At 33.9% G+C, this 57,671-nt stretch carries 59 protein-coding genes (2 of these 59 running past the window's edge); 48 read left to right on the top strand and 11 right to left on the bottom strand.

Annotated features, from left to right (window positions below; translation table 11 throughout):
- The 11 genes from APF76_04845 to APF76_04795 form a co-directional block, all read left to right on the top strand.
- Positions 1-510: the end of a hypothetical protein gene (locus APF76_04845; protein KUO52366.1), read on the top strand. The gene continues 561 nt to the left of window position 1, outside the view; 510 of the gene's 1,071 nt are visible here — the last part of the coding sequence; its start codon lies beyond the left edge, outside the window; it ends in the stop codon at positions 508-510.
- A 63-nt stretch (positions 511-573) separates the two neighbouring features.
- Positions 574-756, top strand: coding sequence for a hypothetical protein (locus APF76_04840; GenBank protein KUO52365.1), 183 nt, complete (start codon positions 574-576; stop codon positions 754-756).
- Between the two features lie 275 nt (positions 757-1,031).
- Positions 1,032-1,565: a hypothetical protein gene (locus APF76_04835; protein ID KUO52364.1), complete on the top strand. Its 534-nt coding sequence runs from the start codon at positions 1,032-1,034 to the stop codon at positions 1,563-1,565.
- Complete coding sequence (locus APF76_04830) at positions 1,553-2,161, top strand: hypothetical protein (GenBank protein KUO52363.1); 609 nt, start codon at positions 1,553-1,555, stop codon at positions 2,159-2,161. Before APF76_04835 ends, APF76_04830 begins: the two co-directional genes overlap by 13 nt.
- A gap of 286 nt (positions 2,162-2,447) precedes the next feature.
- Entirely contained in the window at positions 2,448-2,750 is a 303-nt protein-coding gene (locus tag APF76_04825) for a hypothetical protein (GenBank protein KUO52362.1), read from the top strand.
- A 233-nt stretch (positions 2,751-2,983) separates the two neighbouring features.
- Complete coding sequence (locus APF76_04820; GenBank protein ID KUO52361.1) at positions 2,984-3,256, top strand: hypothetical protein; 273 nt, start codon at positions 2,984-2,986, stop codon at positions 3,254-3,256.
- A 2-nt stretch (positions 3,257-3,258) separates the two neighbouring features.
- Positions 3,259-4,002: a hypothetical protein gene (locus APF76_04815; protein ID KUO52360.1), complete on the top strand. Its 744-nt coding sequence runs from the start codon at positions 3,259-3,261 to the stop codon at positions 4,000-4,002.
- Positions 4,003-4,015: 13 nt separating this feature from the next.
- On the top strand, positions 4,016-4,774 hold the full coding sequence (locus tag APF76_04810; GenBank protein ID KUO52359.1) for a hypothetical protein: 759 nt from the start codon (positions 4,016-4,018) through the stop codon (positions 4,772-4,774).
- Positions 4,775-4,839: 65 nt separating this feature from the next.
- On the top strand, positions 4,840-5,637 hold the full coding sequence (locus APF76_04805; protein ID KUO52358.1) for a hypothetical protein: 798 nt from the start codon (positions 4,840-4,842) through the stop codon (positions 5,635-5,637).
- Between the two features lie 154 nt (positions 5,638-5,791).
- Positions 5,792-6,466, top strand: coding sequence for a hypothetical protein (locus tag APF76_04800; GenBank protein ID KUO52357.1), 675 nt, complete (start codon positions 5,792-5,794; stop codon positions 6,464-6,466).
- 1,048 nt (positions 6,467-7,514) lie between these two features.
- Positions 7,515-9,986: a hypothetical protein gene (locus APF76_04795; protein KUO52356.1), complete on the top strand. Its 2,472-nt coding sequence runs from the start codon at positions 7,515-7,517 to the stop codon at positions 9,984-9,986.
- 856 nt (positions 9,987-10,842) lie between these two features.
- Here APF76_04795 and APF76_04790 read toward each other — a convergent pair.
- Both APF76_04790 and APF76_04785 read right to left on the bottom strand, forming a co-directional pair.
- Positions 10,843-11,286 (bottom strand): hypothetical protein, encoded by a 444-nt coding sequence (locus tag APF76_04790; protein ID KUO52355.1) that lies wholly within the window; start codon positions 11,284-11,286, stop codon positions 10,843-10,845.
- A gap of 180 nt (positions 11,287-11,466) precedes the next feature.
- Positions 11,467-11,937, bottom strand: coding sequence for a hypothetical protein (locus APF76_04785; GenBank protein KUO52354.1), 471 nt, complete (start codon positions 11,935-11,937; stop codon positions 11,467-11,469).
- 334 nt (positions 11,938-12,271) lie between these two features.
- Between APF76_04785 and APF76_04780 the strand changes: the two genes are divergently transcribed.
- The 22 genes from APF76_04780 to APF76_04675 all read left to right on the top strand — a co-directional run bounded on the left by APF76_04780 (position 12,272) and on the right by APF76_04675 (position 32,059).
- On the top strand, positions 12,272-12,457 hold the full coding sequence (locus APF76_04780) for a hypothetical protein (GenBank protein KUO52353.1): 186 nt from the start codon (positions 12,272-12,274) through the stop codon (positions 12,455-12,457).
- Between the two features lie 344 nt (positions 12,458-12,801).
- Positions 12,802-13,101 carry a hypothetical protein gene (locus APF76_04775; GenBank protein KUO52352.1) on the top strand — a complete coding sequence of 100 codons (300 nt, stop codon included), beginning with the start codon at positions 12,802-12,804 and terminating at the stop codon, positions 13,099-13,101.
- A 133-nt stretch (positions 13,102-13,234) separates the two neighbouring features.
- Positions 13,235-13,906, top strand: a complete 672-nt coding sequence (locus APF76_04770; GenBank protein KUO52351.1) for a hypothetical protein — start codon at positions 13,235-13,237, stop codon at positions 13,904-13,906.
- A 313-nt stretch (positions 13,907-14,219) separates the two neighbouring features.
- Positions 14,220-14,645: an acetyltransferase gene (locus tag APF76_04765; GenBank protein KUO52350.1), complete on the top strand. Its 426-nt coding sequence runs from the start codon at positions 14,220-14,222 to the stop codon at positions 14,643-14,645.
- A 696-nt stretch (positions 14,646-15,341) separates the two neighbouring features.
- Positions 15,342-15,566, top strand: a complete 225-nt coding sequence (locus tag APF76_04760; GenBank protein ID KUO52349.1) for a hypothetical protein — start codon at positions 15,342-15,344, stop codon at positions 15,564-15,566.
- Positions 15,567-15,655: 89 nt separating this feature from the next.
- Entirely contained in the window at positions 15,656-17,530 is a 1,875-nt protein-coding gene (locus APF76_04755; GenBank protein ID KUO52348.1) for a hypothetical protein, read from the top strand.
- Between the two features lie 20 nt (positions 17,531-17,550).
- Entirely contained in the window at positions 17,551-18,612 is a 1,062-nt protein-coding gene (locus APF76_04750) for a cytosine methyltransferase (GenBank protein ID KUO52547.1), read from the top strand.
- A gap of 812 nt (positions 18,613-19,424) precedes the next feature.
- Positions 19,425-19,817: a hypothetical protein gene (locus tag APF76_04745; GenBank protein ID KUO52347.1), complete on the top strand. Its 393-nt coding sequence runs from the start codon at positions 19,425-19,427 to the stop codon at positions 19,815-19,817.
- Between the two features lie 49 nt (positions 19,818-19,866).
- A complete protein-coding gene (locus APF76_04740; protein ID KUO52346.1) occupies positions 19,867-20,169 on the top strand; it encodes a hypothetical protein in 303 nt (100 codons plus the stop codon).
- An 88-nt stretch (positions 20,170-20,257) separates the two neighbouring features.
- Positions 20,258-21,493: a hypothetical protein gene (locus APF76_04735; protein KUO52345.1), complete on the top strand. Its 1,236-nt coding sequence runs from the start codon at positions 20,258-20,260 to the stop codon at positions 21,491-21,493.
- 43 nt (positions 21,494-21,536) lie between these two features.
- A complete protein-coding gene (locus tag APF76_04730; protein KUO52344.1) occupies positions 21,537-21,776 on the top strand; it encodes a hypothetical protein in 240 nt (79 codons plus the stop codon).
- Between the two features lie 167 nt (positions 21,777-21,943).
- A complete protein-coding gene (locus APF76_04725; GenBank protein ID KUO52343.1) occupies positions 21,944-22,237 on the top strand; it encodes a hypothetical protein in 294 nt (97 codons plus the stop codon).
- Positions 22,237-23,574: a hypothetical protein gene (locus tag APF76_04720; GenBank protein ID KUO52342.1), complete on the top strand. Its 1,338-nt coding sequence runs from the start codon at positions 22,237-22,239 to the stop codon at positions 23,572-23,574. Before APF76_04725 ends, APF76_04720 begins: the two co-directional genes overlap by 1 nt.
- Positions 23,575-23,650: 76 nt before the next feature.
- Positions 23,651-25,609 (top strand): hypothetical protein, encoded by a 1,959-nt coding sequence (locus APF76_04715; protein ID KUO52341.1) that lies wholly within the window; start codon positions 23,651-23,653, stop codon positions 25,607-25,609.
- A gap of 122 nt (positions 25,610-25,731) precedes the next feature.
- On the top strand, positions 25,732-26,646 hold the full coding sequence (locus APF76_04710; protein KUO52340.1) for a hypothetical protein: 915 nt from the start codon (positions 25,732-25,734) through the stop codon (positions 26,644-26,646).
- A gap of 62 nt (positions 26,647-26,708) precedes the next feature.
- Complete coding sequence (locus tag APF76_04705; protein KUO52339.1) at positions 26,709-26,945, top strand: hypothetical protein; 237 nt, start codon at positions 26,709-26,711, stop codon at positions 26,943-26,945.
- Between the two features lie 67 nt (positions 26,946-27,012).
- Complete coding sequence (locus tag APF76_04700; protein ID KUO52338.1) at positions 27,013-27,267, top strand: hypothetical protein; 255 nt, start codon at positions 27,013-27,015, stop codon at positions 27,265-27,267.
- 172 nt (positions 27,268-27,439) lie between these two features.
- The gene (locus tag APF76_04695) at positions 27,440-28,321 is read left to right on the top strand and encodes a hypothetical protein (GenBank protein KUO52337.1); all 882 of its coding nucleotides are present in this window, start codon (positions 27,440-27,442) and stop codon (positions 28,319-28,321) included.
- Positions 28,322-28,669: a hypothetical protein gene (locus APF76_04690; protein KUO52336.1), complete on the top strand. Its 348-nt coding sequence runs from the start codon at positions 28,322-28,324 to the stop codon at positions 28,667-28,669.
- Positions 28,669-29,331 (top strand): hypothetical protein, encoded by a 663-nt coding sequence (locus APF76_04685; protein KUO52335.1) that lies wholly within the window; start codon positions 28,669-28,671, stop codon positions 29,329-29,331. The genes APF76_04690 and APF76_04685 overlap by 1 nt, the downstream gene beginning before the upstream one ends.
- The gene (locus APF76_04680; GenBank protein ID KUO52334.1) at positions 29,331-31,073 is read left to right on the top strand and encodes a conjugal transfer protein TraC; all 1,743 of its coding nucleotides are present in this window, start codon (positions 29,331-29,333) and stop codon (positions 31,071-31,073) included. Before APF76_04685 ends, APF76_04680 begins: the two co-directional genes overlap by 1 nt.
- A complete protein-coding gene (locus APF76_04675) occupies positions 31,073-32,059 on the top strand; it encodes a hypothetical protein (GenBank protein KUO52333.1) in 987 nt (328 codons plus the stop codon). The genes APF76_04680 and APF76_04675 overlap by 1 nt, the downstream gene beginning before the upstream one ends.
- 297 nt (positions 32,060-32,356) lie before the next feature.
- Here the strand turns inward: APF76_04675 and APF76_04670 are convergent, their stop codons facing one another.
- The 3 genes from APF76_04670 to APF76_04660 all read right to left on the bottom strand — a co-directional run bounded on the left by APF76_04670 (position 32,357) and on the right by APF76_04660 (position 36,023).
- The gene (locus APF76_04670; protein ID KUO52332.1) at positions 32,357-34,138 is read right to left on the bottom strand and encodes a hypothetical protein; all 1,782 of its coding nucleotides are present in this window, start codon (positions 34,136-34,138) and stop codon (positions 32,357-32,359) included.
- Between the two features lie 221 nt (positions 34,139-34,359).
- Positions 34,360-34,590: a hypothetical protein gene (locus APF76_04665; GenBank protein ID KUO52331.1), complete on the bottom strand. Its 231-nt coding sequence runs from the start codon at positions 34,588-34,590 to the stop codon at positions 34,360-34,362.
- Positions 34,587-36,023, bottom strand: a complete 1,437-nt coding sequence (locus APF76_04660; GenBank protein ID KUO52330.1) for a hypothetical protein — start codon at positions 36,021-36,023, stop codon at positions 34,587-34,589. The genes APF76_04665 and APF76_04660 overlap by 4 nt, the downstream gene beginning before the upstream one ends.
- Positions 36,024-36,760: 737 nt before the next feature.
- Between APF76_04660 and APF76_04655 the strand changes: the two genes are divergently transcribed.
- Together APF76_04655 and APF76_04650 are read left to right on the top strand one after the other, a co-directional pair.
- The gene (locus APF76_04655; GenBank protein KUO52329.1) at positions 36,761-37,480 is read left to right on the top strand and encodes a hypothetical protein; all 720 of its coding nucleotides are present in this window, start codon (positions 36,761-36,763) and stop codon (positions 37,478-37,480) included.
- Between the two features lie 228 nt (positions 37,481-37,708).
- A complete protein-coding gene (locus APF76_04650) occupies positions 37,709-37,960 on the top strand; it encodes an AbrB family transcriptional regulator (GenBank protein ID KUO52328.1) in 252 nt (83 codons plus the stop codon).
- 376 nt (positions 37,961-38,336) lie between these two features.
- Here the strand turns inward: APF76_04650 and APF76_04645 are convergent, their stop codons facing one another.
- The 3 genes from APF76_04645 to APF76_04635 all read right to left on the bottom strand — a co-directional run bounded on the left by APF76_04645 (position 38,337) and on the right by APF76_04635 (position 40,698).
- Positions 38,337-38,762 carry a hypothetical protein gene (locus APF76_04645; protein ID KUO52327.1) on the bottom strand — a complete coding sequence of 142 codons (426 nt, stop codon included), beginning with the start codon at positions 38,760-38,762 and terminating at the stop codon, positions 38,337-38,339.
- Positions 38,763-38,770: 8 nt separating this feature from the next.
- On the bottom strand, positions 38,771-38,998 hold the full coding sequence (locus tag APF76_04640; protein ID KUO52326.1) for a hypothetical protein: 228 nt from the start codon (positions 38,996-38,998) through the stop codon (positions 38,771-38,773).
- 611 nt (positions 38,999-39,609) lie between these two features.
- Complete coding sequence (locus APF76_04635; GenBank protein ID KUO52325.1) at positions 39,610-40,698, bottom strand: 3-carboxymuconate cyclase; 1,089 nt, start codon at positions 40,696-40,698, stop codon at positions 39,610-39,612.
- A gap of 123 nt (positions 40,699-40,821) precedes the next feature.
- Here APF76_04635 and APF76_04630 point away from each other — a divergent pair, with 123 nt between their 5' ends.
- Positions 40,822-43,329, top strand: a complete 2,508-nt coding sequence (locus APF76_04630) for a hypothetical protein (protein ID KUO52324.1) — start codon at positions 40,822-40,824, stop codon at positions 43,327-43,329.
- 480 nt (positions 43,330-43,809) lie between these two features.
- Here the strand turns inward: APF76_04630 and APF76_04625 are convergent, their stop codons facing one another.
- A complete protein-coding gene (locus APF76_04625) occupies positions 43,810-44,082 on the bottom strand; it encodes a hypothetical protein (protein KUO52323.1) in 273 nt (90 codons plus the stop codon).
- A 303-nt stretch (positions 44,083-44,385) separates the two neighbouring features.
- Between APF76_04625 and APF76_04620 the strand changes: the two genes are divergently transcribed.
- The 11 genes from APF76_04620 to APF76_04570 all read left to right on the top strand — a co-directional run bounded on the left by APF76_04620 (position 44,386) and on the right by APF76_04570 (position 56,025).
- A complete protein-coding gene (locus APF76_04620; GenBank protein KUO52322.1) occupies positions 44,386-46,566 on the top strand; it encodes a hypothetical protein in 2,181 nt (726 codons plus the stop codon).
- Between the two features lie 253 nt (positions 46,567-46,819).
- Positions 46,820-47,113 carry a hypothetical protein gene (locus tag APF76_04615; GenBank protein KUO52321.1) on the top strand — a complete coding sequence of 98 codons (294 nt, stop codon included), beginning with the start codon at positions 46,820-46,822 and terminating at the stop codon, positions 47,111-47,113.
- A gap of 251 nt (positions 47,114-47,364) precedes the next feature.
- The gene (locus APF76_04610; protein ID KUO52320.1) at positions 47,365-47,580 is read left to right on the top strand and encodes a hypothetical protein; all 216 of its coding nucleotides are present in this window, start codon (positions 47,365-47,367) and stop codon (positions 47,578-47,580) included.
- Positions 47,581-47,912: 332 nt separating this feature from the next.
- Positions 47,913-48,728, top strand: coding sequence for a hypothetical protein (locus APF76_04605; protein ID KUO52319.1), 816 nt, complete (start codon positions 47,913-47,915; stop codon positions 48,726-48,728).
- A 369-nt stretch (positions 48,729-49,097) separates the two neighbouring features.
- Positions 49,098-49,652, top strand: a complete 555-nt coding sequence (locus APF76_04600; GenBank protein ID KUO52318.1) for a hypothetical protein — start codon at positions 49,098-49,100, stop codon at positions 49,650-49,652.
- Between the two features lie 507 nt (positions 49,653-50,159).
- Positions 50,160-50,576, top strand: a complete 417-nt coding sequence (locus APF76_04595) for a hypothetical protein (protein KUO52317.1) — start codon at positions 50,160-50,162, stop codon at positions 50,574-50,576.
- Between the two features lies 1 nt (position 50,577).
- Complete coding sequence (locus APF76_04590) at positions 50,578-51,678, top strand: hypothetical protein (protein ID KUO52316.1); 1,101 nt, start codon at positions 50,578-50,580, stop codon at positions 51,676-51,678.
- A 1,066-nt stretch (positions 51,679-52,744) separates the two neighbouring features.
- Entirely contained in the window at positions 52,745-53,227 is a 483-nt protein-coding gene (locus tag APF76_04585) for a hypothetical protein (GenBank protein KUO52315.1), read from the top strand.
- A 67-nt stretch (positions 53,228-53,294) separates the two neighbouring features.
- The gene (locus tag APF76_04580) at positions 53,295-53,600 is read left to right on the top strand and encodes a hypothetical protein (protein ID KUO52314.1); all 306 of its coding nucleotides are present in this window, start codon (positions 53,295-53,297) and stop codon (positions 53,598-53,600) included.
- A gap of 301 nt (positions 53,601-53,901) precedes the next feature.
- On the top strand, positions 53,902-54,909 hold the full coding sequence (locus APF76_04575) for a hypothetical protein (protein ID KUO52313.1): 1,008 nt from the start codon (positions 53,902-53,904) through the stop codon (positions 54,907-54,909).
- Between the two features lie 3 nt (positions 54,910-54,912).
- Positions 54,913-56,025, top strand: a complete 1,113-nt coding sequence (locus tag APF76_04570; protein KUO52312.1) for an HNH endonuclease — start codon at positions 54,913-54,915, stop codon at positions 56,023-56,025.
- A 143-nt stretch (positions 56,026-56,168) separates the two neighbouring features.
- Here the strand turns inward: APF76_04570 and APF76_04565 are convergent, their stop codons facing one another.
- A complete protein-coding gene (locus APF76_04565; protein KUO52311.1) occupies positions 56,169-56,822 on the bottom strand; it encodes a hypothetical protein in 654 nt (217 codons plus the stop codon).
- Positions 56,823-56,930: 108 nt separating this feature from the next.
- Positions 56,931-57,323: a hypothetical protein gene (locus APF76_04560; GenBank protein ID KUO52310.1), complete on the bottom strand. Its 393-nt coding sequence runs from the start codon at positions 57,321-57,323 to the stop codon at positions 56,931-56,933.
- Between the two features lie 158 nt (positions 57,324-57,481).
- On the opposite strand from APF76_04560, the gene APF76_04555 reads away from it, so the two are divergent.
- Positions 57,482-57,671, top strand: partial view of a hypothetical protein gene (locus APF76_04555; GenBank protein KUO52309.1) — the 5' portion only. The gene runs 65 nt beyond the window's last position; 190 of the gene's 255 nt are visible here — the first part of the coding sequence; its start codon is at positions 57,482-57,484; the stop codon falls past the right edge of the window.

The following is a 57,671-nucleotide window of genomic DNA, read 5'->3' as shown; positions in this document are numbered from 1 at the left end:
ATTCTATTATCCTTAATTCTTGGATTTTTTGCTGTAGATCTTATTTTATTCCTCTTAAAGCAATGGTATATATCTGTCATTGCTGATGAAAATGAAAAGCTTGAAATGCTGACAGTTCTGGTTGGTGAAAACATAAACTCGACCACGGAAGATATTTTAAATGTATTAATATCTAACTCAGTAGTTTTTAAGCCTTATTTGCAGAGTATTAGCCGTGAATACTATTCTGATAATACCAAGGCTTTGTTAATGTTAAACAATGTTCCTTATGCACAATTTAGGATGCTAGCTAAGACATTGATTTCCTATAGAAAGGCAAATAAAGATAAAGCAATTGCTAATTTAAAGCGACATTTAGAAAGAAAGAAAAAGAGGCAGATGAATAAAGAGGAATTTTTGATCAATGTAAAGACCTATATTGCTTTAGGTTTAATGATTCCTCCTTGTTTATGCCTCTTATTGCTGTGGTTTTATCCTTTGTTAATTATATTTTCAAATCTTACTTTTTGAGGCAATTATTAAGAAAGAGGGCAGTAGTGCAGTTCTAAAATAAATATTGAAAGGAGTTTTTTTATGTCTAAATTACTGGCTATTGTATTGGTCCTGGTTTTAACTGTTTACATGGGAGTTAGTGTTTTTATTAGCGGTAATTCTTCAACTGGTGATAAGGCTATTATGCCTACTATTCACGAAACTGCTAATGACTCCATTAAAAATCTGCAAGATCTAAATGATACACTAAGTAATCTTGAATAGGTAGGAAGGGGAATAAAATGGATAATTATTTATCAATTATTGTAATGCTAGTTATTTGTACTATACTTGTTGCCGGCTTTTTGTTTGGCAGTGATGGTAATCCGGGCGCTATAGAAACTACTCAAAACACAACTAATAATATGGTTAATGTTATTGATAGTATAAATAGCACTATTCCTGTTGATTGATCTATATGTATTATTATATTTTTCCGGTCAGGTGCTTATGTAATCTGCAGTTGGCCGGATTACATTTCATAGGGGAGGAGGGTTTACTTGGTTAGAAAATATTTATTCAATCACAAAGGCAATTCTCAACTTCTGGTTTTTATAGTTCTTTTGATACCAGTTACACTCATGCTTTCTTTGTTTATGGTTATAGGAGAGTATTGGAAAAGATCTACTGCTCTAGATAATCTAAATTCTAGATTGGTAAGCACTATCAATAAAAAGGGTGTTACTGAATTATCAGGCAGTAGTTATGACATATCGGATATTGAGGATATTTTAGATACATTTGATGAGCAAATTTATAACCTATTAGGGGATGCTGAGGTGACCTTTTATGGAGCTGTAAATGAACAAAATATTAACGGCTTTAATGATGAACAATTTAAAAGTATCATTAGAAACTATGGGTTGGGCAGAAATGATGGTAGGCAAGATATTGTGGGCGTACGAGTTACAGGCTTAAATCCGGCCCTTTTGGATCGTGTTTTGCGTGTGTCGGTAGGATGGTTTTTTTATACGGGTGAAAATATTTTATACAAAAGCTTTATAATTGGTGAGGTGCAGCCGTGGTTGGAATAATTTCTAGCAATAGAGGATGGACCGGATTGTTTGTTATGTTCATTTGCTTTTTGTTGATAGGTACTGTTCTCATGGTTTCAACTTTTACGATTGGTAGTACAAGCTTTAGTAAAAGTCATTTACAAAATATTTTAGATCTGGCAATAGATAGGGCTGTTCTGGAGCTTGAATATGATAAAGATGCTTCCTTATATGCCCTGGGAGAAGGGTATACTATCTCAGGGCAAGAAACCAACCATTTCTTAAAGATAGACAGGCTAAGGGCGGAGGAAAAATTCTTTGATGAAATAGCGAGAAATTTAGATATCTCAAAGGTTGAGTTTATTCTCTTGACTCCAATAAACTTTGATGGTGGTACTGAATACACAATCGTTTTAGATGGGGTAAGCTATTATGTAAATAGTATACAAGAATTATCACAACGTATTAATGACCATATAAGCAGTACGGATAAAAGCTATGTTATAAATATTGAAAATAGTATAATTGATAAGCCAACATATTGTGCTGTTATTGCCGCTCATTTGCCGTTATCCTATTCTAAACCAATTATTTTACATTCTTTTGGTGGGGGGCAATCTTTTAGAAAATATTAACTAACTGCACTTTGACCATCCGCAGTATGGGCAGTATGAGCATCCCGATTCTGGCACCATCTCTTGTTCACATTCGGGGCATTTATGTTCATTCATAATATCATCTCCTGGGACTTTGATGGGATAATTATAGCAGAACACTAGTTCGCTATGCAAGAGATAAATGTTGGTTTTTTTGATTGACAAAGTTAACTACAATTAGCCTTTTTATGAATGTATGTATGTTGCAAACCTGTTTTTTCAGGTGATATAATAGTAACTGATAAATGGTTAATAGAGGTGGGTTATGGTAGTTATCAAAGGAGTTTTGCAAGATGAGCTTGAAAGGCAAAATAGAATGCTACGTGCTTATCAGAAAAAAGCTGTCTTATTGCCTAAAGGTAGTGTGGTAAACAAAAATATAAGAGGAAAAGAATATTTTTATTTGCAGTATAGGGATGGGGAAAAGGTAGTTAGTAAATATATACCAAATAACGAGTTTCCCGTAATTAACTCTAAAATTGAGGAAAGAAAAAAAATAGATAAAATAGTTAGTGATATAAAAAAGGAAATTAAATTTATTGAAAAAGCATTAAAGATAAAAATTTAATGGGTTGCTCCAGATCTTATTCTTGTAGGAAACTGGGCTGAGATATTTATGAGTGTGCTTATTATAAGGATTATAAAGCTATTAGAAAGATGAATTCAAACCAAGGATAATTATATATAATATCAAGGTATAAAAGCATAAGTAAAATAGAATACGAAGATATGGAATAAATTATTTAAAGTTGCTGGTAACCAGCAGCTTTTTTAGTTTAGGTAAGTTTAGGGGGTGAAGGATTGGATTTTAAATTAGGTGAGATAGTTTGGGTATATTACCAAAAGCGCGACAAAGGCAATAGTGCAGGTAGTAAAAGAAAAGGTAAAATAGTTGGTATATATGAAAACTTCGTACGTGTGTACATTTTTGCTAACTCGGATCCTCATAGAGGGTGGCATGAGTGTTTTTTATATATAGATCTTAAGATAGAGTATTACAAATTAGTGAGGATTGATTCTGTGAGTAGTAGTAATCCAAAAAAACAGAGATATGCTGGAAAGGTGGCAATATAACAATGGGACCAAAGAATAAAGATGAGGTTTTTAATAAGGCCTTAGGCGGTGAAATAAGCACATATATACAGCCTATTATAAACCTACAAGCAAATAGTATTGAAGGTTGGGAAATGCTAACCAGGGGGCCGTTAGGAACTACATTAGAAATGCCTAGCAGGCTCTTTTCATATGCCAGGAGAAAGAAAAAGATGCGTCAGTTAGAATACCAATGTTTAAATAACAGCTTAATGGCTACACAGATGTTAAATTCAAAAAGTAAAGTTTTTATTAATATTTCTTCTTTAATATTTTGTGAAAAACTCGATATGATAACAAACTATGCCGCAGATCTAAACAACTGCAGCATAGTTTTAGAAATAACTGAAAGCCACAAGTCAAATATAAGCAGAGTAATAGATGCTGCAAACTGGTATAAATCTAAAGGAATATCTATTGCGGTAGATGATGTTAGTAGTGGATACGATAGATTAAAAAATATCTTATATGTAAAACCTGAGTATTTTAAATTGGAAAGAGATTTAATTATGGATTGCCATAAAAATATTGATAAAAGGATCATGATAAAATCATTGTTGTTAATGGGTAACAAGTTAGGTTCAAGGGTAATAGCTGAAGGAGTTGAAACTAAGTATGAAGTTAATATTCTTCGTTCTCTTGGTGTAAAGCTATGTCAGGGTTACTATTTCTCGAAACCATTTCCAGCTGTCACTCTTAAAGATATCACGACAGCAAATATAATTTGAGGGGGAAAGATATATGTCTAAAATATTATTAAATGAACAGTCCTTAGTAATAAATCCATCATTAGCAAGGGCAGTAGGTTTAAATGAGGCTATAATTATTCAGCAATTATACTGTTTACTTGAAAACAGTAATAATTCTTATGAGGGAAAGACTTGGTTGTATATCACATACGCAGATTGGCATAAGTATTTACCATTTTTCTCAGAAAGCACGATTAGGAGAATTATTAAGCGTTTAGAAAAACTAGAAATAATTATTTCTACAAATAGATTTAACAAGATGGATAGTGATAACACAAAATGGTATACCATTGACTATGAAACTTTAGACGGCATCTTTAAAGACAAGAATATAGAAAATGGATTTAGAGCACAAGATCAAGATGTTTCTGGCCTGAATAAGTGTATGAAAATGGCACCTAATAAGATTGAACAGACTGAAAAACCAAGACTTCCTGAATTAAAGTCAGATGATAAAAAGCCATCAACAGTAGTGCTTAACCAAAATGGATTTACACTTTGTTCAAAATGCATAGATGGACAAACCGAGTTGGGCAATCTAGACACAGGAACCCCTGCATATATAAAATTACAATCACAGAAAAAATTTGAAAAGAATTGTATGAGCATATTAAATAGTGGAAGTAAGAGAGGATTATGGAATGTAAATAGTTTTATTAGTCTTTTTTATCATTTTAATGATGTGGATGTTGGGTTAGTTAGAAAACTAATGTTAACCAAGATAGAGAGCTGTACCGGGGTACCTGCTTAGGCCGTAGAGGGGAAATATACCTTCTGCGGTCTTTTTATATAACAAGTAATTAGGGGGTTTCTATTATGTCTGAAAACAAAATCGTCATGGAAGGGATTTACAGCCATGGTTTTGGGGTGTTGGCCAAAAAAATAATGCGAGATAGTACTTTGAGAGTAGGCCCTAAAGCTCTATATTCTTATCTAATTACTTTTGCTGGTGCTGGAGTAGAAGCCTTTCCTAAGAAATCTACTATCTGTAAAGAGTTGGGTATTCATCCCGAAACTTATAACAGTTATCTCTCTGAGTTAATTAAAAGAGATTTGATAAGAGTAGAGCCGAGAAGAAATAATAAAGGCCATTTTATAGGCAACCTTTATAAAATAATTACTGTCCCTGATCCAGTAGAAAATAAAGAAGAAAAACCACATCCCGAAAAAAACCGTATCCGGAAAAAGACCGTATCCCGAAAAAAACCGGATACGGTTAAAACCCCTATACATAATAACAACAGTAGTTCTTTTAATAATAACAGTAATACAATAAACAACAACGCAAATGAAGAATTAGAAGCGGAACAAAAAGTGAAGATAAAAAATGTTGTTGTTGATAAAAGCCAGGAAGATTATTTGGAAAAAGTATCACAGGAACTTAATTGCGATATTAAACTAATTTTAAGTTTAACAAAAGAATTCTCTTTCTCCTTTGTGAAAGAAAAATTAGAATTAGCGAAACAAACAAGTATATCTAAAAATATTAATGGATGGATAAGGAAAGCTGTAGAAGAAGATTGGATACAACAAAGTTCAAGTAAAAATATAAGGGAGGAAACATCGGAGATACAAGCTAAAGATGATAAATTTAAAGCTATTTATATTACTTAATTGGACCTGTTTGATTAATATTATTTTTGAGGCTTGTTTAGAATTTAATTATTTTTCACTATTTTTGCTTATAGTTGGTTACATTTGAAAAATTGGAAGTGGTTCAAAACCTATGTGTATAGTTTTTTATTTTGTATAAAAGGGGGTTTGCTAGATGAGTACGGTTAGTATCTATGAGGAGGTCAAGTATCTCGTTAGAATTGAGGATACTATTCAAGCTTTTTCAGGTGTTGAGCTAAATAAAAAGGGGACCAAGCTGTTTGGAACATGCCCTTTCCATGAAGACAAGTCTCCATCATTGGCAGTCTATCCAAATAAAAATGACTTTTATTGTTTTGGATGTGGTACAGGTGGAGATTCAATAAGTTTTGTGGAAAAGCTCTTAAATATAACGTCATTTGAGGCGGCTAAGGCTATTTCAGATAGATTTAACGTTAATAAAAGTATTGATGTTAATCTTATCAGCAAGATTAATTCAATAAAGGCTAAATATAACCAGGCAAAATTGTTTCAAGAGGAGTGTACTGAAAAATATAAACTGGTAGTAGATACAAAAAAACATATTGAGGATTTAGCTAGGCAAGGGATCTACACTACTCCAGTATTAGTTTCAAAAACTATCCATCTTGAAGGCTATCTTGACATTCTCTTGTTTGGAAACGATAAAGATAAATTGCATTTGCTAAATAGCAAGGATATTGATAAAAACCTCAGTATTATTAGCCTTGAATTAAAGAAGTGTAAAGAAAAAGGGGAGGACTGGACTAAACAAATATTTGTTGAAAGAAATAAACCTATAAATTTTAGAATTCATGAAGCAGATAGATAGTGTTTTCAGTAGTGGCAGCCTAATTTTATAAAGCAAAACTACATTTAGGTCTAGCTCAACCGCTTTTACCTTACCGCCCATAAATCTGGTGTTAATATCTGTGGTCGGCCGGTAAAGTAACGCTAGGTTGTTATAGCAGAAGCTGCCTTTTCTACCCGAGTTTAGCTTTTAGGTCCAGGCAGCATCTGCAGATGAGCTAGTCTACGCAGGATCTTTTGTAAGTATTGCTTTTGGGTCCTGTTTCCTGGGTCTAGCTTACCCGTTCCGCTATGCTAGCAGCAGTTCATGCTATGCTTTGATGTTGCTAGCAAAGCTCCACTAGGTCCTATCTGGCGATGATAGCCATTACTTAAAGGTCTAGGTTGAAGGTCGGCTAACATCGCATGGCAATAGTTTGGTGGATTAGGGAGCCTAAGTCAGGTAGAAATTGGTCCACTTGTTGAAATTCTTTGTTAGTCCATCTCTCCTGGGTCTAGCTCAACCGCTTATACCTTACCGCCCATAACTCTTGTGTTAGTATTTGGGGTCGGTCGGTAAAGTAACGCTAGGTCAAAAGAGCAGCACCTGGTCCATATTGCAGCGAATATATTTCGCAGGCCCAGGAGCTGCTTCTTGTTTGTCTGGAAGTGTAAAATCAAAAAAGATGGGGGTTCATCACATTATTAGTTAAAATCCGTCAGGGTAATTTTCACTTGCGAAAAGCTAAAATCGTGGGCACCTTTACTCTCTTTATAAGACTAGTATAATAATATAGAGTTTGGTGAACATTTGATGGAAAATGTGCCATATCCAAGAATAATAAATTGATACCTTTTTATTCATTTTTTTCTAAAGTCCTAAAGTCTAGGATATATTAAAAGATATTTCCATATTGTAGCAGGAAATGTAATTTTTATGGAGAAATTGTCCTAATGTATACCTTTTAAATCTTAAATATAATCATTTTGTGAAATTATCAAAACATATGTTTTATTAAGATTTAAATGAATTTGTCCATTAACCAGGCATAGATGCCTAGATTAGTCAAAACAGGAAGTGGGTAGTAAGAATGTCAAGAAACATTACTGCTGATAATATACTGAGTAAGTTTCTAGAGCATAAAAAAATTTTATCTCAGCATGAAGAAGAAATTCTAAGTGAGACAGATACTCGTTGTAAAATGATAGATGTTTTATTTAAAAGCGTATTAGGATGGGAAGAGGTCAATATCAAACGAGAGGAATACACTTCTGGAACCGATAAAGTTGGATTTATTGATTACGTTTTTAAGTCAAACAACAATCAATTTCTTGTAGAGGCTAAAAAGAATGGGAATTATTTTAATTTACCAAAATGTAACAAAAAGGCAAAGAGCTACGGCATATTATCTAAAGATAAATTAACTAAAGAAGCGTTACAACAAGCTTATGATTATTGCAAAAATAAAAGAATAAATGTAGGCTGTATCTGTAACGGGTATCAGTTAGCAGTTTTTTTACTGAATTATAATGACAACGATAATGATACGTATATATTTAATGGGCTAGAAGATATAGAAAAAGATATTATAACGTTTATTAATATTTTTAGTCCTCGGTCCGATGCAAATAATACCGTTATAAATATACTTAATACAGCAAATTCTAACATACGTGATCTTCCGCAGTTTACTAAACGTGTATCAGAAAATATTTTTAATGCTGATGCTAAGATAAACAGAAACCCATTAGATTCTTATCTTAGACCCATTTTATATGAATTTTTTTCTGACTTGAATTTTGAAAATGAAATTTCCGATGAGTGTTATTGTAATGACGAAAGGGTAACAAATTATGAAAAGCAGCTTACAGCCCTTATTGTTGATGATCTACCGCGTCTTGGAATTCCAGTACAAGAAGCTGATTATGCATTTGATGAAGATTTTATTAGGAAAGAAGATGACATGTTTAATAGATATGGGATGTCTCAAGTAATGATTATAGTAGGAGGTGTGGGTTCTGGAAAGACTACTTTTCTACATAGATATTTTAAAAGGGTTATACCTCAACCAATAAAAAATAATCTAATTTGGCTATATATAGATTTTACACAGGTGTCAGATGAGAGCATAAATATCGGTTCTTTTATTCTAAGACAATGCTTGGAACAAATTCGTAATCAATACCAAGGATTAAAAATTGATGATTGGGATACTCTTCATGAGATATACAAACCAGAAATTATAAGATTACAAAGGGGTGCCCTAAAGCCTCTGTTTGAAGACAACAAAAAAGATTTCGACATGGAAATTTCCAAATTCTTATGTAAAAAAATTGATGATCAAGTTGTGTTTGCTGAGGATGTAGTTAAGCATATTTCTAGAAGACAAGAAGGGAAGAAATTAATCTGTTTAACAGTTGATAACGCTGATCAAATGAGCGATGAGTTCCAAAAAAAATGTATTATGTCCGCTTTTGAGTTTACAAAAAAATTTAAGAGTCTGGTCCTAATATCGCTAAGGGAAGAATCTTATTGGAAACTTAGAAATATAAAGCCTTTTGATGCTTATCAAAATTTCGCTTATCATATTTCAGCTCCATCAGTTGCTTCCATAATATCTCAACGTATTAAAGTGGCAAGTAAGTATCGTGGTAATGTCGAAATGGAAATTCTTCTAAACGGTATAAAGTATAAAATAAATGTTGGCAAGTTTTTAGAAATTGTTAGTAAATCATTATTTAATAACAAACAAAATCCTAATATTGCATTAATAGAGGCTTTATCAGCTAATAATGTTAGATTAGGGCAAGAGATGCTAATAACCTTGTTAGTATCTGGGCATACAAATACAAGAGAATATATACAGACCTATCTTGCTCAAGGTGATTATACTATTCCATACCATGCACTTCTAAGAAGTATTTCTCTGGGGGACTACAAATATTATCATTCAAATAGAAGTTTACTAATCAATTTATTTGAAATTGAAGACGATGGTTTTTTCTCTCACTTTACAAAGATACGTATTATTAAATTTTTGTATGAACGTAGAAATATAAAATCTAGTGCAGGTAAGGGATTTGCTTCCATTTCAGATATATACCCATATTTTAAGGATATTTGCCTTAATGAGCAGAAATTCAGAATAGTATTAAACCCTTTATTAAGGAACCATTTGATAGAAGCTGATAACGGATACCGTGCAGGAGGCGAAGAGGCAGAATTTGTTCGTGTAACTTCATCGGGTTATTATTATGTTAACTATTTACTTAAGGAGTTTTCCTATTTAGAACGCTTATGTGAAGATACCACGATATCTTCTAATAAACATTTTGAAGAGATTGATAAACTTACCAAAGAAATATTTCTTATAGAGGATTCGGGTTGCGGCAAGAGAGCAGTAATGAAAATACGACTCAAACGTATGGAAGTGTTTTTACAATACCTAGAAAGCCAAGAGAAAGCTGATGAACCATTTATTAATTGTAATGAATTACAGTTTTTAATTATGGACGAAATAATTAGTAATTTTAAAAAGCAGTCAAATAGAATTATCAGTTAGTGTAAAGGAAATATGTAATCCATCAAACGGAGCCATTAAACTATTCCTGCTAGAGTCAATAGGTTATTTAGCCAACACAATATATGATCCATAGTTTCTATAAGATGCCTCTCAAAAACACTAAATGAAAAAACATCAAATACAGATTCCTGGTAATTTCACAGGGGTTTTAATTGTTAATACAGATGATTTCATGCTTTGCTTTTTAACGGATTTTTTTTCGAGGTCATTTTGAATGTCTAGCTCAACCGCTTATACCTTATCGCCCATAACTCTGGTGTTAGTATTCTAGGTCGGCCGGTAAAGTAACGCTAGGTCAAAAGAGCAGCACCTGGTTCATATTAGCTGTAAGTATTTATTGCAGACCCAGGAGCTGCTTTTGATGATCAAATGTTAAAATGGATTGGTTTTTTTTGATCCATAAACCTGATAACACAGTATTGATTGAACAGACTTTATGAAGTTTTATATGGTAAAATAGGACCTACAAGGGCTAACTTTATACCTGAAAAATAATGACATTTGGACCGCTGAGATGTTGTTGATTTTTTCACTCTGTCGTCCTGATGTGGTGAGTTACGGAGATCTAGCTATCCGTAGAGGAATGATGAATTTATACGGTCTTAAGGATTTAACAAAGGAAAAATTTAATAGGTATAGAAAAAGGTATTCACCCTATGGCTCTATTGCATCATTATATCTGTGGGAGCTTTCCGTAGTATAGTTTAACTTATCACTATATCTTAACGAATAATACATTAGTGAGATTAACATGATTATATATTACTCAATGATAGGTATATTGGCATGGAAAATGCGTAATAACCTTCTCAAGAGGTCTTACGCATCCTTGAAATTAATGTTCACTTTCAAGCCGTTTTATTAACATAGCTAAAACTATTCCGTAGATTGAAACTGTAATAAGGTTAGATATAACAGTATCACCTTTGATTGGTGATAAAGGGCTAACGTCATACATATAGGTAATCGCATTTGCTGAAAACCATACAAACAATGAGTAAATAACCCCTTTAGTCAAAAGATAATTACTAGTTACATATTTGATTAAATAAGCAAAAACTATTCCGACAATCCCTGCAAAAAAGATTTGCATTACCAACGCCAGAATGATTTCAAATGTTATTTCGGTTCTATATCCATAAATAAGTACAGATGCCCATTCCCAGTATGTAATTTCAGTAATATTTAATTTATAGGATAAATAATTTAAAAGGTCTAAAATAATACCAGCAAAAGCACCAGCAATAAAACCATTTATAAATCTGTCATGCAATTTCATTAAAGATAACCCCTTCGTATAGTTCTTAATATTATTAATAATAATTAAATAATTGACTCCTCTTAATGCTTAATACTTTGCATTGAAAGTGCATTTGAAAAAATAGTTATAAAGAACAGTAGTAGATAGGAAGTGCAAAATAACGGCTCTTTTTTAGCTACAAATTTGAATTATTAACTATTATTTTGATATTGCTGTATCTTTATCAGGAAACTGTAGATACTTTTGTATAAATGAACTTACTATAATTGACCAAATTAAATAGATAAAATAATAAGCAATTGCTGTGTCATAAGTGCTAAATTTAGCCATATTTCTATCTAGTGCTGGGACAATTGCTAGTTGAAAAAACCATAAAATAAAAGTTAATCCGAGCATTTTTATTTTTGATTCTTCAGGTCCTGTTATCTTATGTACATAAGCAAAAAAAACTCCGAAAACACCACCTAGACCGAAATTTGTTATAAAACCAACAATCCATCGGCCTATGTTCATTGGTTCATCTGGAATGTCTAAGATAAAGCGTGTAGCATATTCTGTAATACTTATAGGTATTATACCTACTAAGTACAACGTCATAGAAATTACAGTTAGAATTATTGTGCCTATGGTGCCAGCAATAAATCCACAAGTCCAAGTTTTAAATTTCATATTAGTTATCATCCTTTAAATAAAAATCTAATAAAAGAGTTTTGTAATATCATTTTTTGTGTAACATCTATCTTCAACAGAAATCAAAAATACTAAAATAACTTTCAAAAGAAAACGCTTACACAATATGTATTATATAAAACTCTATCAATAGTATTATCAGAAATTAAGTTTTAATTCGCATGAATACTAGATGAGACCCTATAAGGAAAGAATGTTCTGCTGAACATTCTCTTTAATAAGGCGTACTAGAAGGATACCATGGTAGTAAAGGATGTGAATTAAGTGGAAAAGGGAAAGGGCAACCATTAAATTTTTGGTAGTCTTGGTTGTAATGATGATAATTTGGAGTATTATTACTATCGTTGATTATAGACAGGTTTGTCATAATTTTGAAAAACCTATTGTTGCAATACCGATCCAAACAGCCGATGATGGTGGCTCAGGTATATATAAAGGGTTGGGATACTCCTTCAATATAAAAGGAAACTTTATGCCAGAATATGAATTTTGGGTGTGACACATGCTAGATTTTATTTGTTTGATAAAATATTAAAGGAAACTGTTAGGAACTAATTCTAAGTTACTATATGATGCGTCTCAAAAACACTAAATGAAAAAATATCAAATGCAAATCCCTGGTAATTTCACAGGGGTTTATTTGTAATACAGATGATTTCATGCTTGCTTCAACAGAGTCCATTGTGAGTTATTTTAAATGTCTAGCTCAACCGCTTATACCTTACCGCCCATACATTGGTGTTATTGTCTAAGGTCGGTCGGTAAAGTAACGCTAGGTCAAAAGAGCAGCACCTGGTCCATATTCGCTGCGAGTTTTTTTAGTAGGCCCAGGAGCTGCTTTTTATGCTTGTAAGGAAGTCAGATCTAAAAAAATGGAGGTACATTACATTGTCAGAACTTTTAAAGGATTATTATGGTAAAATCAGCTTTTTAAGCTGTACAGGCGTAGTTGGTGAAACTATATATTACAAGGATAAAAAATCGTTTGATAAAGAAAAATCCGAAAGTCTTGATTGTGGTAGACCTATAAGTTATGAAGTGTTTAAAAAACAGAAGCTATTAAAAAGCAAGACCAATGAACATCTTATTATTACTGAACGTAAAAAGGATAAAGAGAAAGACAAGGAAAGAGCGGAGAGATAATAGTAAAGATATATTTTTTAATCTAATATGAGAATGTATATTAGGGAAAAACTATAAAAAGGTTTTCTTTTTTACCTATATAAGATTTATCTATAAAAATATATTTAGTTAATAAACAAACAGGAAGGTGTTTGTGTTGAAGAGTAATAAAAATTTGATGAAAACCAGCAGCAAAATTCAAGAATTGTACACAAAGAGGGCTTTGCATTATGAATCTTTGTATATTAATCGTCTTGGATGGGGTAAAGAACTAGATGCATTCTTTCACAATTCTAATTATTTACAAACATCTTTGAAAATTTTAGACGCCGGTTGTGGTACAGGAGTTATTACAAGAACTCTCTATAAAATTGCAGAAGAAAAGGGTTATGAAGGATTAGTATTTCATGCTTTTGACCTTACTCAGGGCATGTTAGACATTTTCCAAAAGCAAATTATAGAGAAAGGAATAAAAAATGTAAAGTTAGAACAGGCTGATGTTTTAAACCCCGATTCACTTCCATCTAATTGGAATGAATATGGCCTTATTATTTCATCAGCCTTATTGGAATACATCCCTAAAGAAAACGTTAATAGCGCATTAAGCAACTTAAAACAATTACTTAAAGATGGGGGTATACTGCTAATTTTTATCACAAGACACAACTTTGTTACTAGCTTGGCTGGTAAGTTTTGGTGGAAGATAAATCTTTTCGAAGAAGATAAATTTATAGCAATACTTCAAAATGTTGGGTTTAATAAGATCGAACAAAAGAACCTTCCTTCTTTGTGGTCGAAGTACATTATGGTATTTGAAGTTAGCTAATGAATAGTATAAATATGATTTGCTCAAATTGAATGTCTAGCTCAACCGCTTATACCTTACCGCCCATACTTTGGTGATAGTATTTGGGGGTTGGTCGGTAAAGTAACGCTAGGTCAAAAGAGCAGCACCTGGTCCATATTAGCTGTAAGTATTTATTGCAGACCCAGGAGCTGCTTTTTTGTGTGTCAGGAAATTATAAACCAACAGCAGGTGATCATTTGATAGTAAATGCATAACAATAGTGATTATAATCGTTATATAATATAATAAATCAACTTGAAGACTAGTCTATTTTTCATAAGGAGTATTAGTAATGATAAAACAATTTACTATATCTAAAATAGATAATGTAATGAAAATTTGGCTTGAAGAGAATATAAAAGCTCATGATTATATATCCGAATATTATTGGATGGAAAATTATGATTCTGTAAAAAGACTATTACCTCAATCTGAAGTTCATATTTATGAAGAGGGTAATGAAATAAAAGGATTTATAGGCATTGTGGACAAATCATATATTGCAGGACTATTTGTATTATACCAGTATCATTGTAATGGAATAGGAAGTAAATTGGTTGAAAAATGTAAGCAAAATTATCCCCTCTTAAGATTAGATGTTTATGCTAAAAACTTGAAAGCGATAAAATTTTATAAAAAGCATGGATTTATAATAGAAAAAGAAAAAGAAAATGAAGATACTAGGAAAACGGAGTATTCAATGGTATGGAAATTGTAAGTGCTGTTTAATTAATTGATTTTAAACAAAGCTAAAGGATGGCCAAAGTGATAGAAATTCATGTAAAGCAACAATATCTGAGCCAACGGTATGTTAATCTTCATCATATATTGGCGCCATACAAAAGAGGAGAAGGCGGACCAAAAAGCTTCTTAGCAGGAGATGGATAGTAGAGAGTAGTTATAGTCAAAAGGTTTATATCATATGCAAAAAATCGTCTAAATAAGTTTCTTCACAGCATTCTTAGGGTTATGTTATACTTGACATAAGAAGTGGGCGAAGCCTACTCTTTTTTAACGGGAAAAATTATATATAAGGATGCCCTTATAAGGCTATTTTTTGTGTAAAAACAATAGAAGGAGTATAAAAGCGTAATAAAAAGCAATATTATTATCAATTCTATGGTAGAATAAACCAAAATAAGGAGGTAGTTTTAAAATTGAAGATATAGCATCCAGCTTTTCAATAGAAAAGCTGAGCTTATTTACGGGGAATTTCTGGATGACAACAATCTTCAGCCTGGGTAGGGTTATTTATTTTACCGTAAAAAGAGGGCTGAGTGATTTTGGGAAAAAAGCAAATCTGAGCAATATTAATATTGAATATCAATATCTTAATACACATAGTATATACTATCATGCATTATAGATACCTACTGTCTGCTTAAAACATAATAATAAAGAAAGGATTTTTTGTATGTTATGGGAAAACAGATGTTTAATGCTTTTTCCAGATGACTTAGTTCAGTTAAAAAAAGAAGTGAAGCAAGATGTGGACTTAATGGTGCTTCTTGAAAAACAATTTCAGCTGTTAGGTATTACTGTAAATGATATTGATGAAATCCAAGCCTTTTCAAATAATCTGGTCCCATATGAGAAATTAATATTATCTATGATTGAACTGATAAGTCCATCTTCATGAATCAAAGATTGTATCCTTATAATTCCATAGCAGGAAAAACTCAGAATTATGTCGAAATAGCTCTTAGACTAATTTTGGGGGAAATTATATTGAAAACAATTAATAGTATTTATAGAATTATGAAATTGGGATCTCATGAATTTGAACCTTTTATCCGATATATACGATTCCCTTATTATAAACAATTAGCTGAAGGGGAAAGAATAGATTTTGAGTTTCCTTTTACTGCATTAGTAGGAGCTAATGGGTGTAGTAAAAGTTCTGTACTACAAGCTTTATACGGATGTCCGGGAGGAAATAATACTGGTATTTTTTGGTTTTCAACTGACGTTGATGTAATTCGTGAAAAGAGTTATCCAAATTGTTTTATTTATGGTTATTGGTCTAAAAATCCTGAGGATATAGTTGAAGTTATAAAGACAAGAATAAATAAAAAAGATAAACCGGATTATTGGGAACCTTCACGTCCTATTGTAAACTATGGAATGAAGAAATTACCTAAAATTAATAAATCTACTAATATGGAAGACAGAACCAAGACACGTTGGAGGGCTATTAAAAAAGATGTTTTATATTTAGATTTTAAATCTGGGATAGGTGCTTTTGATAAATTTTTTTGGCATGGCATGTTTAATAAAACAGAAACTCTTAAAACAAAACAGGATTATATACGGCATAAAGCAAAACTTTTACGGAGGGTAATTAATGATAATTCGAAAAGTTACAAGTATTTCAAGAAAGAAAAAATAAAGAAGAATGTTTTATTGTCAAAAAAAGCTTGTGAAGTGGTAAGTAGTATATTAGGGGCTGAATACAAAGAAATTAGGTTAGTTGAGCATTCTTTTTATGGTAATCTTACTGCTCCGAGTGTTATTCTTAATAAAAAGGGTTTACAATATTCCGAAGCTTTTGCAGGAAGTGGAGAAACAGCTGTAGTGGTTTTAGTACATTCAATTATGAATGCCTCAGAGAAATCATTGATTTTATTGGACGAGCCAGAAACATCTTTACATCCAAAAGCACAACAAAAGTTACAAGCTTTTTTATTGGAGCAAATTAAGAAACATAAACATCAGATTATTATATCAACACATTCCCCGACTATGATTAGAAACCTGCCACCCGAGGCCATTAAAATTATGTATTTGGAATCAGATGACATTAAAGGGGCTAAAATCAGAGTAAGGCCGCGTGCGTATCCAGAAGAAGCGTTTAATGTCATTGGAAATACGGATGCTAATAAAATAAAGATTTATGTTGAAGATAATTTGACTAAAGCTTTTGTAGATGTTTATATTGAAAAGTTAAAAAGTAATTTGAAAAATTTTGTTGAAGTCATATATATTCCTGGTGGAGCTGATAGCATAATAAAGTACTCCGTTAGTGATGCAGTAGCCACGTCAGATATAAATACGATTTTTATTTTTGATGGTGATAAACATTGGCCGAATAGAGAACCTATTAATCAAGAATACAGGAAAAAATTGTCTAATTATATGGTTAATGGGAAGGTTGATGAGGCAAAAATTCCAGAAGCAGATAATGAAATATTGTCAGATATTGTAAAAGAACTGGTAGGTTGTGAAATACATTTGTATTTAGACGGGAATCCATTGACTGGAAGTGATGGAACTAAAAAGATTAAACAACTTCGAGATTTTTTAAAGTTTTGGACACAGTATGTTTATTTTTTTCCTGGCAAGCAGCCGGAGAAACTACTATATAAAAGTATTAGTGATGAAGATAGGAAGCATTATTTTAAGGACATAGATAATATAGAATCTGTTGACTGGAAGGAGTATTTTAAGAAAAAAACAGAAAAAGAGCTCGCAAAAACTAAAGTGAGTTCAACAGAGATATTAACAATTCAAAGGCAGATTATTGCAAAATTTCAAGATCAATGTGAAGTGTTTAAATTAATAAATGATATAATAGATATTCACTTTAATAATAGAAATGTTTAATATTGGGGGGGAGAATTTTGATTAAAGTCTACGATTTTTTCTCGGGCTGTGGTGGAGCTAGTTATGGTTTTAAAAAATCAGGCATGCAGATAGCCCTAGGATTAGATAATAATTTGTATGCTGCTGAAACATTTATGCTAAACTTCCCCGAAGCAGGTTTTATTAAAGAAGATATACGAAAAATTAAAGTACAAGATATTGAGCCGTATTATGATAATAGTATGGCGACTTTGTTTTGTGGGTGTGCTCCTTGTCAGCCTTTTTCAAAACAAAATAAATATAAAAACAGCAATGATGAACGTATAAATTTATTAAGTGAATTTGGTCGTTTTATAGAATATTATTTACCGGATTACATATTTGTGGAGAATGTGCCTGGTATACAGAACTTTTCAATAGAAATGAGCCCTTTGGCAGACTTTTGTGACTTATTAAGTAAATTAAAATATACTCAACCACTTATTAGTATTGTAGAGGCATCAAGGTATGGCGTACCACAAAGAAGAAAAAGACTTATTGTTATGGCAAGTAAAAGCTATAATATAGAATTACCTCCATTCACACATGGAGATGGGACAAGTAACCCTGATTATTCTACTACAGGAGATTGGATTATGAACTTGTCAACATTACGGGCGGGTGAAGTTGATCGCAATGATCCTGATCATTGTGCAGCCTCATTATCCGAAATGAATCTAAAGCGTATAAGAGCAACTACTGAGGGCGGGAGCAGGCAGGATTGGCCTAAAGAATTATGGCTTGATTGTCATAAAAATCATAGTGGGCATAGTGATGTATATGGTAGGTTGTCATATAGTAAAACTGCAAGTGCAATTACTACAAAGTGTCTAAGTTACTCTAACGGCAGGTTTGGACATCCGGTTGAAGATCGTGCAATAAGTGTTAGAGAAGCTGCTTGTTTACAAACATTTCCCCGCACTTATAGTTTCTGTGGTTCAATGATATCAAAAGCAAAACAAATTGGGAATGCTGTGCCCCCTCTTATGGCTAAGTGTTTTGGAAAAGTTTTTGTTGAGCTTGAACAACGTCACAAGGAAACTGAAAAAGCTGAAGCAAATTGAGCTATACTTTACTGAATGGTTACCATAGGAGTGTGCTACTAGTGCTATTGTGTGGGTTAATATAGTAGCAAATTTTATATGTAAGTACTTAAGCAATAACAATAAAAGCCTTTTTTATCAAGACTTTTTTTTATCTTATATAAGCTATTCGTCGGAATACGGATACTTTTTGATGCTATTTGCGGTCATGGTAATCGAAATCTCTCTAAAGAGGATTATAATTCTTTGTGGCAAAGTGTCTATAAGATGTGCATCAAAATCCTCTCTAAAAAAGGAGAAGTTTTCTGCCCTACAGCACAACAGCTTGTAGATGTTCTAGTACAGATGATATCATGCTTGCTTTTTAACGGATTCTTTCGAGGTCATTTTGAATGTCTAGCTCAACCGCTTATACCTTATCGCCCATAACTTGGGTGTCAGTATTTAGTGTCGGTCGGTAAAGTAACGCTAGGTTAAAAGAGCAGCACCTGGTCCATTTTGCAGCGAATATCTTTCGCAGGCCCAGGAGCTGCTTTTTTGTATGTCAGGAAGTTAAACCAAAAATGAATGGAGGTCGTTATATTGTTAGGTAAAATTCGCCAGGGTAAATCTTGCTTGCGAAATGCCAAAATTATGGATACATCTCACAGCCTAATAGAGAAGCAAAAACCATAGTTCTTTAATGCAGGATAAGCGAGGCCACGCCTCGGGCCACACACACCTGGCAAAGCCAGGTGGGAGAACAAAAATAAGGGACCACAACTTGTACCACGGTGTGGTCTGTTTGTGGTCTCTTTAAATGTAATTATTTTACAATGAAAGGAGGTTAAAATATGCAAAGGTTGAGTGAAATAGTAAAAGTTAGACTTACAAGAGAGACCTTTATAAAGGTCAAAAAAGAGGCTGAAAAGCAAGATACTACAGCTAGTGAACTAACAAGAGATATTATAGAAAACTTCTTCAAAACAGAAAATGCAAAAGATAGTATTCCAGAAATCGAAGATGCTTTCCGACGGGTTCTGCAGCCATATATAGACAGACTAGCTGGTCTAACAGTTCACGCTGGTATTGCTGCAGGAACTTCAGCTTGGCTTAATAGAGCTGTCTTAAAAATGGTAGCTAATCAAGATGTAGATACAATAGATGCTTGGAACCAAGCGGTAGCCAAATCAAAGGCAAATTTAAAGAGAGGAAAAATGCTGGAAGAAACGACTGAAAAGGACTAATAAGAAGGTTTAAAAATTAATTTTTGTGCGACATGAAAGGAGAATTAATATGTCAGATAATAATGTAAAAGTTAAATATTACAATTCGGTATTAAGGAGATTAGAGAAGATTAAAAGACATTGTATGAAGTTTCCTAACAGATACCATAAATTAGAAGGTCTTAGATATAGTGGTTTGTTAAATGGACAAAAAAAATATTTTTTTAAGGATTATTTAACTGATAAGGAACTGAAAGAACTTAAAGAAAAATATAATGCGGAGGATTTCCAAATAAAGTTTCGTTGGTGTACTACTAATTGGCTTGAAAGAAAAGGGCTCGAAATAAGTCTTTTGTATATAGTATCTATATAAGCGAATAGTCGCATTTCATTAGACTAAATGACGTAATTGAAACTGTATGTTAGGTTAGACTTCATAAATATATAAGGCAGGTGAGGTTATGAAGCATGAAGCACCAATATTCGTAAAGGTGAAATTTAACTTAAACAATCCAAAGGACAAAGGACATATAAAATATATTGCTAATCGACCAGGTGTAGAAAAAATAAAATTATCCTCTGATGCTGCACATATTCAGTATGCAGGAAATCGGCCAAAAAGTACTGGGTTATTTGGACCAGATGTAGCTAATCCTCCTATAATGGATCAGGCCATTAGAGATTTAGAGGCAAAAATAAGTCCATTATCATGGAGATTAGTAATTAGCCTAAAAGAGGAAGATGCTAGGAAATTAGGTTATTTAGGAAGGCACTCATGGGAGGATTTAACCAGGAGAAACATGGAACACTTTACAAAAGCAATAGGTTTGCAGTACGAACAAATCAATTGGGTTGCAGCACATCATCCTGAACAAGGCCATCCACATGTCCATGTACTAGCTTATCCTTCTGGTGGAGCCCCAAACAGGAGAGGGCAGTTATCAAATATTGAGCTCAAAGCTTTTAGACGAGGTGTGGCACATGAAATCTTTGGACAGTATAGAACAGAGTTAAACATAGAAAAAACTCTAGCTAGAAATAGCATGATAGAGGCTACTAAAGAAGCAATTGCTGATCTTAAATATATGGAAAAAGTAGCGGAATTAGAAATGCAAGCAGCTGATCCAATTGGTGAAAAGCTTTCTCCAAAGTTTAGCAAAGAGGATTTAAATGAACTATCGATCAAACTTGGTTCATTAGCAAGTAAAATGCCAAGTAAAGGCAGGGTAGCACTTGCTTTTATGCCAGAAGATGTTAAACAAGAAGCTAGAGCAATTGCTGATATGATGCTAAAAAAACCGCAGATCAAAGAAACCATAGAACAATATGAAAAGGCTACCAGGGAGTTAACCAGAGTATATACTTTATCAAAAGACAAATCTGACGAGGCCTGGGGTAAAGCTTATAACGACATAAGAGATAGAATTGCAAATCAAATACTAAGAGAGGCAGGTACAATCAATAAACAGCAGCAAAAAACTGGCAGATCAATTCATAAGGACACAGGACAAACTATTTCTAGAAGTGCTTATAGGGGTATATTTAAAGCATTAGACAGAGAAAGACTTAAAGTAGAAGCACAGGCAGAGCTAGCAAAACTACAAGAAGTTAGGAATGTTGCAAGAAAGGAAAATATTAAGAAGAAGCTTGAAATGGGAATGACAGAAGAAGAAGCATATAAACAAGATGAGATGTAACGCTAAAAGGCGTTTTTTTTATTTTGATGGGAGGTTAAAAAATATGGGAAATAAGGCAAGTAGAATTGAAGCTGCAGTAGCTGAAGAGAAAACTTTAAAAAGAGATGGTATATTCACAACCATATGGTTCCCCAGAGTAAAGGTAATTGGAAAGCTAGTATATATTAACGACAAAAATACGCCAAGTGGATTTGTTGAATGTAGATCTCCAGATGAAGCTCATATAAAAAGCTGTAATTTGGTGAAAGTATTAGGGGGTAGAGTGAATGACTACTTCTGTTGATGTATAAGCGTAAGGTGCAGTATATGCTTCTGTTGACATGGTATTTATATATGTAATCTTTTAAATTGTAGCATATTACATTACATTATCTTACCTTATATTACCTTACATACCATGATGTAAGATAATATAAGTTTTCAGGTTAAATTGGGAGGTGTTAAAATTCAATGAACCATAGTAAAGAAGTACTTAATCTATTAGCCAGTAAAATTTCTACGAACAGACAAATTCTAGGTGTGCTACAAACAATTATAAATTTAGAAGCTGAAAACAATGGACCAATAATTAAAAAGAAAATTTATGAGAACAGTCCATATTCTCCAAAGGTAGTAGATAATGCAGTAAGTTTTCTTGAAGGTGGCCTGTTGTTGGATCATGTTAGTTACGGTACTAAACACGAGTATAGCTTAACTGACAATGGGCGTGAGGTTGCTAAAATAATATATAGGGGGTCTAAATAATGTCTTATGTTAAAGGATATCTAAATAGCAGAATTAAATATCATGGAAGAAAAAATACTCGAATAAGTGGTAAATTTTCTTTTGTTGGTATGGGGCTAATGGGGAGTAGAGTAGTAGATACTATTGCACAGCTTAAAGATAGTGAGGACAGACCTTATTATCCTACACTTGCAATAAATACAAATGTTCAGGATTTAGATAGCATTGAAAATTGTAAAAACAAACTTGCTTTGAAGGGTTATGAAAGAGGGGCAGGACGTGATCCAAGGATCGGTTATAAAGCATTGGTTGAAAATGAAGCTGAAGTAAAATCAAGATTAAAGCATATTGCTAGTGATCAGGATATGGTATTTATTATAGCGGGTCTTGGCGGTGGTACTGGCACGGGAAGTATTTTATCAATTATGAAATGGGCAAGTGAAATACAAGAATATTTTGGTGTTAATTTTGGGCTAATAATTAGTATTCCTCGAAAGAGAGATAAAAGAGTTGAAAATGAAAATGCGTTAGCTGTTTTAGCAAAACTAAATGACATTGTTAGTGAATTACCTATCATTATTATTGACAACGAATTACTCTATAATGAATATAAAGCTAAAAGAGAAAAAGGTGAAATTGGACCTGGTATTGATTGGACTTCTGATAGTAATCTAACTGTAGCTAGTTTAATACATCAATTAAACCTTATTACCTCTTTTAAACCATATGGTAATAAGCATTTTGATGGACAGGAGTTATTACGTGTATTAAATGTGGGTGGTTGTATTACTTTTGCTAGAGCTGATTTAACACTAAGTGAGTTCAAAGACAATAATGCTCTTATAGCGAAAATATTAGAGAGTATTGATAACGGTGTTGTGGCTGGTGGATATAACTACAAAGCTGAGGCTAAATCTATTGGTTTCAGTGTCATCTCTCCTGCAAACAAGTCAGATCAAGTGCTTGATATACTTGCAATGGAAGCCTTAGAAGATAGTATTAATAAATTACTACCTCATGCTGATACATTCTGGGGTACATATATAGACCAAAATGAAACAGATAAAGTGTATGTGTTTAGTGTAATATCAGGCATGGGTTTACCAAACAGGATTGAAGAAATAGTAGAATATGTAAGGACTTCTAATAATACAGAGACTAGGATCAAATATTTGGATATTGGTGAAGTTAATTTGTCTCAAAAACTAAAACCAAAAACCTTGGATATAGATAATCCTTTTGACCAAGAAGAAAATAATTCATTTAAAGGTGGTGCTACTGACTTAGATTTTGAAGATGAAAAAACAGCTAAAAATCCAGGGTTAAATCTTAAAAATATACCTGCTTGGTTAGAATAGTCACCTTTAACAGGCGTATTCATATTTATCTAATGATTAATAAAGATTGATAGATAGAAAGGAGCTAAGAAAAGATATGCCACTAAAATTAATAGTAGGATTTGTTTTGCTGCCTTTTCTGTTCTGGAAAAAGGTTTTTTTTATTATAGGCAAGATTTTGGGACCGCTGTTTGAAAAAAGAATATTAACAATTCCAAGGATAATAGTGCTGTTGTTAGTGCCACTATTTTTCATTGCTAGTTTTATAGGAAGTGTACCAATATTATATATACCAAAAACAATTTTACCTGTTCTCCAGCCAGAAATGACTTGGGAGCAGGTTTTTTCTTATTTAAACAGCGATAACCCAGTTACAGGTGAAAATATCTGGTTTGAAATGACTATTAAACTGTGGAAAGATAGGCCACCTCAATTTTGGTTATCACAAATACCTTTAGCTGGTGCATTGCTTGCATTAGCTTTTATTTTCTGGCGTACAGGTTGGCCCTTTGAAAAATCTATTAGGGCCAGTAAAGATCATACACATGGTAGTAGTAGATGGAGAAAAACTAGTGAATATAGATCTACCCTAAATCAAACAAAATGTAGCGAGCCTGACAAGGCAGGTATTGTAGTCAGCTCAAAAGGGAAAAATGCGTTGGTTACTAATCCAGATGCAGGTAACCCTCATACTCTAATTATTGGTGCTACTAGGAGTGGAAAGTCCAGGCGTGTTATTATGCCTTCTATTTGGAGTATTGGACATAACAAAGAAAGTATGATTGTTACTGATCCAAAAGGTGAGATTTACGAACATACTGCGGCTTGGCTAGAAAAGAAGGGTTACGAAGTAATTCTTCTGGACCTTTTAAATCCTAAAGAAGGTAATAAATATAATCCATTATCTAAGGTGCTTATTAACCTAGAAAGGGGGGATGTAGAGGAAGCTTCAAGAGAGGCTTGGGAAATAGGCAATATTTTAGCCTGGGCGTACGGAACAGGCAATGATCCTATCTGGCCGCAGGCAGAAGAAAGCCTTATTGCTTCACTTTGTTTGGCAACAGCAATTAACGCTCCAGAAGATGCTAGACACATGACATCAGCCTATAGAATACTTACACAGCTTGGGGCAGATGGAGGAGAATTGCTAGATGGTTGGTTTAAGTCAATGGATGGAAATGACATAGCTAGAATGGCTTATGGAACTGCAGCACTATCAGAAAGTAGAACAAGGAGTAGTATCTATACAGGCACGTCAGCTCATCTAAGATTATTTGCAGATCCAAGTATTGCTATGATGTGCAGCGAAAGCGATTTTAATCCGGATGAGGCAGGTATTAAACCTATGGCTATATTTATCAAGATGCCTGATGAAGCAGGAGCCAGAAGGCAAATAGCTTCTCTATTTGTTAATCAAGCATACGCTGGTCTTGCCAATGTTGCCCGAGATAATGGAGGTAAACTTCCTGTACCTGTTTGGTTTTTGTTAGATGAATTTGGGAATATAGGTAAATTACCCAATCTTGCGGAAAAGTTGACTGTTGCAGCAGGAAGAGGAATCAGAATAATTCTAGCAATACAAGCAAAAGCACAGTTAGAGCATGTCTATGGTAAACAAACTGCCGAAATAGTTTTAGGGAATTGTGATACTTGGATATATCTTAGAACTGCAGATAATGATACCGCAAGGGAAATTAGCAATAAGGTTGGTAAATACACCGTTGTAACTAAATCTATACAAAAGAATAAATACAGACCGTCCGAATCGGAAGGCTCGACAGGAAGAGCACTATTAACCCCTGATGAGGTTTTAAGATGGGAAATAGGAAACTGTCTTTTGCTTCAAGCCGGTCAGTTCCCTGCTAAAATACCAATTCAAGACATGAGTTCATGGCCAGGATTAAGCGAAGTGTTTAGACCTGCTACAAAGAAAGCTAAGAACAGGACATATAAGAATGTGACAACATGGGTACCAAATATTGTTTTTAAAGATGAGAAAGATACTGGAATAGAAGAACCAAAACTAAAGAATAAAACGGAAGGAGGTTATTTTTAAATGGTAAAAATTACTCTAAAAAATTGCGATCTTATGACTGAAAATGAAGTGCCAGAAGAAGTGATTATACCTGTAAAAGAAGATGAATTTTATATTGACGATTAGGAGGGGTAAATAAGGCTATGAAAAAATCTACAGAAGATAAACGAGATATTATCATCAATGACGCAGCATATAAACTGTTAAAGATGTTTGAAACAGGACATATGCCAGTAGCTGTCGCCAGGACAATGATCCAAAAGCAAGCCGGTGATAGTAAGCCTTGCCATAATTGGAGCTTAGGAAACAATCTTTTAATGATTGCTAATAACACCGAAGATGCAAGGGGCTTTAAACAATGGAAGGAGGTAGATAGACATGTTACAAAGGGAGCAAAAGCGTTTTATATACTTGCACCAATTACAAAGAAAATTACCAAAAAAGAAATTGAGGTTGATAAGACAACAGGAAAAGAAACAGAAGTTGAAAAACAAAAAACCTTTATAAAAGGTTTTAGGGGCATTCCGGTTTTTAATGTTGAGGATACAACTGGTAAACCTCTACCAGAAATTAATTACCAGCCAGCAGAGCTACCTCCATTATGGGAAGCTGCTAAAGAGTTAGGACTAGATGTTCAGTATAAACCTGCCGTAAATGAAAGTACTTACGGTAGTTTTTATTTTATGAAGGGGAAAATTGAATTATATACACATGATACTAAAACGTTTTTTCATGAGCTGGCTCATGCAGCACATGGAACATTTGTAGAATTAAAAGGAGGGCAGGACCCAAAGCAAGAGATTGTTGCTGAAATGTCGAGTGCAGTTTTGATGCAAATGTATGACGTAAAGGGCTTTGAAAAACATAATTTTGATTATATTAAGAGTTATGCAAAATCAAATGATAGTGCTGGTGTAGTAAAAGAAATTATGGGGGTGTTAAATGAAGTAGAAAAGACAGTAGAAATAATATTAGAACATGCAAGAACACGGGAAAAGGATCAGCAGATTGTAATAACAAAAAATCAGCAAAAAACGAAAATTGAATTAGAAAGATAACCAAAAAGCCGATAAGGGCTTTTTTATTTTGCTTAAAAAAATTATTTCAGGAGGTACTTGATATGCCAACTTTTATTACCCAGATTATCAGTTTTTTTCAAACTGCTTTAACATGGCTAACTGCTCTAGCTATTCCGGTAGTTGCAGTAATGGCTACATACCATGCGATTATGAGGTCAACTGCTCAAGATGATCATTCTGCCATGGGGCATAGTAAGAGTTTAAGTAATACCATAAAATATGGGGTAATTGCTATTCTAGCTGGTGGAATTGTAAGCACAATCTTAGGCATGTTTTAAAAATTAGTTTTTAATAGGCAGGTTATATTGATAGCCTGCCTTAGCTTTTAAAAGGTGGTTAGATAACATGGAGAATAACTGGACAAATGCTGATTTTATAAACAGTATTATAAGCTTTTTTCAAACAGCTCTAACATGGTTAACTACTCTAGCTATTCCAGTAGTTGCAGTTATGGCAACTTATCACGCCATAATGAGGTCAACTGCTCAAGATGATCATTCAGCCCTGGGACATAGCAAGAGTTTAAGTAATACCATTAAATATGGTGTAATTGGTATTTTAGCAGGTGGAATTGTAAGTACTATCTTAGGTATGTTCTGAGGTGATGATATATGAAAATTGGCGATATTATCTTATCAAGGCATAGTGCTGCATGTATTGTACTAACTCTGCCAAATGATAGTGGATGGTTAATGGTCAAGAAGTTACTAGATGGGTTAGTTTTTGAAATCCATATTAGTAACTTTATTGCTTTTTGAAGGGATGTGATTAAGTGCTTGAAAGAATTGGTGATATGATTAATTCTGGTTTTGAGGAATTTTTGATAGGATTTATTTCACCCATCTTTACTGTTGTTGACTGGTTCCTTTCTGTTTTTACTCAATATGGCATGTTGAATGATTTATTAAACATTTCATGGATTAACCAATTTATTTTAGGATCACAAGCTATTGCTGGGGCTATATTAGCTTGTAGGTTTGCTTGGGAAGCATTGATGATGGCTTCTTTACGTTCAGAAGGTGCACCTACTGATCCAGGGGGCTTGCTAAAAAGAACTGTAATGTCTGCTATAGCCATTGCAGGGGGTCCTTGGGTTATTAGAAACGCTATTATTATTGGTAACCAGTTTGCATTATGGGTTGGTAATGTTGGAATAGGTGTAGGTTTAAGTGATTTAAGTTTAGAGGGTCTTGTAGGTACTGTTGGAACTAGTGTTTTGTTTGGAACCCTACTATCTCCAATTATTGTACTTGGAGGTGGAATACTCACATTTCTTGTGTTCATGCAGGCATTAATAAGGACTGTAGAAATAACACTTACAGCTATCATTTCCCCTTATGCTGCCATTGGCCATATGTCAGGAGGAGGAATGGCAGATATGTGGGTAAAGGAAGTAATAATAATTTCCATGACACATGCTGTACAGATGTTGCTACTGTATATGAGCATAGCTTTTCTTTTGGCTCCATCTGACTATGGATTCGGTACACAGTTTGAGATTAAGTTATTTATGTGGCTTGCAGCACTTTGGGTTAGTTTTAAGAGTCCTAAGATACTAAGAAACTATGCTTATCATACTGGAATGAGTAGTGCTGCAGGAAGTTTGGGACAATCTGCATTGTATAGAATAGCTTCTACTGTAGGAAGAAAATAAATGAAGGGAATGTCTAGAATGTCTAATATGGCTAAAAATGAATACTTAGTTCCCAGGGAAACGAAAACCAAAATGGAGATATTTCCTGGCTTTGGTTTTATAGAGCTTGGTGCTGTTGCAGCTGGCATGGCGTTAGGAGGAGTATTGCAATTAATACCTGTTATCTTGCCTTTACCAATAGGTCCTAAATTATTTGCAAGACTTTTTATATTTACTTTACCTGCGGCTATGGCTTATATGCTGTTCAAGCAAGATACTGCCGGTAACAGTTTGTACCAACAGTTAAGAGCTTTTAGGACATGGAGTAGTAGACCCAAGGTATATTATTACAAAAGGAGGGGCTTTTAGTGAAGTTACCAGCCATATCTAAACTTAAAATAAAACTACCAAGTAAAAAACAAAAATTAGCAAACAAACAGGTAAACGTAAAAAGTAAAGATAACACAGTACAACAATGGCTGCCAATACAGGACATTTCTGAAGGTATAGAATACCACTATGATGCTACACCTGTTACTGTTGTTAGGGTAGAACCTAGCCCATTTTCACTTCTGTCTGACAGAGAAAAAGAAAGGAGAATTGGAGCCTTGTTTGAAGCAATCCAGGCAATACCAGGAGATATGCAGATAGAAGCTATCCCCAGACCTATTGATTTAGATATTTATATTAAAGCTTTGGAAGTAAAGTTAAAAGAAACTGAAGGAAAAAGAAAAGTTATCCTAAGGGGATATACAAACTATGTAAGAAAGATAACTGCTGGTGCAGAAGCCATGGAAAAGAGATTTTTTGTATTAATACCAGGGGAAAAAGGCAATGAAGATGAACTGTTAAGCAAAACTAAAGAGTTTGTAGGAGAGTTGGCAAGAGCAGAGTTAAATGCTCATTTAAGCAGCTATCAAGAGATACTTGATATGCTGTTTTCTTTTTTTCACTCTCCTCAAGCTGCCTTTGAAAGGGCAGAAGAAAAAGAAACCGTTACACCATATTTTAATCGAAAGGAAGTGAAATAATGGCTCTAGTTGATATTATAGCTCCACCAGGTATCAAGTTTAATCAGAGAAATATTGTCATAGGTGATTGCGTTGGAAAAGTTTTAGTAGTTGTAGGGTATCCTCCCAGGGTAAAAGATGCTTGGTTAGCTAGGCTTGCTAACATGCCAGGAGTTGTTGTCAGTATCAGTATTTCTCCTACTGATCCACTTGATATGCTTAAAGCTTTAAATAACAGCATTAAGGAGTTTAATAGTAGACTTGCTACGGGAGGCCAAGCCTTGGACAGAAGTAGGTGGGAACAATCTTTATCTGATTCGAAAGAACTTCTAAAAAAAATAGATCAAGAAGGTCAAAGAGTTTATAACACTACCGTAACTATTTTGATAGTTGCACAGACAGAAGATGAACTAAATAAAAAGACCAGACAGGTTGAGGCAATGTGTGCAGGGCAGGGGATGAGAGCAAGAACTACAGTATTTAGACAGGAAGATGGGTTAAAAACAGTAGGACCTTTTGGTTTAATGCAAAAAGAAATTACAGAAATGGCAGGTAAGGATATGCCTGCTGAAACTGTTGCTGCAAGCTATCCTTTTGTTAGCAGTAGTTTAAACCATGGTAAAGGGATTGTTCTAGGCAGAGATTCTGATGATGGTTTGATACTTGTAGATAGATGGAAGCCTCCCCAGGATGCTGGTGTTACCAATCCAAATATGAACATCCTGGGTACTTCTGGTGGGGGTAAGTCTTTTGCTGCAAAGATGATTCTGTTAAGGGAATATGCTCTAGGTGCCAGGATATTAATACTAGATCCCGAGCGAGAGTATAAAATGATGTGCAGGGAGCTTGATGGAAGCTGGATCAATGCTGCAGGTGGGAAAGGTAAAATTAATCCATTAGAAATTAGACCTGTTCCTGATATAGATCCCGATGAGGAAGATGAGGAACAAGATGATAGTGTTAGAGGACCACTATCTAGCCATTTGCAGAGGGTTAAGACTTTATTTCAACTTTACTTACCTGGGCTTTCAGATCTAGAAAGGTCAGTATTAGATGATTGTATACTTGCGTCCTATAAAGATTACGGGATTATTTGGCAGACTGAACCCTCTACAGTAAAAGAGTACCCCACTGTTCTTGATGTATATAAGCATATCCAGGCTAAAGGACAAGAAAGGTTATCAGTACTCTTTAAAGGAGCTGTTGAAGGTGCAGATGCAGCTTTGTGGAATGGGCAGACTACCATTCCTGCTGTAGGTGATTTTACTGTGCTGGATATTAGAGATTTAACAGATGCAAGTGAAAATGTACGAAGGGCACAATATTTTAATATCCTTTCATATGCTTGGGACTTAGTTAGAGAAGGCAGAGCTGAAGGAAAAAGGACCGTGCTTGTGGTGGATGAAGCATGGCTTTTAGCAGATCCACAGACACCGCAGGCCATTGGTTTTCTAAGAGACCTTTCTAAAAGAATTAGGAAGTACAATGGTAGTTTGACTATCATCACTCAAAACATAGTAGATTTTCTAGCCCCTGAAATAGCCAGGTTAGGACAGCCTGTAATTACTAATGCTAGCATGAAGCTATTAATGAGGCAGGAAAGCAGGGATTTAGAAGCTCTAACAGACTTAATGAAATTATCTGAGGCAGAAGTTGATCTCTTAGCTGGTGCTAAAATAGGTCATGGGTTATTACTAGCAGGTAATAATAGGGTACATACAAGAATTGAAGCGGCCGCCCATGAACTGGAGGTGATTGGATAATGGCTGAACCAATTAGTGCAGCTGTTGCTGCTAAACTTGCAAGACTAGGAACAGCTATTGCGGATGGTTTGTTTGGAAGCGAAGATGATAAAAGCAGGGGAGTAAAGATACTAATCTTTACTCTCTTTTGTATTATCTTCTTTTTTATTTATATCATCGTGACTATTCCTGTCTTGCTCTTTTCATTACCCTTTGCAACCTTTGATGAGTTGTCATCCTATTATGATACAGTTGAAGCGATAAATGAAAGATGGGAGGAAGAAGACATTGAAATACCATGGTTAGAAGTAGTTGCTTTAGCTGGTGTAGTGCATGAACAAGAATTCGATAATATTCGTAGCAGCCATATAAGAAGTATAGCTAATGATTTCATCAAAGAAGTTGAACGTGAATCCTGTTCAACAGATGATGAAGGTAATACTACCTGTACTACATGGATTGAATATAGGCTAAGAAGTATGAGAGAAGTGGCAGATCATCTTGGTCTAACACCTGATGAATTAGATATAGCTCGAAACTATCTGATGGCATTAGAGGAGGGTGGTGTTAGACCACCGGCAAACTGGATTTCAAATCCACATCCAGGATGGGAGTGGCCAGTCCCTGGCTACAACAAGGCAAGTGATATATATTCTGCCTTTGGTTTTAGAATTCATCCCATTACAAAAAAACCAAACGACCACAAAGGTGTAGATATCGTTGCTTCCACAGGCACGCAAGTTCTAGCAGCCATAGAAGGCACGGTTGTCTCAATAGGAGAAGATGAGATCTACGGAAAATTCATTGTAATAGAAAGCAAAAATTATTGGACTAAATACGCTCACTTACACTTTATTAGAATATCTAAGAGACAAAAAGTTAAAGCAGGTCAAAGACTAGGCTCTGTGGGTAGCACGGGCCAAAGCACCGGTCCGCACTTGCATTTTGAGGTTAAGGAAAAAGGCTTTTTCAGGTCAAAGCATGTAAATCCTCTAAAATTTTATTAAAAAATAAATTAAATACGTATAGATTATATTTAAATACTTAATTCTTTTAGAAAGGATTTACCAGATAAAATTGTGAAAAATGAAGGAAAAATATTGATTATATCGAATACTTCACCTTAAAGAGGGTGAAGATGAACACTTCACCTTAGGAAGGGTGAAAATGAATATATTTCAATTTCATCTATAGGAGGATAAAATGGATAAAATTACTGTACTTACAGCTGATGTAGTAGATTCTAGAAGGAACTTACAGTAAAAGGAAAAGTTAAAAGAAAAGTATATGTCAAGGACCTTAACTTAAGGTTGAAGAACATCTAATGTCCCATCTATAAGCAAGCTCAAGTCATATATGCAGTCAGTCTCAAAAATGTCCACTATAACATTATGATTATCTACTAGGGCTTCAAAAACTTCTTCAATACATGAATACTGGTTCTTATTTAGCTGATGCAAAACTTCAGTAACAACAATTGAAAGATATTCACTTAAATTTTTTATATATGTTGATAAGGGCCTTGTAGAAAAATAAGCTGAGTGTGAGATTGAGTTTCGTACTCTGTATAATCTCTGTAAATGCCAATTAATTTTTTTATGATGTTCCTTTAATCTTTTTGCAACACTTGGTCCATCCTCTATTAATTGTTTTATTTCATATATGCGAAAATTCAGGAGACAATTGACTTCACATTTTTTTTCTAATTCTTTAAATTTAGTTTCATCTCTAAGTAGCTTTAATAAGTCTTCTGCTACTTTAGTTTTTGATTCTTCCAAATTGATTACAGTGCCATCTAATCCTTCTAATTGTACATCACACCTTTTACAATCTTCAGCAAAATTACGCAATATCCTATAGTAATACCTAACACAAAGTGCTGCAGGAATTATTTGTTTTAAGTGTTCTATAATACTTTCATGTTGACCAGTTTTTACAAATGACTCGAGTGCAACCCATAAATTCAGAAATTTAACTTCCTGGAATAAAGATGTTCTACTAAGGTTGCCATATAAGAATGCCCCTTGCAGTTTTGTAATTGTTTCAGGTTCAATAGTTTTGTTTTTTAAAACATTTTTTGCTACTTGAAATAGCTTTAGAGAAGTATCAACATAATCATGTATTTCAAAAAGATGAGAAGCATCATAGTTATAAGCATGGTTGTTCTCTTCAATAATAATTACTTTAGGTATTTTAGATAACCAAGGTTCTAATATTCTATAAAACGAAACATAGTTAATTTCATAACTAATTTTTTTAAAACCTTCAAAAAAAGCTGAATGAGAATCGTATGCTTCTAATTCGCACACGAAATAGTAATCGTTTATTCCTATTACATAATTTAAGTTGTTTGCTTTATTGAATTTATATAACAGTAATTCTTTACCTATAAATAAATCTAAATTAAGGTCTTTTAAATTTATTATTTCTTTTAGTCCTAATTTTTGTGTAATTTCCAACTTAAATAGAAACCAAAATTTCTTTTTACCAGAAGTAATTGCTTTTGAGAAGCTATCCCATTTTTCTTCAAAAGTATTATTATTTTCAAATAGATCCCTTAAACGATATAAATATTTTGAAGAGAACCCTATACCAATACTTTCACTTACAAGAGATTGCAGGCATTTATGTATTTTTTCATTATCATCGACTTTAATAGCAATCTTAGTCGAATCTAGTAACCAAAATAAATAAGGTTTTTCAATTTGTTTAAGAGCGTGTTGTATTTGAAACCTAAGTCTAAGTAATGCAGTATTTTCATTTTTCTTAATTGTTTTGCTGAGATGATGAATAAGTCTATTTTTAATGTGCTTTGCATGTTCTTCAAGAATATCATCTTCTTTAATTATCTTTAGGCTTTCTTTCATACAATCTTGCAAGTTAGAGATATGAACATTGTTATGTCTTAATCCTGTTATTACATCTAATAACTCTAATAGAGACATATGACTATTTAAAATGTTATACTGATAGGAGTCTAGTGTGTTGACGTTTAACAACTCTGACCAAAGCTGGAAAAAGAACATTTCTCCTATAGACGATAACCCTTTCTTTTGCAAAACTGAATTGTTGCTCCACTTTTCCATTGAATCACCACTTTAAAATTATTGACTTCGACTTAAAAATAAGTTAAAATTAAATAAATTAACGAATGAAAGAGGTAGCATTTCTTAGTGTCTGATTTTTTCAGCCTAGGGAATCAACCTCTTATTTTTATATTTAATAGGTTGTTTAGCATATTATAAACAATTTTTAAAAGAAACTACATTGGTTATAACATTCACAATCCATCTAAGTTAACTTATTGCTACTTGCTAATATTTTTTTCTTTGATTTTTTGTAACAACTTAATAACTATTTCTTTCTGTTTATCCGTCCCATCCTTATCAATCCCAACTCCAAACTCCAATATGTCCCCTTCCTGTACCCCAGGAGGAAGATAATCATAAGGCCAATCCACCTCATACTCATCCTCCCCAACTAAAAGCACAGCATAGTAGCCTTCTTCAATTTTATCTACTACTGCTTTTACTTTCATTCCACATAAGCCTTTCCTTCAGCTTTTATATCTGCTAACCTTGCCGGTCCAATACCGGTTACCTTTGATAATTCATCTAAAGATATAAATGGTCTCAAATTAATAACTTCCTGTGCTCTCTCAGCACCAATGTGAATTATCTCCTGAAGATCTTCAAAACTAGCAGTATTAATATTAATCTTTCCACTCTGTACCGGTACTGTATATGATGGTTGGTCATAATGAGTAGGTGTTTCAGCAGTCGGGACTACATTTAATGAATAAGTACCTCCGTTACTTTTAACTACAATATCACCTTCAAGGTCAGTCCGTGCTACCTTAACATCAGTATTGGCTAATTTATTCAATGTTTCTTGATGGGGGTGTCCATATGTATTTCCTGTTCCTACCATGATAACAGCTATCTCTGGATTAGCGGCACTTAAAAATTCTTCAGATGTACTTGTTCTGCTACCATGGTGTCCTATTTTTAGAATTTGAGATGGTATATTAGTCGAGTAATCTAAAATCATATGTTCTGCTTCTGCTTCAGCATCACCAGTAAAGATAAAAGAAACTGTATCATAGGTCATTCTCAATACAATTGAGTTGTTATTTATATCACTCATGGTCTCACCTGGGTGAAGAATATCAATTTCTAATTCAGAATCAAGGTTGATTTGATTACCTCTATGAGCTATTTCATAAGGCATCTCTTTTTCATCGATTGTTGTTAAGAAGCTTTCATATATCTTGGTTGTATGAGGAAAACCACTATCATAAACCTTCTTAACTTCAAAGTTAGTAAACACATCTTGCATGCCACCTATGTGATCTTCATGTGGATGAGTGGCTACAAGCTTATCAATGGTTGTTATTCCAGCAGCCTTTAAATAACTAACTATTTTTTGTCCAGCAGTCCTGGGTCCTGCATCTATCAACATCGTAGAACCATTAGGTGAAAGAACTAAAATTGCATCGCCCTGGCCAACATCAATAAAATGAACCTGCAGTTCTTTATCTGATCCTGATTGTGGTGGTGATGCAGAAGTAATCTTAATAGTACTTGTTGCACCTTCCCAAACCACATCATCGCCTAGAGCTTCGCTGACAAAACGCAAAGGAACCAGAGTACGTCCATTTTTTACTTGAGCCGGTACCTCAAGGCCAATTTCAAGACTATTTCTTAGAGCAGATTTTTGACCAATAATAAGCTCAAGACTTATATTTCCCCTGTTAGCATCAATCCTTTGTTCGGAACCGTACCAATCAACCACAGCATCTAGTGCTTCAAATGTAGCTCTCAGAGGTACTAAAGTCCGTCCTTCAACAATTTCAGGCTGTACTTCTCCAAAATCAACTTTTTGCCCATCAACAAATACTGAAATATCATCAGCAACTGCCGGTGCTGCCATTAGCATTAGTGCCAATAAAAGCATTATAAACTTCCGCACATCAATTTCCCCTCTCAAAAACACTATATTTTCCCAATATAATTAGACACAAACCCTTAATATCCTTGAATTATTAGCAATTCGACAAAATATGTCATCCTTTTACAAGAAAATTGGTTTATAATTATAAAATGTATATAAAAGTGTGGATTGTACGAAGATTAGTAAAATAATTATGAGTAAATGAATGATTAATCCAAATGCGATTAAGGTCTGGAAAGACAGGAACTATCGAATTTAGTGGTACTTATATTAAATCAATACAGTACAGTTGAAAAAGGCAAAGCTATCGAAAGATAGTGACTGCAAAGCTATGGGTCTAAAGCTGTTATCCAGCTATGATCGCCAGGCCGCCAGCCATAATTTTGTTAAATATGTGAAAACATAGGGTTGGATATGTGCCAGCTCTATGTTTTTGTTATTAAGAGTAGTGATTCAGATTAGATTTGTAAAGTTAGTTATTAGAGGCTAGTTCTGATATAGCAGAATAGGGCAGGGAGCCCATTTAAATATAATTTAACTTAGAATAATTCTGAAAGGGTGATTAAAAAGTGGCTAAAATAGAGGTGCATCTTAGTGAAGAAGAAAAAAGGCTTTTATACTATACGTTTCGAGAAAATAATATGGAAACAAAGTCTCGAAAACAAGGGTTTCATTAAGTATTTTAAAAAGATACTATTCTTAAAGTAGTAATGCTTTAAAAATTATACTCAAATTAAAGATAGGGGAAAAATTGTATGTTATTTCTATCACGTTCAGTAAATATGCTTGTTTATTCAGCTTATCAACCCATTTATTCCTTGGATAATATGAAAATTATGGGGTATGAAGCTTTGATTAGATCTCATGCAGGTCTCTCACCAGGAGAACTATTTATTACAGCAGAAAAAGAAGGGAAAACAGTAGAATTCGATATTAAATGCATAAATAGCTCAATCTCAAATATAGCAAAAATTAGTGGTATACTCTTTATGAATATTAGGCCTTCGACATTAATACTATTATTCAAAAACCACACAAATTGGTTTAAGAGGAATATTCCAAAAGATAAGGTAGTTCTAGAGATAACGGAAGTAGAGGAGATTATAGACATGGAATGCTTCCTTAAAATTTTGAAGGAACTACGAAAATGGGGCTACAGGTATTCAATTGATGATATTGCTACTGGCTATAATAGGATTCATTTGGTAATCAATTCGACGCCAGATTTTATTAAATTAGATGGCCCAATAGTTAAAGACTGCGATCAGAGTACAAATAAACGTTCTGTAATTAAACACCTGGTAGCAATAGGTAAAGATATAGGAAGTACAGTAATTGCTGAAAACATTGAAAACAGCAGAGAACTTCAAACAGTTCAAGATTTAGAAGTGTCATATGCACAAGGATTTTATTTAGGCAAACCAACCATTGATCTAGATAGAATGGTTCAATATAGAAACAACAATTTGGCTTAAAACACTAGTATTTAAGTTTACCGATAAAAAAAGCTATTGATTTTATAGTCAGGCAGCATCTTTTTGTGTGTAAAAAAAAGTTCCAGTCAATAGCATCGATAGAACAGAATAGTAAACATCAGGAATAGAATGTAAAACTCTGTCAAATTTTGCATTGACTTTTAATGCCAACCTTGGTACTATTTAGATAAGTTGTCGAAGATTGTTGAAATGGAGAGGGGAAAATATATGTTGAAAGCTACAGGAATTGTGCGTAAGGTTGACGATCTTGGGAGAATTGTTATACCCATTGAACTCAGAAGAACTCTTGGGATTGATGAAAAAGATGGTTTAGAAATTTACGTAGATAGTGAAAAAATCGTTCTTAAAAAGTACGAACCAGCTTGCGTATTCTGTGGTAGTGCAGATAATATCAACAACTTTAAAGGCAAAATTGTTTGTAGTGAATGTGCCTCTGCCATGCTTACCCAGGCTTCTTAAATTAAACTATATATATTCTAATATCTAATACCTAATTTCTTAACCTGTCTCATTTATATTTAATGGAGTCTGTTTTGATATGCAAAAAGTTATTATTGTATCTCAAATAACGATAAAAGTTATAGCTTATCTCCAATTGTACCCATAAGTTAATTTAACAGTCAAAACACCTTAGAATAACAGGGTGTTTTAATTATGATTGATGTGACTTTCTCATATTTTATCCCTCCCGTAAAATATTTAATGTTAGGTAATAAACTAATTCAATAGCGAAATGGGTTCGTTTCAAAGTGGTATACTTTTAGCAATATCATTTACAAATGGTGTAAGTTGCTCTATAAAAATAAACCAATGCTCTGTTCCTTTATATATTTAACTAACCAACATAAATATCCAATTCAGGTAAGATTTTATGTATTACCCTAAACTTATGCTCTGCTGCAGCCCTCATGAATTTCACCCAATCAGAGTTATTAAATCCTTCTTTTCTTTTGAACACATACGAATTCAATACTTTGCTTCCAATTATATTCTTCAAGCCACGCTGCTTTTTAGCTTCAACTGCCTCATAAAACCATTCCCTGGGATCGTAATTAAGGGTCCTATCAATTTCATTAAAATCCTCAAAACCAAAATAATTATTATTAATTGTCTGGAGCCATTTCTTATGCCTATTACCTAAACTATCTCTATGCTTAAGTAGAGCAACTATTTGGTGTTCATACTCCTTTAAGCACTTTAGTTGTTTTTGAGATTTATAAATGGGATTTAGTTCTAAGAATTGCAGGAGGTAGGTACTCATAGATATATCTAACCGACAGGAATAAAACGCTCATTAAGATTATCTACATAGATAGTCTTTTTATCTCTCTCATAAGAGCATTCTAAAAATGGCTTATCAGGATATTTTAGTGCAGCACCATGCCCTATAGGAGGAACCCCAAAGCTAATACAAATGTAATCTCTAGTAGTTCTAATAAGTCTAGCTGATATTCTTTGATGTAGGGTAACAAGATTATGTTTATGGTAATAACCCATAAAGTCTTGATGAGAAAATGTATCTGCATGTACATGGAGACCTATTCCTAATCTATATAATGCTAGTGGTGTTTGAGCAGCGGATTGATCAATATCTTTTAGAAGTGCACTTAAAACCTTAGTATTTGGAGCGGTAATTAAGTTACTATTTGTATTCGCTCCCCCCTGTGTATCTGTTAATCTAAAAGTGCCTATGGATATTAATTCAAAAGTTCCTATTAAATAACCCTATGCATTAGTGTGTAAGGGGAGGACGAAGAGGTTGAGTCTACCATCCTTACTTCACTACCCACTCTCAATATTTTCTCCATTAACCCCAATTCTCAGCAACCAATATATAAAGAGTCTTTCCACTTGAAAGCTTCCTTTTATACTTGGTCTTGTAATTTGATTCAGTAGGAAAGTGGGGTGATGAGTAAGAAAAGCAAGTCTTTTTCCCATCCTTTAAGATAATAGAATCTTGAATGCTGGGTATCTGGTTGATAATGGAGAATTTAAGGTCTTGGGTGATTCCGGAAAATATATGTGAACCTGAAGATTGGATTGTGACTTGTTCTGGACGGGTTGTGGCCACCCGTCCAAAACAAGTATTTTTGAAGGGTATATAATAATTAAATCACAGCTAAGCCCTGGGCTCCTAGATTAGGTATTTCTTCAGAATCTATCACTTGTAATCTAATGAGTTGCCCACCGGAATTTATTTTAAATACAGAAATTGACCCCTGGTTTCCATTTAAAACGTAGAAATTGCGCTGATCTCTACTCACTCCGCTATCAATAGGTGCGCCCATGGGTGACCCCTCTGGTGTGCTTGGTATATTCTCTCCAAGCTCCAAAGTCCCATCGGTATTGATGCTATAAAGACTGATAGTGCCACTTCCAGTATTGGACGTATAGGCATAACGCCCATTTCGAGTTGCTACTACCCAACAAGTTGCCATCTGACCGCTTTCAACAGAACCGCTAATAACATTTAATGTTCCATCTAGAGAAACGGTATAAGAGGATAGGGCATTTGTACCAGCTTCCGAATTTAACAGTAACCCGGACGGAAGAAAATATGATCCAAATGGCCCGGCCCCATTGGACCTGTTAACGGTACGTCGTGATACTGTACCATCGGGTTTGACGTCAAACACGCTGAGACGGTTTGTGGTTAACTCAGATACAACAAGTTGACTGCCGTCAGGGGTGAATACAACGCTAGCTGGATGGGCGTTTGGGGTACTTAAAGAGCGTTCTGAATTGGGTATCATTTCGAGTTCCCCCCTGGGGCCTATACGAAAGCCAGTAATATTAGAATCAGAACCGTTAGTATCACTTCCGGCATTAGAAACATATAGTAGTCTTTCATGTACAGCTAAGCTGTTAGGCTGTAATCCGCCAGAAGGCACCTCATCTACTAGAGTTAGCTCGCCTGTGACATCTCTACGAAAGCTTGAGATACTATTGCTGCCCGCATTGACAGCAAAGAGAAAACGCTTATAGTCAGAAAGAACAATAGATCCCTGTGATGCCAGTGGGTCGACAGCGCCACCTGGTGTTTCAGGGGAAACCCTTCTTGTGCCAGTACCATGGCCACCTGTTTTGTATGCATCTATTAGCGATAATGTTCCATCAGGTCCCCGGCTAAAGGCGACTACCTCATTATTAATACGTGAATTTGTCATGACATAAACTGTCCCTAAAGTTGTGGACATTTAGCAAATCCTCCTTGGTAATTTTTAGTAACTATGCTATATTGTATGTAAATTATTAATAATGGTGAAAATGATATGTATGTACATAGGTAAAGTCTATTGCAATACTGAAGGGGAATAGACATGTTTAAAAAATTAACAAATCTATACAATAGCTACTTAAGATATAGACAGACTAAACGCCTAGAATTAATGAACCATTACATTGACTTATCCAGCAATCTTAAGATTGCCAATAAAGAACTAACATACTATCTAGAAGGTTATAATGAATATTTTACATTCTCGGCTAAAAACATTTGGATTAATAAATACCAGGAGGCTTATTTCTCTATTAAAAGGGGTAATAAATATCGAAAGATTTCATTGGATAAAGAAAGTATTAGTACAATTGATGACTTCAAACAAAACTTTAAAGATATAAATCAGGTAAGAGATGATTATAATAAACAGTTTATAGAGATTGAAAAAACAAATTATAGAGTTTTCTTCAATGATATTGAAGGAAAGTCATTAGATGAACAACAAGTAGAATGTGTTGTGAAAGATGAAGTAAATAACCTGGTTATTGCAGGGGCTGGCTCAGGAAAGACAACTACCATAGTGGGCAAAGTTAAATATCTATTATCGAGATACAAGTATGATCCCAAAACAATACTAGTTTTGTCTTTTACAAACGCTTCTGCAACCGAGATGGCAGAAAGAATTAGAAAAGAAACAAATGTAAAAATAGATGTTATGACTTTTCATAAGCTAGGAAAAGAAATTATTGCAGAAGTTGAGGGTAAGCAGCCTGATATTACTCGCATAGAACTTAATAATTTCATTAAAGAGAAATTCAATAGTTTTAGAAAAGTCTTTGATTATATGTATCTGGTTAACGAGTTTTTTCTATCATATCTGAAAGAATATAAAAGTAAATTTGAGTTTAAAAATGATGGTGAATACATTGAGTATTTATTAGATAACCAAATTAAAACATTGAAAAATGAAACAGTAAAAAGCTATGAGGAAATGGAGATAGCCAACTTTCTATTTACCTATAATATTAATTATGAATATGAGTCCTACTACGAAGTAAATACCGCTGATCAACGCTATAGCAGATATAAACCTGACTTTTACCTGCCGGATTATAATATTTATATTGAACATTATGGTATAGACAGAGAGGGTAATGTGCCTGACTTTTTTACAGGAGATGGGGAACTATCTGCAAAAGAGAAATACAATTCGGGAATTAATTGGAAAAGAGTTTTACATAAAACTCATAATACTGTTTTAATAGAGACTTATTCCTATGAAAAAATGGAAGGAAATCTAACTAAAAACCTCAGAAACAAACTATTGGAAAAAGGAGTAGAATTCAAGCCCAAAACTGTGCAAGAGATGTGGAGCATAATAGAGCAAGATAAATCTAGCAACATCTCCAACTTCATAAGCTTAATTAATACATTTATTAATCTGATCAGAGCAGGAGGCTACACTATTAGTGACCTAAAGACTAAAAATAATGGCATTAATTGGGGATATGAAAGAATGAGAAATGATGTTTTCCTTGATATAGTGGAACCTATTTATACTGAATATATAAATGAACTAGATATTAATAAGGAAATTGATTTTAGTGACATGATTAATAAAGCTATTTCCTACGTAGAAGATAAGAAAATACGTAAGAGATATAAATACATAGTAGTTGATGAATACCAAGACATCTCTAAACCTAGATATAGGTTAATCAAAGCACTAAGAGATTTCAATGATTCTAAACTATTTTGTGTAGGTGATGACTGGCAGAGTATTTATAGATTTGCTGGCAGCGATATTAGTTTGTTTACTAATTTCCATAAGTATTTTGGTTATACAGAAAGCTCTTATATTGAAACAACGTATAGGTTTAATAAAAATCTAATTGATGTAAGTAGCAAATTTATACTAAAAAACAAGAGTCAAATAAAGAAGAAATTAAAAAGCTTTAATAATAATGATGATAGGGCAATTGAGATATTATATGGAGATACGAAAAACGAATTAGTCGGTTTAATTAAAGCAAGGTTAAATGATTTACCTGAGAATGCTACTGTTTTGTTACTGGGGCGTTATAAGGAAGACATTAGGTGTATTATTGAAAACGATGACTTTGTATTACAGGCTAATAGGCAGCAAAAGCAAGTTAAATATAATATGAGGTCAGATCTGAAGATGGAATATCTGACTGTTCATAGCTCTAAAGGTCTCCAGGGGGACTATGTATTCATCCTGAACAATAGTAACAAGAAACTTGGTTTTCCCAGTAATATAGCTGATGATAAAGTATTAAATCTTATAGTAGAAGATATTGAGAGTTGTGAACATGCAGAGGAGCGAAGATTATTTTATGTGGCCTTAACAAGAGCAAAAAAGACGGTCTTCCTTACTGTTGAAAATAATAGCAAATCTAAATTTATTAAAGAATTAGAAAAGGATACCTTAGTATCAATTTCAACAGAAGATGTTTTTTATTGTCCGAGCTGCAAAAAAGGTCAATTAAATATTAAAAAAGGGCCTTATGGATTGTTTTATGGCTGCTCGAATTATCCATTATGTCAACATACCGAAAAATACATTAAGTATACAGATAGTAAATAAAACCTTTTAGAGGCTATTTTTGAATAATATATGTTGTTTAGAGCTATTTTAACTTGACACGTTATTAATAGTCTCTTGTAAACCTGCATCTGGGGAAACTAGAGCATCCCAAAAATTTACCTGCTCTGCCATTCCGTAATACTAGCTGATTACCACATCTAGGACAACTTTCTCCTTTTAAACCTGAAGCAGTATATGTAGCTCCAGTTTTCCTAGACTTTTTTTCTAATAATGGAACACCAACAATTAAAAGTAATGATCCAATGATAAAGACAGCTATACCTATTGAAAAACTCCCTGTTCTAAGCCATACAAAAATAGAAAATCCTACAATTGCAGCGTATAGACTGCATAGTCAGGTTGAAATATTTTATTTTTAAAGTTCCTATTCATGAATTTCACCCTCTTATTAATAAATTATCCGATTTAGATTTCTCATCATCATTTCCCTGCTATTTATTAGGGAAGAAGACTGTTGCATCAGCTATTTGTGTCCATCCCTCCCTGTGGTAAAAAATGAAAAGGAAGCCAAACCTCTACTGCATTATTAACATTAAAGTTCCTGGTAGAAAGTGTTTTATGTGCTGTCATTGTCTGCCTAAACACGCCGCCATTAATAAACTTTAAGGCATGTCCATGTGTGGCATCATCTACTTGTTGGGAAGCGTAAGCAACTACCCTAGCATATTCACTTTTCATTCCAGCAATTCTGCACAAAACATATATAACTGCATGATGAAAATCCTTCTGCATAGACACCTCCTGTATTACCTTTTGTGAGCCCTATTTTTGAACTTATTAGACAAATATTCTCAATATCCTTGTAAATATTAGCAATTCGACAGGATATGACATTATATCTCAAGGAAATGTAAGTTAATTATTGAACTTATTTACTAAGGATAGTTTATATAGCTTTTTATAAACATTGAATGATAAATAATTAAACTAATATCTATAATTAACAGTTGGGAGCACATGAAAAGAGTTCTTGTGAGTTAAGTTTAATTGAATGATAAATTGTCATATTCCTAATCAGAGAGGATTGAGGGTGTTATGAGTACGCTAAATGTTATCTTAAAGAACTGCTATGGCATAAAGGATTTCGAGCAAGATTTTGTATTTACTACAAGTACAGAAAACCCTAAAGCGAAAGCTTACGTTATATATGCTCCAAATGGAGTGATGAAGACTTCTTTCACTAAGACATTTGAAGATATTTCAAGAGGCGAACAACCTAAAGAGGAACGTTATCACCGACCAACAACATGTAAAATCAAATTAAATGAAAGCCCCATCTCGAAAGAAACTATTTATGTCTTGAAGTCAGAAATAGACATCAAGTCCGAAAACCCTGCTATAACAAATATACTTGTTAATCCTGAGCATAAAGCAAGATACGATGAACTTCTTATTGAGCTAGATAAGTTGAAAAATAAGCTTATAGGCACCCTTCAGAAGTTATCGAAAGTAAAAAAAAATGATATCGAACAAGTCATTCTTAAAGATTGGGATATAAGTGATTTTCCTACTTGTATTACTAAAACACTAGAGCATTCAGCTGAGGATGACTTAGAACCATATGAATATGCAACCATTTTTGATCCCAAAGCCATAGAGATACTGAATAGCCAAGAGTTTATATTAAAAGCAAATGAGTTTAATAATCGCTATCAGGAACTTTTTAATAGTGATGGATCAATTTATACAAAAGGTGTTTTTAATCCTACAAAAGCAGAAACATCATTTGAAACGTTAAAAAAACAAGGATATTTTATGGGTGGGCACCGTGTTCACCTCAGAGGTGATGAATTTTCAATTAGCCAAGATGAACTCGATCAGAGGCATAAACGAATTCTGGAAAGGCTCGATACAGACGAGACACTTAAAAAACTAAGAATTAACCTCGCAAAAAACGCAAAAACTCATGCTTTAGTTGATCTCATTGAGAGCTTAACTTATACACAAGTAGAGTTTCTCCTTGACAAGCTTAAGCCAGAAAATCAAGGCCAGTTTCGTCAGAATCTTTGGTCTTATTATATGCAAAAAAGCCCTGATGCTGAGGCATATTTAAGGTCATTTAATGTAAACAAAGATGAACTTCAAAGGATTGAGGCTGAAGCTTCGCAAATAGCTCCCCGATGGACACAAGCAGTAGATCTATTTAATGATCGCTTTGTAGATATGCCGTTTACCTTGTTTATTGCAAATCAGACAGAAGTTACACTTGGTAAAGAGAATGCTCAATTAAGATTTATTTTCCGAGATGGTAACGACTCTGTTGAATGGTCACGATCTGAACTAAAAACACTTAGTCAAGGAGAAAAACGAGCTTTATATCTTCTTAGCTTCATTTTTGAAGTCGAATCAAGGAAACTGAATAGTCAGGAAACACTATTTGTGGTTGATGATATTGCAGATTCGTTTGACTACAAGAATAAACATGCAATCACTCAATACTTAAGAGACTTGACCAATACCGAGTATTTTTATCAGATTATATTAACTCACAACTATGATTTCTTTCGAACACTTGCAACGACATATGTGCATCGTGACAGATGCCTAATGACCATAAAAAATAACACTTCTATCTGTCTTGCAAAAGCAGAGGGGGTAAAAAACTACTTTATCGGTAAGTGGAAAAATAACATAAACCGTTGTGATATTATTCTATGTGCCACTATTCCATTCTCTAGAAATCTGATTGAATATACTAAAGGTGAAAGCGACCCTGATTACATTAAACTTACTAGCCTTCTACATTGGAAGAAGGATACTGATGAAATCACCATTGGTGACTATTTATACATATACAACAGCCTTTTTGGAACAAATTATTCTACAAATAATCAAGGTATATTGAAAAATTTATTATTTCAGAAAGCTGATGAAATTTGCAGAAGTGATATGCATGATGGATTAAACCTTGAGAATAAAGTATTGCTATGTATGGCGATACGGATTAATTCCGAGATATTCATGACTGAAAAGCTTCGAATACTAAAAAACGATTCGGAATACTGGTGTAGTTCCAATAGTCAATTTGGATATCTTATTAAAGAGTTTACATCATTGTCTCCATCAGCACCTGCTATTCGCACGCTAGAAAAGGTTAGCATTACAGCAAGTTCAAACATCCATTTGAACTCGTTTATGTATGAACCAATCCTTGACTTAACTATTGAGCACCTCATTAAACTATATAATGAAGTGGTTAGCCTAAATACGAGATAATATAGAATCATATTGCCCTAGATTATAAAGAACTTTCTTAATAATAGTGAGAAAAGGGAAACTACTCAGTAGGCAAAATGCGCAGTTTTATGGAACAGCATAAAGAATGATTTGAAAGACTTTAGTGAGCAAGTATGAAATATCCTTCATATATGCAGGCTGTTATCAATTATGGAGCAGTACTAGAAGAGGTAGTGTTATGGTTTAATATTTAGACTTTATCAGGTTAACCTATAAAATAGGGAGGTATTATATGAAAGTAACAGCTAGTGGATGGAAAAACAGAGGTGGAACTGGTAGTCGATCATGTAATTGTGGGACATGGAAGCAGCACTGGATTAACTGTTTGGGTAAGTCTTGGCCAAATGAATGCTCCATTTCAGGATGCACAAACAAAGCAACTTTAGGTGCACATATTATTAATTCAGAGGTATCTGGAGAAAAAATTGTTCCGGCTTGTGATTCTTGTAATAAGTTGAGTGGTGAATTCACATTAAAAGGTGGAGTCACTCTTGTATCTGCAAATAAAAAAGAAACATGTCAATAACTAATAGTAAAAGAGTGCTTTAAATTTGGTTAACCGGATAAAGTTTTTATATTTTGTAACTCGATATATTGCCGCACCTTATATGACAGAGCATTAAACCCATGCTATCAAACTTGAGGAGTGATAGCATGAATGAAAATCTATTATTTTTGACACTATTATAAAAACTGGAATGACAAGATCTTATTTTCAGGAGATAAGTTATTATGGGAAAAGTTGAAATATAAAACTTTAAACAAGACTCTAGATTCATGGAATGGGATGACGAATGGAGAAAGAACAACTTATTCTTAGATACAATTATTAAATCAGATCTTACTAAAGAAATAGTTAATAAAAATTATAAATTAGTATTATGGTTTGAAAATCATAATTATACTGTCACGCGAAAATTAAAACTAGAAGGAAAATGCTTTTGTGAAATAAATTTTTTAATGGGTGATTATAATACTTTTACTGATATTTGAGTGGTAAAATTTCAAAATTCGAAATTGTTGATTATGATATTACAGAATATGTCATATCACCGAAACAACGACCTTTTGATGGACGTTCCCCAAATTAGATGATGAAAAGGATTCGTTGTTTAGTTGCTAATGTATATCTATATAATAATACTTTCACTTAGAATTATCCATATACTGGGATGGAAGTGCCGAACTTATGTTCCTCACAAAAAGTATATTGCAGTATGCGGTGAGGAAGCTGAACGTTATCTTCTTGGTCACTCGTGGAAGGGGAACTTACAAAACTACTACATTAAAAGGATAAAGATAATAGATTTGCGAGGTGTATAGCTATGAGTAAAGTAGGCAGAAATGACACTTGTCCCTGTGGAAGTGGAAAAAAGTATAAGCATTGTTGTATAAATAGGGAGCCTATTGAGATTGATGATAATGACCTATTTAATGTAAGTGTTTACGGCTTAGAAGTTTATACAAAAGCTGAATTGGCTAAGTATAGCAGGTTCTTTATTGAAACTACTGCGGGTGAGAAGTTTGAAATAAGGAAAGCTGGACAAGATTACATGGTTAAAGACATAGTTCCACCAGAATTCACTATGCCAGCTAAAGACTATAGAACAGTAGAACTTAATGATATTCAAATACAAAAACTCAAAAAGCATAATCCGCAGTACGATTTTTTGAACGTTGGAACACATAACTACTTTGATGGTATAGTTGAAGGCGGTCATTTTACTTGGGAAAGGGCTGATGGATTTACCAGTTCAAAGGGAGCAATAAGCAAACTATATATTAGGCAGACTATTGGCAACTATCTATTAAATGTTAATCTATTTCCTCAAAAAGGTGAGTTCAAATCAATTGATGAATTCCTACATACTGGACTATCAATTGATACTGAATTATATAAACTTGAGTTCATAAACAGAGGAGGAGAATTATTTTTTGAAGAAAGTAAGGTATTTGCTATTTTATCAATTGTTGATAAAGAATCCTTAAGCATTGATGAAGTATTTAGTACAGTCCCAAAAGAATATAATGTCAGTTTTGAAATTGCCATTGGAAAGCCAATTCTTATTTTAAAAGGACAAGACCAAGATATGAAAATTTCGATTATCAATGAAAAGGTAGTTAATGTTAATAAAGTGTAGTAATAAAGAGATCGTTTATATAGTAACTATAGCTAATGTTTCTTATCTTAGTAATAGGAAGGAGATACATACATATAGGTGGTAGTTCTCCAGTCACTTATCATTTGTGTATGGAACTAGAAGCAAAAATAGAAACCCTGTAATGCTCTGTCAGAAAACTTCATTGAAGTTCCATAACTAGATAAGTCTTTTTATTCAACGTTATTCAGAGAAATACCATTACAGGTGTTTCCATATATTAAGCTCTAAAGTGGTAAACTTTTGAGTATAGCTACAGGAAATATAACTAACAGTCTTAAGGTAGTTTTACAGCTTTTGTTTATCCATTAAGTTGACAAGCAGAATAGATTTATAAATATGGAGGGACCAATGGAAATAGTACAATTTATAGGAATTATAACCTTAATAACTGGTGCCGTTGTATATGTTGCTAAGCAAATAATTAAACTGGTCATAGATAAAGATTTGGAAAAGTTTAAGAATGATTTGCATATAGCAACCTTAGACCATCAAATAATTTATTCAAGGCTTCATGATGATCGTGCTAAAGTAATTAAAGAGTTATACACTAAACTGGTTAGAATGGAAAGAATTATGAATGATTTAACTGGTCACGCCAATAAAGAAAAAGCAAATGAAGCTATAAATCAAATATTGGATGCAAAATATTTCTTTGAAGAAAATAGGGTTTACTTTCAAAAAGACCTATCAGAATTAATTGAAGAAATAGTAAAGACTACTCATAATAACTATTTCTATGCTAGTTGGAACTGTGAATATCAACCTCACGAAATTGATAGCAATGAGATAAGGGAACAGACCATTCAAAAAAGGTTAGAAGGTTGGGAAAGTGTTAAAGAAAAGGTGCCTAGACTAAAAGATACTCTAGAAAAGGAGTTTAGGATGTTGCTAGGAGTGCAGTAGAAAAGCATTGAAAGCATTTTTCAAAAGCCCACTAAATAATTATCTATTTGAACGAAGATTAAAAAATAGAAAACCCAAATTTAACGTAGCATACTGTTTTATAATTTATATTTAAATTAATGGAAATAAAAAAAGAATACATTCACTTTGAGTATTCTTTCGAATAAAAACGCACACTTTTAGTTTTTGACTTTATTCCAAAGAATAAACGGTTGCTTCGGTTATTCCAGAAACCTAAGTGTTAACTAAATTTCACTATATTATTATCAATACGATCAATAGTAAGATTAAGGCTTCTTTTGGTGCATTGAGATCACCACCTTTGGAATAAATACATATTTAGCTTTAATAGTAATTATTTTAGCATAATTTTATGAGATTAATAACTGATAAATCAAGGAACTAACTGATGTATACTTATAATTCTAGATTGTGAATGAGAGTCCTAGAATATTGTTATTTTATAAATAATTTTTAGGCGAAACCACTATTTCGGGGAGGATTTTTATGTCAAAAACAGTTTGCGGCATTAGTTTTGATGGTTCGTGTGCAATTGTAGTTACTCTAAATGGGACAAAAGGGGATCATTCAATAGCTAGATCTTTCACTAAAATTAACATTAAGGATCATAACAATCAAGCAGAAATTCATTCCTTTAAACAAGCTATTTTAAACCATTTTGATAATGAGAGTGTTTCAGTTGTAGGAATAAAAGGTCGTGCAACAAAAGGTCAATATAGTGGGGGACCTATTTCGTTTAAGCTGGAAGGGGTCATTCAAACAATTGATATACGTGTTGTTATTGTTCACCCAGCAACGATAAAGGCTGCTCTAAAAAAGTGTCCTGTCGACATTACTCCAAAAAATCTATTTAAATATCAACATGAGGCTTATAAAGTAGCCTATTATCTATTGGAGGACTAAAATGGATTTTCAAAATATTGATGCACCACCTGAAATTATTGATTGTGTGAGAGGACTAAGTGATATTACTATTGATGGATTTTCAGAAAAAGGAGGCAATGGTTACGTTTTTTTTGGGTTCCATAACCTACTTAAACGAAGGGTAGCCCTTAAGTTTTACTTTTATGAAGGTGACGCAAATTCAGAAGTTGAGCTATTAGCAAAAATTGACCATCCTAATATAATGAAAGTTTGGGATGCAAGAACCGTTGGGAATGGATGGGCATTTTTTATTACTTCAGAGGTTGGAATAGGGGATTTAGATGAACATATTGGCGGAAGAAATGTTGGTTTAATTGAAGCAATAAATATCACAAGAGGAATTCTTGACGGCCTAGGGGCTATGCACAATGAACCGAATAATATCCTCCATAGGGATTTAAAACCTGCAAATATACTCTTGGATGCAAAAGGTCTACCTCTTATTGCTGATTTTGGCTCAGTCAAAAGACTCCCAGACGGAGGTGAGTATGTTTCTGGGTCAAAACATGCTGCACTATATAGACCACCGGAGGCTTTTGAGAAAGATATATATACATATTCGTCAGATCTTTATCAAGTAGGGTTAGTTCTTTATCAATTACTGGGTGGACACCTACCATACGATCCTTTAGCTTGGTTTAATAAAGTAGAAATGAGAAGGTTTAAAAAGTTGGATGATGAATTTGAAAAGTGGCAATTTATCGAGGAAGTTCTATTTAAGTGTAGTAAAAAAGGACAACTAACCAAACTTAACACCTTACCTATTTACGTACCTCAACGAGTAAAGAAAATAATTCGGGTTGCTACTAATCCCGATATTACCAAGAGATATCAGATGACAAGTGAGTTCCTATTAGACTTGCATAAATTGGGTGAGATACCAAATTGGCAAATTGTTGATGGATACTTCTTTCTGCATAATTGGAAAGCAAGAGACTATAGAGTAGTACCTAGGAAGTCACAATATGTATGTGAACATAAAACTTGTGGTAAATCCCAATGGAGAAAAAACGGCAATATAGATATCGGCTCGGAGATAGATATAGTCTCACAATTAATTGAGAATTGTGGCATCGCCTAACAAGTACATGTAGCGGCTACGCTAACGCTCCGACCTAAATTACACACTGTCACGCTTATTGCTAAGGGGTAGGACAAGGAGAGTAATACCTGAGTTTTACTTGATAGTACGGATGAAGATACTAATATCATTACCAGAAAGTTGTAAAATAATATTTGACATGTTAAATATGGCTAAGTATAATAAAGGCATAAATAGAACATACGTTTTGTGTGTTCGAGCTCCAAGGAGGTCAAAATGGCTAAAAAAAGTTGTAAGAAGGCTACAAGTTCAAAGGTTGCTACAGCAGCTTCTAAAGCCCTTAAAGACGGTCGCACTAGTAAAACTACAAAAACTTTAGCTGGATCTGCATTAGCTCAGGCAAAATGCAAAAAGAAATAGATGCAACTTTACTAGTTCCCAGATCATAAAGATTTGGGATTTTTTTATTAATTTGCACAAGTAGAAGGAATTAACATACATCTTTCGAAATATAGTATTAATTGTTAAGATTTGTAATTCCTTGAAAGGTTTTGTAAACACTCATCTTGCATACATAAAATTATTACCTGAATTAGATTGATAGTTTTCAAGGCATCAATGCATAGGCCTATAAGTTACTCCTAAACAAGAGGTATTATTAATAGAATGGATGTATCTGCTAATCTAAAAGTGCCGGTGATATTAATTCAAAGTTCCGATTATGACACTAAAATAATCTTATGCATTGAACAATGTGCAAAGCGAATACGAAAGAGCTGGCTCTACCATCCTTATTTCACTACCCTCCCTGTACCCCAATTCTCAGCAACCAAAATGTAAAGAGTCTTGCCACTTGAGAGCTTCTTTTTATATTTAGTCTTGTAATTTGATTCAGTAGGGAAGCACCCCCAGTGGTATACTTTTACTATATCATTTACAACGAGATAGAAGAACCATAGAAAGAGAGATCTCCAGAGGCAAAATAAAGCTTCTAAATAGCAATTTAACCTATAGAGACGAGTACTGTGCAGATATAGCCCAAGCTAGGTATGATAAAAATGCACAGAATAAGGGTCCAACGTTAAAAATAGGCTATGATCATAAATTGGCTAAGCATATAGAAGATAAGATAATAAAGGAAAAGTATTCACCAGATGCAGTAATTGGAGAAATTAAAGTTAAAGAAATGGTATTTAAGAGTTGTATTTGCACCAAGACGTTATACAACTATATAGATAAGGGTGTCTTTGCCAACATCAGCAACAAAGACTTGCCAGTAAAGAAAAACAAGAAAAAAGGAATGTATAGGAAGACTAAAATAGCGCATAAAAACCTAAGGGGAACCAGCATTGAAGAAATACCCCAAGAAGTAGAGAAACGAGAAGAGTATGGGCATTGGGAGATGGACTGTGTCATAGGCAAAAGAGCTGGTAAGGGTGCTGTGTTCCTAGTATTAAGTGAAAGACTAACAAGGCAAGAAATAATAGTTAAAATACCAAATAAGACTCAACAAGCAGTATGTAATGCATTAGATATACTGGAGATAAATGAGGATAATTTTGAAGGAAATTCAAAACTATTACAGTAGATAATGGGACAGAGTTTTTAGATTTTAAAGCAATAGAAAGATCAGTAATAAATCCCGATAAAAGAGGATGAAGCTATACTATGCTTATCCATATAGTTCTTGGGAAAGAGGCACAAATGAGAATTCAAATAAATTAGTAAGAAGATTTATACCTAAAGGTATAGATATGAATACCATAAGCGAGGCAGCAATAAAGAGAATTGAGTACTGGATGACCAATTATCCTAGACGGATATTTAATTATAAATCAGCAAATGACATGGTAGCTTTAGTAGCTTATAGAAAACCTTGGGGACTCTGTCCCCAAACCCCTGCCCTCACCGGAGGCAGAAGGTCTGTTGGCACAGACCTTAAAAATAGGATATTTAACTAACGGATGTCAAGGATAAATAAACGAGCAAAAAACGCTCGCCCTTGACATCCAGGAAGATTACTTTATATTAGGGGTTCTTACAAAATATGGTGGGCATTTAAACTTCCAATTTATATAGTCAAAAAATTCACGGTAAGTTGTAAAACTCGGTAAGTTGTAAAATTCACAGCTATTCATTGTGATAACAGACTGATTATGCTATAATTTTCATGTGTTTTTATATCCATGCGGGCAATAATTGTGGATTAAGCAATTATTGTGTAAGAATAATGGTCGCAATGTCGATTGTAGGGGGAAAGTAATGGTAGGTAATAGTAATTTACATGTATCAAGAGCAGGTAAAACAGATGAATTTTATACCCAGCTTCCGACAATAGAAGATGAACTCCGTCATTACCGTGAATATTTCAAGGACAAAACTATTTTTTGCAACGCAGACGACCCGGCATATGGCGAAGATGGACAAGACCATTTCGGTGACGGGCTTGGCGGTTATACAAGTAATTTTTTTAGATACTTTCAATTAAACTTTGAACAGCTTGGTATCAAAAAACTAATCGCTACTCACTACGACCCGAACAAGCCAACATATAAATTAGAGTTAGTAGATCACAGTAACAACGACGAAAAAAATAACCGCCTTAATGTTGTGAAAACCCCATTGAAACAGAACGGTGACTTTCGTTCGCCGGAATGTTTGGAACTGCTTCAGGACTGTGATATTGTCGTAACTAATCCGCCGTTTTCGCTTATGAAAGAGTATTTACCGCTTATGGTTAATAGCGGGAAGCAATTTCTAATTCTTGGGAATATTAATCACGCCACGTTTAATGAAACATTTGTGTATTTTAAGGAAAACAAAGTATGGCTCGGGCACAATAGTGGTCACTTTTGGTTTAAGGTGCCAGACTATTACGAAGAAAAAAAGACAGATTTTAAGATTGATGAAACTGGGCAGAAGTGGAGACGTATGGGTAACTGCTGTTGGTTTACGAACATGGATATTCAGAAACGCCATCAGCCGCTTAATTTATTTAAGCGATATACCCCGGAAAAATACCCGACATACGATACATATGAAGCGATTGAATGTGGGCGTTATAATGAGATACCAATGGATACAGATAAAGTCATTGGGGTTCCGATTACTTTCTTGGCATACCATTGTAATGAGCAATTTGAAATTGTTGGTGAATTCAGACATGGTTGCGATAATAAATTTGATTTAGCTGTGCCGATTGTAAACGGAAAGGCCAAATATACGCGTATTGCCATACGGAATAGACGGCCAGAAAAGGCGGGTGAATAACCTGTGAATATTGATCGCAGACAAGTTACTATCAGAGAACTTATTGCAGGCTATGAAGAAAAAGGGCAAAACGGGATTGAAGGCGTTGTCGCTTATAGCGGCAAACTTGACGTACGCCCCGCTTATCAGCGCGAATATATCTATTCGGGCAAAGACCGTGATGAGGTTATCCGCTCGGTTATGAAAGGGTTCCCGGTCAATGTTATGTATTGGTCAAAGGTAGACGATGATCATTACGAACTAATGGACGGGCAGCAACGCACTATTTCAATTTGCAGGTATGCCGCAGAAAGCGAACGCACATTTGCCGTTGATTATAGATATTACTTCAATCTTGAAAACGATGAGCAAGAAGCCATATTGGATTATGTGCTTGATATTTATATATGCGACGGTACACCGTCAGAAGTGCTTTCATGGTTTAAGGTAATAAATATTGCGGGTGTGCGTCTCTCAGAGCAGGAATTACGCAATACCGCATATACCGGAACTTGGCTTTCCGACGCAAAAACTTACCTGTCAAAGCCGAATTGTACTGCAAAAGATATGGCGAAAGATTATATGAGTGGATCACCTATTCGGCAGGAATATCTTGAAACAGGTATCAAATGGATTGCCGCACGTGACGGGCTTGATACCATTGAGGAGTACATGGCACTCCACCAAAAAGATGAAAACGCAAATCAGTTATGGATTTATTTTAGGCGAGTCATTGACTGGGTCCAAACTATTTTCCCCGTAAAGCGTAGAGAGATGAAAGGCGTTGAATGGGGCTATCTGTATAACGATTATAAAGACGCTGAATTAGACCCAGACAAACTCGAAAGCCGCATATCTTCACTTATGCTGGATGATGATATTTCAAACAAAAAAGGCATTTACACCTATATTTTGACTGGTGAGGAGAAGCACCTCAGTATTCGTGCTTTTACCGAAAACCAAAAGCGTGAAGCCTATGAACGGCAAAAGGGGATTTGCTCAAAATGTGACAAGCATTTTGAGCTATCAGAAATGGAAGCAGACCATATAACGCCGTGGAGCCAGGGCGGCAGGACAACCGCCGAAAACTGTCAAATGCTCTGCCTCGACTGCAACCGCCGTAAATCAAACAAATAATATGAAAGGCCAGCGAGTTCTCGCCTTGCCCGTCATCACTTTTTACAGTACAGCGTTATATCGTTCATGTACCCATGCAAAGGGGAATACGAAGAGGCTGGCTCTAACATCTTTTTCACTACCCACTCTCAACATTTCCTCCATTAACCCCAGCTCTCAGCAACCAAAATATAAAGAGTCTTTCCACTTGAAAGCTTCCTTTTATACTTGGTCTTATAATTTGATTCAGTAGGAAAGTGAGGGGATGAGTAGGAAAAACAAGTCTTTTTCCCATCTTTTAATATAATAGAACCTTCAATAATACCCAAAGAAGTAACTCTACGGGCTGTAGCAGATAATGAAACATCAAAAAACACTTGAATTTGCTCTAGTAGTTTTAAAGTGTATCTATTGTAAATATTTGAAAGCTGATACATCTCAGTAGCCGGCATTAAAAGTCTGGCCGCAAACTCATTTGCTTGATTCTCTTGAAGGTTATCATGAATATCCCAATAATTCCAAGAATGTATAGATGCTTCTTTATGTTTAAAATAAAGATGGCCTATTTCATGAGCAACAGAAAACCTTTGTCTTCTGTGTAAATGCCTTTCGTTGATCATGATATAATATCCATTTTTCTCCTTTCGAGTATAGCCCCCAATGCAATTAGGCATTTGGGTCTTAATTACTTCAACAGGTTTATCCAACTTGAGTTTTTTAACTACTTCAAAAACGTCTACTGGAAATGTAGTAATATCCCTACCATTGGCAAAGACAAGGCTCTCAATCTCTGCGTATTTCATCATACTATTTGTCATTAGGTCACCTCTTATTAAATTTGAAACAACATAAAATATGTGGAATTTTGTCGAAATATCCAGAAAAACAGGAAACTACCTAATCTGTCGAAGATTGGTAGTTTCTTTTTAATCTTTTTTATTTTTATTTTTCTCAAACTGCTCAATTAATTTTGTATGTTGTTTAAATGCTTCTAAAAATTCCTTTTGAGCATCAGGTGGAAGGTTTTTAAGCTTTCTAAAATACATCAAACCTTCTGGAGGGATACAATCTAATAAATCATTTTGCGAGTCATTAAGGTAACCTGCAGCTGCTAAAAGTTGCTCTGCTGATACTTCATTATAGGCTTTAGAAGCCAGTTTGATTATAATAGCAGCACTAGGTGCAGTATCAATTAATTCTCTTAATAACCGAGAAATGTAACCTGGATCTACTCCAGCATCATTACCATATTTATTTATTGAACGCTCACCTTTTGCTAGAGTTAGTAGCTGAGCAAACTTACTTTTATTAAAATCCACATAATTACCTCCTATAACATTGCTATTATATTGTAACCATAATATTGCCCAAAGACAATACTAGTTCTATCAAAAAAATTGTTATGAGACAATAAAATAACTTGACCATTGTCTGCAGACATGATAAAATTGTTTTAAGTTATATGAGAGGTGAAAAAATGTTAATAAATACAATTGCACTTCAAAAACTGGCAGAACAACGTAATTGGAGTATACCTGATCTTGCAGGTAAGCTTGGAGTAGATTATTCTTATTTATTCAGAGTACTTAATAAAGAAAAAATTGGTGGAGTAAAAGTATTTAAAGGCCTCTACCTTTTATGCAAAGAAGAAAAACTTGATCTAGAAA

Source organism: Desulfitibacter sp. BRH_c19 (assembly GCA_001515945.1).
Lineage (GTDB): Bacteria > Bacillota > DSM-16504 > Desulfitibacterales > Desulfitibacteraceae > Desulfitibacter.
The sequence above is the reverse complement of the archived record's forward strand: the minus strand, read 5'-3'. Positions and strand labels throughout refer to the sequence as shown.

Coding starts and splice junctions, on each gene's coding strand:
- APF76_04840 (KUO52365.1), top strand. CDS start 574: ATGTCTAAATTACTGGCTATTGTATTGGTCCTGGTTTTAACTGTTTAC.
- APF76_04735 (KUO52345.1), top strand. CDS start 20,258: ATGAAGCATGAAGCACCAATATTCGTAAAGGTGAAATTTAACTTAAAC.
- APF76_04595 (KUO52317.1), top strand. CDS start 50,160: ATGTCAAAAACAGTTTGCGGCATTAGTTTTGATGGTTCGTGTGCAATT.
- APF76_04715 (KUO52341.1), top strand. CDS start 23,651: ATGCCACTAAAATTAATAGTAGGATTTGTTTTGCTGCCTTTTCTGTTC.
- APF76_04590 (KUO52316.1), top strand. CDS start 50,578: ATGGATTTTCAAAATATTGATGCACCACCTGAAATTATTGATTGTGTG.
- APF76_04620 (KUO52322.1), top strand. CDS start 44,386: ATGAGTACGCTAAATGTTATCTTAAAGAACTGCTATGGCATAAAGGAT.
- APF76_04670 (KUO52332.1), bottom strand. CDS start 34,138: ATGGAAAAGTGGAGCAACAATTCAGTTTTGCAAAAGAAAGGGTTATCG.
- APF76_04600 (KUO52318.1), top strand. CDS start 49,098: ATGGAAATAGTACAATTTATAGGAATTATAACCTTAATAACTGGTGCC.
- APF76_04765 (KUO52350.1), top strand. CDS start 14,220: ATGATAAAACAATTTACTATATCTAAAATAGATAATGTAATGAAAATT.
- APF76_04705 (KUO52339.1), top strand. CDS start 26,709: ATGCCAACTTTTATTACCCAGATTATCAGTTTTTTTCAAACTGCTTTA.
- APF76_04690 (KUO52336.1), top strand. CDS start 28,322: ATGAAGGGAATGTCTAGAATGTCTAATATGGCTAAAAATGAATACTTA.
- APF76_04580 (KUO52314.1), top strand. CDS start 53,295: ATGAAGCTATACTATGCTTATCCATATAGTTCTTGGGAAAGAGGCACA.
- APF76_04650 (KUO52328.1), top strand. CDS start 37,709: ATGTTGAAAGCTACAGGAATTGTGCGTAAGGTTGACGATCTTGGGAGA.
- APF76_04605 (KUO52319.1), top strand. CDS start 47,913: ATGAGTAAAGTAGGCAGAAATGACACTTGTCCCTGTGGAAGTGGAAAA.
- APF76_04635 (KUO52325.1), bottom strand. CDS start 40,698: ATGTCCACAACTTTAGGGACAGTTTATGTCATGACAAATTCACGTATT.
- APF76_04795 (KUO52356.1), top strand. CDS start 7,515: ATGTCAAGAAACATTACTGCTGATAATATACTGAGTAAGTTTCTAGAG.
- APF76_04700 (KUO52338.1), top strand. CDS start 27,013: ATGGAGAATAACTGGACAAATGCTGATTTTATAAACAGTATTATAAGC.
- APF76_04805 (KUO52358.1), top strand. CDS start 4,840: ATGTCTGAAAACAAAATCGTCATGGAAGGGATTTACAGCCATGGTTTT.
- APF76_04615 (KUO52321.1), top strand. CDS start 46,820: ATGAAAGTAACAGCTAGTGGATGGAAAAACAGAGGTGGAACTGGTAGT.
- APF76_04760 (KUO52349.1), top strand. CDS start 15,342: ATGTTATGGGAAAACAGATGTTTAATGCTTTTTCCAGATGACTTAGTT.
- APF76_04645 (KUO52327.1), bottom strand. CDS start 38,762: ATGAGTACCTACCTCCTGCAATTCTTAGAACTAAATCCCATTTATAAA.
- APF76_04725 (KUO52343.1), top strand. CDS start 21,944: ATGAACCATAGTAAAGAAGTACTTAATCTATTAGCCAGTAAAATTTCT.
- APF76_04790 (KUO52355.1), bottom strand. CDS start 11,286: ATGAAATTGCATGACAGATTTATAAATGGTTTTATTGCTGGTGCTTTT.
- APF76_04740 (KUO52346.1), top strand. CDS start 19,867: ATGTCAGATAATAATGTAAAAGTTAAATATTACAATTCGGTATTAAGG.
- APF76_04710 (KUO52340.1), top strand. CDS start 25,732: ATGAAAAAATCTACAGAAGATAAACGAGATATTATCATCAATGACGCA.
- APF76_04640 (KUO52326.1), bottom strand. CDS start 38,998: ATGGGTTATTACCATAAACATAATCTTGTTACCCTACATCAAAGAATA.
- APF76_04730 (KUO52344.1), top strand. CDS start 21,537: ATGGGAAATAAGGCAAGTAGAATTGAAGCTGCAGTAGCTGAAGAGAAA.
- APF76_04785 (KUO52354.1), bottom strand. CDS start 11,937: ATGAAATTTAAAACTTGGACTTGTGGATTTATTGCTGGCACCATAGGC.
- APF76_04665 (KUO52331.1), bottom strand. CDS start 34,590: ATGAAAGTAAAAGCAGTAGTAGATAAAATTGAAGAAGGCTACTATGCT.
- APF76_04720 (KUO52342.1), top strand. CDS start 22,237: ATGTCTTATGTTAAAGGATATCTAAATAGCAGAATTAAATATCATGGA.
- APF76_04655 (KUO52329.1), top strand. CDS start 36,761: ATGTTATTTCTATCACGTTCAGTAAATATGCTTGTTTATTCAGCTTAT.
- APF76_04565 (KUO52311.1), bottom strand. CDS start 56,822: ATGACAAATAGTATGATGAAATACGCAGAGATTGAGAGCCTTGTCTTT.
- APF76_04675 (KUO52333.1), top strand. CDS start 31,073: ATGGCTGAACCAATTAGTGCAGCTGTTGCTGCTAAACTTGCAAGACTA.
- APF76_04775 (KUO52352.1), top strand. CDS start 12,802: ATGCTTGTAAGGAAGTCAGATCTAAAAAAATGGAGGTACATTACATTG.
- APF76_04825 (KUO52362.1), top strand. CDS start 2,448: ATGGTAGTTATCAAAGGAGTTTTGCAAGATGAGCTTGAAAGGCAAAAT.
- APF76_04680 (KUO52334.1), top strand. CDS start 29,331: ATGGCTCTAGTTGATATTATAGCTCCACCAGGTATCAAGTTTAATCAG.
- APF76_04630 (KUO52324.1), top strand. CDS start 40,822: ATGTTTAAAAAATTAACAAATCTATACAATAGCTACTTAAGATATAGA.
- APF76_04610 (KUO52320.1), top strand. CDS start 47,365: ATGGAATGGGATGACGAATGGAGAAAGAACAACTTATTCTTAGATACA.
- APF76_04575 (KUO52313.1), top strand. CDS start 53,902: ATGGTAGGTAATAGTAATTTACATGTATCAAGAGCAGGTAAAACAGAT.
- APF76_04745 (KUO52347.1), top strand. CDS start 19,425: ATGCAAAGGTTGAGTGAAATAGTAAAAGTTAGACTTACAAGAGAGACC.
- APF76_04625 (KUO52323.1), bottom strand. CDS start 44,082: ATGCAGAAGGATTTTCATCATGCAGTTATATATGTTTTGTGCAGAATT.
- APF76_04815 (KUO52360.1), top strand. CDS start 3,259: ATGGGACCAAAGAATAAAGATGAGGTTTTTAATAAGGCCTTAGGCGGT.
- APF76_04810 (KUO52359.1), top strand. CDS start 4,016: ATGTCTAAAATATTATTAAATGAACAGTCCTTAGTAATAAATCCATCA.
- APF76_04780 (KUO52353.1), top strand. CDS start 12,272: ATGATGATAATTTGGAGTATTATTACTATCGTTGATTATAGACAGGTT.
- APF76_04800 (KUO52357.1), top strand. CDS start 5,792: ATGAGTACGGTTAGTATCTATGAGGAGGTCAAGTATCTCGTTAGAATT.